This window comes from Embleya sp. NPDC005575, assembly GCF_040605455.1.
Lineage (GTDB): Bacteria > Actinomycetota > Actinomycetes > Streptomycetales > Streptomycetaceae > Embleya.
In genome coordinates, this window is the sequence record NZ_JBEXCV010000049.1 from 1 (window position 1) to 55,688 (window position 55,688).

General features: G+C 70.5%; 38 protein-coding genes and 1 pseudogene. 9 read left to right on the forward strand and 30 right to left on the reverse strand.

Going from position 1 to position 55,688, the window contains the following annotated elements:
• From ABZS54_RS18455 to ABZS54_RS18465, 3 genes and pseudogenes are all read right to left on the reverse strand, one after another.
• Positions 1–902 (reverse strand): annotated as a pseudogene (locus tag ABZS54_RS18455) (DNA translocase FtsK); the annotation flags it as partial.
• 162 nt (positions 903–1,064) lie between these two features.
• Entirely contained in the window at positions 1,065–1,757 is a 693-nt protein-coding gene (locus ABZS54_RS18460) for a response regulator (protein ID WP_355536574.1), read from the reverse strand.
• Positions 1,758–2,131: 374 nt separating this feature from the next.
• Positions 2,132–7,822, reverse strand: coding sequence for a HAMP domain-containing protein (locus ABZS54_RS18465; RefSeq protein WP_355536577.1), 5,691 nt, complete (start codon positions 7,820–7,822; stop codon positions 2,132–2,134).
• A 318-nt stretch (positions 7,823–8,140) separates the two neighbouring features.
• On the opposite strand from ABZS54_RS18465, the gene ABZS54_RS18470 reads away from it, so the two are divergent.
• Positions 8,141–10,663: a SpoIIE family protein phosphatase gene (locus tag ABZS54_RS18470; protein WP_355536580.1), complete on the forward strand. Its 2,523-nt coding sequence runs from the start codon at positions 8,141–8,143 to the stop codon at positions 10,661–10,663.
• A 269-nt stretch (positions 10,664–10,932) separates the two neighbouring features.
• On the opposite strand, the gene ABZS54_RS18475 is transcribed toward ABZS54_RS18470, so the two are convergent.
• The 7 genes from ABZS54_RS18475 to ABZS54_RS18505 form a co-directional block, all read right to left on the reverse strand.
• Positions 10,933–11,454 (reverse strand): GNAT family N-acetyltransferase, encoded by a 522-nt coding sequence (locus ABZS54_RS18475; protein ID WP_355536583.1) that lies wholly within the window; start codon positions 11,452–11,454, stop codon positions 10,933–10,935.
• An 18-nt stretch (positions 11,455–11,472) separates the two neighbouring features.
• Positions 11,473–12,393, reverse strand: coding sequence for a type IV toxin-antitoxin system AbiEi family antitoxin domain-containing protein (locus ABZS54_RS18480; protein ID WP_355536586.1), 921 nt, complete (start codon positions 12,391–12,393; stop codon positions 11,473–11,475).
• A gap of 179 nt (positions 12,394–12,572) precedes the next feature.
• Positions 12,573–13,121 carry a peptidoglycan-binding domain-containing protein gene (locus ABZS54_RS18485; protein WP_355536589.1) on the reverse strand — a complete coding sequence of 183 codons (549 nt, stop codon included), beginning with the start codon at positions 13,119–13,121 and terminating at the stop codon, positions 12,573–12,575.
• A gap of 387 nt (positions 13,122–13,508) precedes the next feature.
• Entirely contained in the window at positions 13,509–15,197 is a 1,689-nt protein-coding gene (locus tag ABZS54_RS18490; RefSeq protein WP_355536592.1) for a ribonuclease J, read from the reverse strand.
• 125 nt (positions 15,198–15,322) lie between these two features.
• Positions 15,323–16,222 (reverse strand): 4-hydroxy-tetrahydrodipicolinate synthase, encoded by a 900-nt coding sequence (gene dapA / locus ABZS54_RS18495; RefSeq protein ID WP_355536595.1) that lies wholly within the window; start codon positions 16,220–16,222, stop codon positions 15,323–15,325.
• A gap of 347 nt (positions 16,223–16,569) precedes the next feature.
• On the reverse strand, positions 16,570–17,313 hold the full coding sequence (gene thyX, locus ABZS54_RS18500; protein ID WP_355536598.1) for an FAD-dependent thymidylate synthase: 744 nt from the start codon (positions 17,311–17,313) through the stop codon (positions 16,570–16,572).
• A 49-nt stretch (positions 17,314–17,362) separates the two neighbouring features.
• Entirely contained in the window at positions 17,363–18,106 is a 744-nt protein-coding gene (locus tag ABZS54_RS18505; RefSeq protein WP_355536601.1) for a hypothetical protein, read from the reverse strand.
• Between the two features lie 174 nt (positions 18,107–18,280).
• Here ABZS54_RS18505 and ABZS54_RS18510 point away from each other — a divergent pair, with 174 nt between their 5' ends.
• Both ABZS54_RS18510 and ABZS54_RS18515 read left to right on the forward strand, forming a co-directional pair.
• A complete protein-coding gene (locus ABZS54_RS18510; RefSeq protein ID WP_355536604.1) occupies positions 18,281–18,826 on the forward strand; it encodes a GNAT family N-acetyltransferase in 546 nt (181 codons plus the stop codon).
• Positions 18,827–18,965: 139 nt separating this feature from the next.
• Positions 18,966–19,640 carry a helix-turn-helix domain-containing protein gene (locus ABZS54_RS18515; RefSeq protein WP_355536607.1) on the forward strand — a complete coding sequence of 225 codons (675 nt, stop codon included), beginning with the start codon at positions 18,966–18,968 and terminating at the stop codon, positions 19,638–19,640.
• Here ABZS54_RS18515 and ABZS54_RS18520 read toward each other — a convergent pair.
• The 6 genes from ABZS54_RS18520 to eccD all read right to left on the reverse strand — a co-directional run bounded on the left by ABZS54_RS18520 (position 19,637) and on the right by eccD (position 26,631).
• Positions 19,637–20,095: a hypothetical protein gene (locus ABZS54_RS18520; protein ID WP_355536610.1), complete on the reverse strand. Its 459-nt coding sequence runs from the start codon at positions 20,093–20,095 to the stop codon at positions 19,637–19,639. The two genes, ABZS54_RS18515 and ABZS54_RS18520, sit on opposite strands and share 4 nt — an antisense overlap.
• A gap of 5 nt (positions 20,096–20,100) precedes the next feature.
• Positions 20,101–20,853: a 4-hydroxy-tetrahydrodipicolinate reductase gene (dapB, locus tag ABZS54_RS18525; protein WP_355536613.1), complete on the reverse strand. Its 753-nt coding sequence runs from the start codon at positions 20,851–20,853 to the stop codon at positions 20,101–20,103.
• Positions 20,854–20,904: 51 nt separating this feature from the next.
• Entirely contained in the window at positions 20,905–22,266 is a 1,362-nt protein-coding gene (locus ABZS54_RS18530; protein WP_355536616.1) for a pitrilysin family protein, read from the reverse strand.
• The gene (locus ABZS54_RS18535; protein WP_355536619.1) at positions 22,263–24,485 is read right to left on the reverse strand and encodes a polyribonucleotide nucleotidyltransferase; all 2,223 of its coding nucleotides are present in this window, start codon (positions 24,483–24,485) and stop codon (positions 22,263–22,265) included. Before ABZS54_RS18535 ends, ABZS54_RS18530 begins: the two co-directional genes overlap by 4 nt.
• A gap of 313 nt (positions 24,486–24,798) precedes the next feature.
• On the reverse strand, positions 24,799–25,086 hold the full coding sequence (gene rpsO, locus ABZS54_RS18540) for a 30S ribosomal protein S15 (protein ID WP_020553079.1): 288 nt from the start codon (positions 25,084–25,086) through the stop codon (positions 24,799–24,801).
• A gap of 144 nt (positions 25,087–25,230) precedes the next feature.
• Positions 25,231–26,631, reverse strand: a complete 1,401-nt coding sequence (eccD, locus tag ABZS54_RS18545; RefSeq protein ID WP_355536622.1) for a type VII secretion integral membrane protein EccD — start codon at positions 26,629–26,631, stop codon at positions 25,231–25,233.
• 276 nt (positions 26,632–26,907) lie between these two features.
• Here eccD and eccCa point away from each other — a divergent pair, with 276 nt between their 5' ends.
• The 3 genes from eccCa to ABZS54_RS18560 all read left to right on the forward strand — a co-directional run bounded on the left by eccCa (position 26,908) and on the right by ABZS54_RS18560 (position 34,563).
• On the forward strand, positions 26,908–30,858 hold the full coding sequence (eccCa, locus tag ABZS54_RS18550; RefSeq protein ID WP_355536625.1) for a type VII secretion protein EccCa: 3,951 nt from the start codon (positions 26,908–26,910) through the stop codon (positions 30,856–30,858).
• A gap of 226 nt (positions 30,859–31,084) precedes the next feature.
• The gene (locus tag ABZS54_RS18555; protein ID WP_355536628.1) at positions 31,085–31,495 is read left to right on the forward strand and encodes a hypothetical protein; all 411 of its coding nucleotides are present in this window, start codon (positions 31,085–31,087) and stop codon (positions 31,493–31,495) included.
• Positions 31,496–33,252: 1,757 nt separating this feature from the next.
• Positions 33,253–34,563: a S8 family serine peptidase gene (locus tag ABZS54_RS18560; RefSeq protein WP_355536630.1), complete on the forward strand. Its 1,311-nt coding sequence runs from the start codon at positions 33,253–33,255 to the stop codon at positions 34,561–34,563.
• 44 nt (positions 34,564–34,607) lie between these two features.
• Here the strand turns inward: ABZS54_RS18560 and ABZS54_RS18565 are convergent, their stop codons facing one another.
• The 8 genes from ABZS54_RS18565 to eccB form a co-directional block, all read right to left on the reverse strand.
• A complete protein-coding gene (locus ABZS54_RS18565) occupies positions 34,608–34,892 on the reverse strand; it encodes a hypothetical protein (RefSeq protein WP_355536633.1) in 285 nt (94 codons plus the stop codon).
• Between the two features lie 50 nt (positions 34,893–34,942).
• The gene (locus ABZS54_RS18570; protein ID WP_355536636.1) at positions 34,943–36,034 is read right to left on the reverse strand and encodes a hypothetical protein; all 1,092 of its coding nucleotides are present in this window, start codon (positions 36,032–36,034) and stop codon (positions 34,943–34,945) included.
• A gap of 49 nt (positions 36,035–36,083) precedes the next feature.
• A complete protein-coding gene (locus ABZS54_RS18575) occupies positions 36,084–38,228 on the reverse strand; it encodes a hypothetical protein (protein WP_355536639.1) in 2,145 nt (714 codons plus the stop codon).
• A 12-nt stretch (positions 38,229–38,240) separates the two neighbouring features.
• Entirely contained in the window at positions 38,241–38,699 is a 459-nt protein-coding gene (locus tag ABZS54_RS18580) for a hypothetical protein (protein WP_355536642.1), read from the reverse strand.
• A gap of 122 nt (positions 38,700–38,821) precedes the next feature.
• The gene (gene mycP / locus ABZS54_RS18585) at positions 38,822–40,054 is read right to left on the reverse strand and encodes a type VII secretion-associated serine protease mycosin (RefSeq protein WP_355536645.1); all 1,233 of its coding nucleotides are present in this window, start codon (positions 40,052–40,054) and stop codon (positions 38,822–38,824) included.
• 294 nt (positions 40,055–40,348) lie between these two features.
• The gene (locus ABZS54_RS18590) at positions 40,349–40,636 is read right to left on the reverse strand and encodes a WXG100 family type VII secretion target (protein ID WP_355536648.1); all 288 of its coding nucleotides are present in this window, start codon (positions 40,634–40,636) and stop codon (positions 40,349–40,351) included.
• 100 nt (positions 40,637–40,736) lie between these two features.
• Positions 40,737–41,042 carry a WXG100 family type VII secretion target gene (locus ABZS54_RS18595; protein ID WP_355536651.1) on the reverse strand — a complete coding sequence of 102 codons (306 nt, stop codon included), beginning with the start codon at positions 41,040–41,042 and terminating at the stop codon, positions 40,737–40,739.
• Positions 41,043–41,327: 285 nt separating this feature from the next.
• Positions 41,328–42,803: a type VII secretion protein EccB gene (gene eccB / locus ABZS54_RS18600; RefSeq protein WP_355536654.1), complete on the reverse strand. Its 1,476-nt coding sequence runs from the start codon at positions 42,801–42,803 to the stop codon at positions 41,328–41,330.
• Positions 42,804–42,971: 168 nt separating this feature from the next.
• Here eccB and eccE point away from each other — a divergent pair, with 168 nt between their 5' ends.
• The 3 genes from eccE to ABZS54_RS18615 all read left to right on the forward strand — a co-directional run bounded on the left by eccE (position 42,972) and on the right by ABZS54_RS18615 (position 49,216).
• Positions 42,972–44,252 (forward strand): type VII secretion protein EccE, encoded by a 1,281-nt coding sequence (gene eccE / locus ABZS54_RS18605; protein ID WP_355536657.1) that lies wholly within the window; start codon positions 42,972–42,974, stop codon positions 44,250–44,252.
• A gap of 40 nt (positions 44,253–44,292) precedes the next feature.
• Complete coding sequence (locus ABZS54_RS18610; RefSeq protein WP_355536660.1) at positions 44,293–45,132, forward strand: hypothetical protein; 840 nt, start codon at positions 44,293–44,295, stop codon at positions 45,130–45,132.
• Between the two features lie 187 nt (positions 45,133–45,319).
• Entirely contained in the window at positions 45,320–49,216 is a 3,897-nt protein-coding gene (locus ABZS54_RS18615; protein WP_355536663.1) for an AAA family ATPase, read from the forward strand.
• 109 nt (positions 49,217–49,325) lie between these two features.
• Here the strand turns inward: ABZS54_RS18615 and ABZS54_RS18620 are convergent, their stop codons facing one another.
• The 6 genes from ABZS54_RS18620 to infB form a co-directional block, all read right to left on the reverse strand.
• Entirely contained in the window at positions 49,326–50,276 is a 951-nt protein-coding gene (locus ABZS54_RS18620; protein WP_355536666.1) for a bifunctional riboflavin kinase/FAD synthetase, read from the reverse strand.
• Positions 50,277–50,398: 122 nt separating this feature from the next.
• Positions 50,399–51,292, reverse strand: coding sequence for a tRNA pseudouridine(55) synthase TruB (truB, locus tag ABZS54_RS18625; RefSeq protein ID WP_355536668.1), 894 nt, complete (start codon positions 51,290–51,292; stop codon positions 50,399–50,401).
• Positions 51,289–52,416 (reverse strand): DHH family phosphoesterase, encoded by a 1,128-nt coding sequence (locus ABZS54_RS18630; protein WP_355536671.1) that lies wholly within the window; start codon positions 52,414–52,416, stop codon positions 51,289–51,291. Before ABZS54_RS18630 ends, truB begins: the two co-directional genes overlap by 4 nt.
• Positions 52,413–52,907: a 30S ribosome-binding factor RbfA gene (gene rbfA / locus ABZS54_RS18635; protein ID WP_020553095.1), complete on the reverse strand. Its 495-nt coding sequence runs from the start codon at positions 52,905–52,907 to the stop codon at positions 52,413–52,415. Before rbfA ends, ABZS54_RS18630 begins: the two co-directional genes overlap by 4 nt.
• A gap of 133 nt (positions 52,908–53,040) precedes the next feature.
• Positions 53,041–53,334, reverse strand: coding sequence for a DUF503 domain-containing protein (locus ABZS54_RS18640; RefSeq protein WP_355536674.1), 294 nt, complete (start codon positions 53,332–53,334; stop codon positions 53,041–53,043).
• 225 nt (positions 53,335–53,559) lie between these two features.
• Positions 53,560–55,688 (reverse strand): translation initiation factor IF-2 (infB, locus tag ABZS54_RS18645; RefSeq protein ID WP_355536677.1); only part of this gene is annotated, 2,129 nt, incomplete at its 5' end.

Here is a 55,688-nt window from a genome sequence, read left to right on the forward strand (position 1 = left end):
TTCGCGTCGAGCGCCGCGGCGGCGGCCGCGGCCACGTCGACGGCGTCCGGATGGCCGCTCGCGGCGGCACTCGGCCGGCGGCGCGGCCGGACCTTGCGGACCGGCGCGGGCGCGAGCAGCTCCTCGTCCTCGTCGAAACCGGCGAAGTCGCTCGCGTGGTCGTCCTCGTCCACGAGTGCCGGCGCCGGCCCCTCGATGAAGCCGAGGAAGACCGCGAGCCGCTCGGGCGCCGCATTGATCGGCGTCGCGGTCACCACGAGCAGGCCGAAGACGAGCACCAACACCAGGAGCGGCACCGCGACCCATCGGGTGACCAGGTGCACGGGCGGGGTCGCGAAGGCCCAGCCGATCAGACCGCCGGCGTCGCGCATCGCGGCCGCGCCGTCGCCGGGTTGCGGGGTCCCACAGCCGACGTGGATCAGGCCGAGCACGCCGCACACCAGCGCCGTGCAGCCGATCATGATGCGCCCGGTGGCGTCCTTCTGGTCCGGATGGCGCATCACCCGCACGCCCAGCGCGCCGACCAGGAACGGCACCAGCGTGTCGAGCCGGCCGACCAGGCCCGCGACCATCGCGTTGACTGCTTCGCCGACCACGCCGTCGATGGTGCCCCAGGCGCCCGCGGCGATCACTATGGCCAGGCCGAGCAGGGCCAAGCCCACGCCGTCCCGGCGATGCGCGGGATCGAGTCCGCGCGCACCGGAGCCGATACCTCGCGCGGCCGAGCCGAACGCGTGGGCCAACCCCAGCCACAGCCGCTTGAGCATCCTCCCGAGCAGCGCGGGCAGGCCCCCGAGCAGTTTCGGCGGGGGTGGCGGAGGTGGAGCGGGCTTCTTGGCGGCAGCCTTCTTCTTCGCGGCCGTGCGCGGTTGCGCTCCGCCGCCGGACGCACGTGTGGCCATGTTCGGAGGTTACCGGTGGACCCTTCCCACCTCGTGCGTCCCAGGCCCCGGGGCGCGCGTGTCGGACCTGCGGTGGTCCGTCCGGGCGATTCGGGACTCCGGGCGGTGAGCGGCGAACGCGGGCGGGCCCACGTATGGGCCCGGCCCGCGTTCGCCGAAGGGTCAGCCGTCGGCCTCGCCGGTGTCCGGGGCCGGCACCAGCGGCGGGCCGCCGTGGCCGGCCGCGGCAGGGGCGAGGGCGTCGAGGGCAGCGCGCATCCGGGCCACCCGACGGCGCAGTTGGCCCGCCGAGGCGGCCAGGGCCGGATCGTCGGCCGACTCGACCTGTTTGGCCATGCCGTCGGCCTGCTCCTCGACCGAGGCCAGCCGCGAGGACAGCTCCGCGATCACGTCCGCTCCGGCCCGGTCCCCGCCGGCGACCCCTTCGAGTCGCCCGCGCAACAACGTGGCCTGTTCGCGCAGTTGGCAGTTCTTCTTGTACAGGTCCACGAACACGGAGACCTTGGCCCGCAGCACCCACGGGTCGAACGGCTTGGAGATGTAGTCGACGGCACCGGCCGCGTAGCCGCGGAAGGTGTGGTGCGGACCGTGGTTGATCGCGGTCAGGAAGATGATCGGGATGTCCCGGGTCTTCTCCCGGCGCTTGATGTGCGCGGCGGTCTCGAAACCGTCCATGCCGGGCATCTGGACGTCGAGCAGGATCACCGCGAACTCGTCCGTGAGCAGCGCCTTGAGGGCTTCCTCGCCCGAATGCGCCCGAACCAGGGTCTGGTCCAGCGCGGACAGGATCGCCTCCAGGGCGAGCAGATTCTCCTGACGGTCATCGACCAGGAGGATCTTGGCCTTCTCGGTCATGGCCCACCCTCTTCGATCCGACACGGTGGGTGACCCCGCGTATCGGTCGGCTCCACTCGTCCTTGTGCATGTTTTCGGTATACGCGGCCCTGAATGACACAGCCTCGATCGACACGGTTTCGCGCGACACAGCCTCGGCCGAGATCGCCCCGGCGCACGCCACGCCGGTCGAGCACACGTTCCGGGTGGTGCTCGTCCCGGTCATGGTAGTGGCCAGGCGATCGGCTCGGCAGGTATTCCGAAACAGACGACCGCATGGTGTCACCACGTCCCAACCCACGGTCGCGACAACACCGCATCGACCCCTCCGCCCCTTCAACGTCGCTCGGCCCGTTCGGGTTCCATCATGGGCTGCCCGGCGCCCCGGAAGCGAACTAGTGGTCGAGCCAAGTCCGGATGAGTCCCAACAAGTGCCGCGTATCGACCGGCTTGGCGACGTAGTCGGACGCCCCGGAGTCGATGCTCTTCTCCTGATCCCCCTTCATCGCCTTCGCGGTCAGCGCGATGATCGGCAGACCCGCGTACTGCGGCATCCGGCGAATCGCGGAGGTCGTGGCGTACCCGTCCATCTCGGGCATCATCACGTCCATCAGCACGATCGCGATGTCGTCGTGTCCCTGGAGCACCTCGATGCCCTCGCGGCCGTTCTCCGCGTACAGCACGCTCAGCCCGTACTGCTCCAGCACGCTGGTCAGGGCGAACACGTTGCGCACGTCGTCGTCGACGATCAGCACCCGCTCGCCGTCGAAGGTGCCCTCGAACGGCTCGACCACCGGCTTGGCCGGGACCGCGTGCTCCCCGCGACCCGGGTCGGTGGCGCCCAGGACCGCCCGGGTCAGCGCGTCCGGGGTGGAGACCCGCTGGAGCAGCACGATCCGGCGCCGGTAGCCGCGCAGCCGGCCCGACTCGGAGCGGGTCGGCCGGTGCGGGACGTGCACCACGACCGGCAGCTTCTGCAATTCCACCCGGGAGGCGACCGCGTCCAGCACCTGCCAGGCGCCCTCGTCGGCCAGCCGCAGGTCCACCACCAGGCACGCGGGCGGTGCCTCGGCGAGCAGTCGGACCGCCTCACCCTCGTCCGTGGCCGCGGTCAACTCGATCGCCCCGTCCAGCGTGGCCAGCGCGGTGGCCAGCGGGGCGCCGTCGGACTGCGGGGTCTCCACCACCAGCACCCGGCGCGGCACCCGCTCGCCCGTGTCGTCGGCGGCCGGCTCGTCGTCCGAGAGCAGGTCGGGGGCGTCGCTGAGCAGCGGGGTGGACGGCGCCGCGGCGGGCAGCGCACTCCGGTACGTCGTCGGGGCGAGTTCGTTCTGCCGTTCCTGGCCGGCCTCGTCGCCCGGGACCAGGACGCTGTCCAGCGGGAGGTAGAGGGTGAACGTGCTGCCTCGGCCCGGCATGCTCTCGGCGTGGATCTCGCCGCCGAGCAGCCAGGCGATCTCCCGACTGATCGACAGCCCCAGCCCGGTGCCGCCGTAGCGGCGGCTGGTGGTGCCGTCGGCCTGCTGGAACGCCTCGAAGATCACCTTGAGCTTGTCCACCGCGATGCCGATGCCGGTGTCGATCACCGAGAACGCCACCGCGTGTTCGGCGTTGTCCAACTCGGTGTTGGTGAGCGGGATGTCGTCGGTGAGCGTGATCAACACCTCGACCGAGCCGGAGTCGGTGAACTTGACCGCGTTCGAGAGCAGGTTGCGCAGCACCTGCTGCAGGCGCTGCTCGTCGGTGAACAGGATGCCCGGCACCGTGGGCGAGACGTGCACCGTGAAGTCGAGGTTCTTCTCCGAGGTCAGCGGCCGGATGGTCGCCTCGACGTAGTCCATCAGCTGGGCCAGTGCGATCCGCGCGGGCCGCACGTCCATCTTTCCGGCCTGCACCTTGGACAGGTCCAGGATGTCGTTGATCAGTTGCAGCAGGTCGGATCCGGCGCCGTGGATGGTCTCGGCGAACTCGACCTGCTTGCGGGTCAGGTTGCCCTCGACGTTGTCCGCGAGCAGCTTGGCCAGGATCAGCAGGCTGTTCAGCGGGGTGCGCAGCTCGTGCGACATGTTGGCGAGGAACTCGGACTTGTACTTGGAGGACAGCGCGAGTTGTTCGGCGCGCTCCTCGAGCGCCTGGCGGGCCTGTTCGATCTCCCGGTTCTTGATCTCGATGTCCCGGTTCTGCCGGGCGAGCAGCGCCGCCTTGTCCTCCAACTCGGCGTTGGAGTGTCGCAGTTCGCCCTGCTGGCGTTGCAGTTCCTCGGAACGTTCCTGGAGTTCCTCGGTCAGACGCTGCGATTCGGCCAGCAACATCTCGGTGCGCGAGTTCGCCATGATCGTGTTGACCGTGACGCCGATCTGCTCGTTGAGCTGCTCCAGGAAGTTGCGGTGCACCTTGGTGAACGGGCGGAACGAGGCGAGTTCGAGGACGCCGAGCAACTGGTCCTCGAACAGCACCGGCAGCACGATCACATTCGCCGGGGCGGCCTCGCCCAGTCCGGAGGCGATCTTGATGTAGCCGGGCGGCGCGTCCAGGATCAGGATCGAACGCTTCTCCAGCGCGGCCTGACCGACCAGGGACTGGCCGAGCCGGAAGCGGGTGGGTACGCCGCCGCCGTCCTGGTAGCCGTAGGAGGCGATCAACCGCAGCTCGACCACGTCCTCCTGGGTCAGCTCGGCCAGGAAGAACGCCCCGTGCTGGGCGTCCACGACCGGGGTGAGCTCGCTCATGATCAGTGCGGCGACCGCCATCAGGTCGCGGCGGCCCTGCATGAGACCGGAGATCCGGGCCAGGTTGGTCTTGAGCCAGTCCTGTTCGCGGTTGGCCCGGGTGGTCTCGCGCAGGTTGTAGATCATCTGGTTGATGTTGTCCTTGAGCTCGTCGAGCTCTCCGGACGCGTCGACCGCGATCTGCAGGGACAGGTCGCCGCGGGTCACCGCGGTGGCCACCTCGGCGATGGCCCGCACCTGGCGGGTCAGGTTGCCGGCCAACTCATTGACGTTCTCCGTGAGTTGCTTCCAGGTACCGGAGACGCCCTCGACCTCGGCCTGGCCGCCGAGCATGCCCTCGGTGCCCACCTCGCGGGCCACCCGCGTGACCTCGCCGGCGAACGCGGACAACTGGTCGACCATCGTGTTGATCGTGGTCTTGAGTTCGAGCATCTCGCCGCGGGCGTCCACGTCGATCTTCTGCGACAGGTCGCCACCCGCGATCGCGGTGGTCACCTTGGCGATGTTGCGGACCTGGCCGGTCAGGTTGTCCGCCATCGAGTTGACGTTGTCGGTCAGGTCCTTCCAGGTGCCCGAGACACCGGGGACGTGGGCCTGGCCGCCCAGGATGCCCTCGGTACCCACCTCGCGCGCGACGCGGGTGACCTCGTCGGCGAACGCACGGAGCGTGTCCACCATGGTGTTGATCGTGCCCGCGAGACCGGCCATCTCGCCCTTGGCCTCGACCGTGCTCTTCTGCGACAGGTCGCCGTCGGCCACGGCCGTGGCCACCTGGGCGATGTTGCGGACCTGGGACGTCAGGTTGTTGGCCATGACGTTGACGTTGTCGGTCAGGTCCTTCCAGATGCCGGACACCCCGCGCACCCTCGCCTGGCCGCCGAGTCGGCCCTCGGTGCCCACCTCGCGGGCCACCCGGGTCACCTCGTCGGCGAACGCGGAGAGCTGGTCGACCATCGTGTTGACGGTCTCCTTCAGCTCCAGGATCTCGCCCCGGGCGTCCACGGTGATCTTCTTGGACAGGTCGCCGGTGGCCACCGCCGTGGTCACGTCGGCGATGCTGCGCACCTGGCCGGTCAGGTTGCCGGCCATCACGTTGACCGACTCGGTCAGGTCCTTCCAGGTGCCCGAGACGCCCTTGACGTCCGCCTGGCCGCCGAGTCGACCCTCGGTGCCCACCTCCCGGGCCACCCGGGTCACCTCGTCGGCGAAGCCGGAGAGCTGATCGACCATGGTGTTCACGGTGTTCTTGAGTTCGAGGATCTCACCGCGCGCGTCGACGGTGATCTTCTGCGAGAGGTCGCCACGCGCCACCGCCGTGGTGACCTGGCCCAGGCTGCGCACCTGTTCGGTGAGGTTTCCGGCCATCGAGTTCACCGAGTAGGTGAGGTCGCGCCAGACGCCGGCCACGCCCAACACCTGGGCCTGACCGCCGAGTCGGCCCTCGGTGCCCACCTCGCGGGCCACCCGGGTCACCTCGTCGGCGAACGCGGAGAGCTGGTCGACCATCGTGTTGACGGTGTTCTTGACCTCGAGGATCTCACCGCGGGCGTCGACGTCGATCTTCTTGGACAGATCGCCGCGCGCGACCGCCGTGGTCACCTCGGCGATGTTGCGGACCTGGGCGGTCAGGTTGCCCGCCATGAAGTTCACCGAGTCGGTCAGGTCGAGCCAGACGCCGGCGACGCCCGGGACGACCCGGGCCTGACCGCCCAGGCGCCCCTCACCGCCGACCTCGCGGGCGACGCGGGTGACCTCCGAGGCGAACGCGGACAGCTGGTCCACCATGGTGTTGACGGTGTTCTTGAGCTCCAGCATCTCGCCGGAGACATCGACCGTGATCTTCTGCGACAGGTCGCCCCGGGCCACCGCGGTGGAGACCTGGGCGATGTTGCGCACCTGACCGGTCAGGTTGCCGGCCATCACGTTGACCGAGTCGGTCAGGTCCTTCCAGGTGCCGGCCACACCCGATACCTGCGCCTGCCCGCCGAGGATGCCCTCGCTGCCCACCTCGCGGGCCACCCGGGTCACCTCCGAGGCGAACGCGCTCAGCTGGCCGACCATGGTGTTCACGGTGTTCTTGAGCTCCAGCATCTCGCCGGAGACATCCACGGTGATCTTCTGCGACAGGTCGCCCTGGGCCACCGCCGTGGTCACCCCGGCGATGTCGCGCACCTGCGCGGTGAGGTTGAAGAAGGCGGTGTTGACCGAGTCGGTCAAGTCCTTCCAGATGCCCGCGCCGCCGGGTACCTGGGCCTGGCCGCCGAGCCGGCCCTCGAAGCCGACCTCGCGGGCGACCCGGGTCACCTCGGAGGCGAACGTGCGCAGCGTGCCGGTCATCGCGTTGATCGTCTCGGCGAGTTGGGCCATCTCGCCGCGCGCGGACACGGTGATGGTCTGCGACAGGTCGCCGTACGCGACCGCCTTGGTCACCTGCGCGATGTCGCGCACCTGGGCGGTCAGGTTGCCCGCCATGATGTTGACCGAGTCGGTGAGGTCCTTCCAGGTGCCCGAGACACCCTCGACCCGGGCCTGCCCGCCGAGCCGGCCCTCGGTGCCGACCTCCCGAGCCACCCTGGTGACCTCCTGGGCGAAGCCGGAGAGCTGGTCGACCATCGTGTTGACGGTCTCCTTCAGCTCCAGCATCTCGCCGGCCACCTCGACGGTGACCGTGCGGGACAGGTCGCCCTTGGCCACCGCGGTGGTCACCAGCGCGATGTCGCGCACCTGGAGGGTCAGCCGGCTGGCCATCGTGTTGACCGAGTCGGTGAGGTCCTTCCAACTGCCGGACACCCCGCGCACCCGGGCCTGGCCGCCCAGCTTGCCCTCGGTGCCCACCTCGCGGGCCACCCGCGTGACCTCGTCGGCGAACGCGCTGAGCTGGTCCACCAGACCGTTGGCGGTACGGCCCATCCGCAGGAACTCGCCGCGCAGCGGCTGCTCGGCGATCCGCAGGTCCATCCGCTGGGACAGATCGCCCTCGGCGACCGCGGCCAGCACCCGGCCGACCTCCACGGTCGGCCGGACCAGGTCCTCCACGAGCGCGTTGGCCGCGTCGATGCTGGTCGCCCAGGCGCCTTCGCCCGGTCCGGGATCGAGCCGCTCGGTGAGCTTGCCCTCACGTCCGACCACTCGACGGACTCGGGCCAACTCGCCGGAGAGGTGCTGGTTGCGCTCGACCATGTCGTTGAACACGACGGCGATCTCGGACATGATCCCGTCGCCGGAGACCGTCAGGCGCTTGCGGAAGTTGCCGTCACGGACGCCGGTCAGCGCGGCCAGCAGCCGACGCAGATCCTGCTCGTCGTGCCGGCTCCGGGCGGCCGTCGTCCGTGCCTGCCCTGGGGAAGCCTTCGCCATCTCGCATTTCCTCCGCCGGACCGATTCGCCGCGACCGCTTGTGCACCCGGTCGCTTGCCATCGACAGTCTTTCACTCACAGGGTTGAGAGCAGAGGCGGTCCGGGAGGATGGTGCTTGTCATCCGGAAAGTGTGGGCTCGAAAGGCCCGCTCGACCGGAACTTCTGTCGGAATCGTGACGGATCCGTCACTGTTTGGAAGGGGTCCGCCCGATCGTCCGAAACCGATAGGGTGCGAATCTGCCGGACTGTGGAGCCGGATTCGTCACCGCAGCCGCCGTTCGTCGCAGATGCGGGAGTGTATGGATCAGGGAACGAGCATGCTCATCACTGCCCGGATGAGCGCTGCCTTCGCACCCGAGGGCAGGTCCGTGGCCGCCGCACGCTCGTTCGTCCGCAAGACGCTGAGCGACTGGGACGCCGGCGAGGTCGTGGACGACGCCGTGCTGCTGACCAGTGAGTTGGTCACCAATGCGATCGTGCACGCGGGCACCTCGGCCGAGGTCTCCTGCGTGCGCTACGACGGCGGCGTGCAGATCGAGGTCACCGACCACTACCCCAGCCGCGAGTTGCCCGAGCCCGTGACCGGGTTCGACGACGGCGACGAGAGCGGGCGCGGCCTGTTCCTGTCCGCGTCGCTGGCCTCCGCGTGGGGCGTGGAGTACGCCAAGAACGTCAAGCGCGTGTGGTTCCGGCTGGAACTGCCCGACCCGGTCTCGGCGACCAGCTCGGCGGGACCGCTGCTGCCGGCCAATGCGCTGCCCGACGCCTCGGTGCCGATCGGCGTCGCCGTGCTGCATGCGGACTCCTCGCGCAAGGTGACGCACTGGAGCCCGGAGGCGGCCCGGCTGTTCGGCCTGAGCGACCACGAGGCGGTCGGCATGTCGCTGAACGACCTGGTCGCGTGGCCGCAGACGCCCGGCACCGAGCTGACCCTCGACGAGATGCTGGAGCTGTCCCGCTGGCAGGGCGGCTACGACATCCGCTCCGCCGACGGCATCGCCTCCCGGGTCTTCGCCTCGCACGTGCGGCTGCGCGATGCCGGCGGCGATCCGGCCCTGGTCGCGCTGCTGGTGCCCGCGCAGGCCCGAGCCGTGTTGGAGAACCGGGACGCGGCCCGCGCCAGGGCGGGCACCGCGGTGCCCGCGGACAGCGAGTGGGACGGCATCGACGGGCTGAGCCGGCTGGGCCTGGAGGACCTGTTGCAGCGCGCGGTCGAACGTGCCCGCGACCTGCTCGACGCGGACGCCGCGTTCGTCCTGCTGGCCACCGACGACGAGAGCGAGATGGAGGTGCGCGCCACCACGGGCCTGGCCGGCGCCGCACACCGGTTGTCCCGGGTGCCGGTGGAGACCTCGGTGGGCCGCTACGGCTCGGCCCGGATGCCGGCGGTGCACGAGGACCTGGAGGCCGGCCCCGAAGCGGTGCCGATCCTGCGGGACACCCGGATGCGCTCGGCGGTGACCGTCCCGCTCAAGGTGGAGGGGCGGCTGACCGGCACGCTCGGCGTCGCCTCCGAATCCGCCGCGCGCTTCGACAACGACGACGCGGCCCGGCTCCAGCGCGCCGCCGACCGGGTCTCGTTGACCGTGGAGAGCGCGCGCCTGTCCGAGTTGGAACGGGTTCGCCGAGGCTCCCTGTCCTTCCTCGCCGAGGCATCCGACCTGCTCGCGGGCACCCTCGACCCGGAAATGACGCTGGCGATGATCGCCCAGATCGTGGTGCCCCGGCTCGGCACCTGGTGCGCGGTGCACACCGGCGAGTCACACGCGCCGCTGCTGAGCGTGGTGTGGCACGCCGACGAGATGCGGATCGACGACCTGCGCGCGTTGCTGGACCGGGCCGAGCCGCCGCGTGCCCAGCCCACCCCTGGCGCGCGTCGCTGGCTGGGCCTGCGGCACCTGGACCCGGAGGTCGTCAGCGAGCACGCCGACCTGGTCACCGGCGAGGCGGTCACGCTGCCGCTGGTCGCCCGGGGTCGCGGCATCGGCATGCTGACCTTCGGCATCCTGGCCGGCGACCGCTTCCGGCGGGACACCCTGGAACTGGCCGAGGATCTGTCCCGCCGCGCCGCGCTGGCGATGGACAACGCCCGGCTGTACTCCGAGCGCAACTCGACCAGCCAGGCCCTCCAGCGCAGCCTGCTGCCGCCCGAACTGCCCAAGGTCCCGAACGTCGACGTCGAGGTCGTCTACCAGGCCTCCGGCGAGGGCAACGAGGTCGGCGGCGACTTCTACGACCTGTTCACCATCGGCGACGACAAGTGGGGCTTCGCGATCGGTGACGTGTGCGGCACCGGCCCCGAGGCCGCCGCGGTCACCGGGCTGGCCCGGCAGGCCCTGCGGCTGCTGACCCGCGAGGGATTGTCGGTGCCGGCCGTCCTGCAACGGCTGAACACCGCGATCCTGGAGGAGGGGCCACGCAGCCGTTTCCTCACCCTGTTGCACGGCCACATCACCCCGCGCGAGGGCGGCGGCGTGCGACTGAGCCTGGTCTCCGCCGGGCACCCGCTCCCGCTGCGGCTGCGTCCCGACGGCACGGTCACCTCGGTGGCCACACCGCAGCCGCTGCTGGGCGTGTTGGACGAGGTCGACCTGGTACTGGAGACGGTCGACCTGGACCCGGGCGACGTGTTGGTCTGCGTCACCGACGGAGTCACCGAACGCCGCGAGGGCACCCGCATGCTCGGCGACGACGGTCTGGCCGAGGTGCTCTCCGGCTGCACCGGACTGACCGCGGGCGCGGTCGCGGCGCGGATCCACCGCGCGGTCGAACAGTTCGCCGAGGAGCAGGCCCGAGACGACATGGCGATCCTGGTCATGCGCGTCTCCAACGAAGACTGACCGGGCGCGATCCAACGGGGTCGGCGGTTCGGACCCGAGCAACTCCGGCCCGAGCAACCAGGCCGGAGCGGCTCGGGAACCGGGCGCCCTCAGCTCTGGCAACCCGGGACCAAGCGGCTCGCGAACCGAGTGCCCTCGGCTCGGGCCGCTTGCGCCCGCGAGGCCCGCCGGCAGCCCACCGGCCCGAGTCCTCGGTGGCCGGCGGGTCGGTTCATCCGGCCCCGGGCGGTCCCCCGAGTTCGTCTTGGACCGGGTGCGCCGTGCCTGGCTCAGTCGGCGGGCGCGTCAAGGCCCACCGTCGACCAGCGCCGTTCGTCCTCCTGCCAGGCCTCGGTCGGACGCAGGCCCGCGGCCCTCGCGACGCCCGCGGAGGCGAGGTTGTCCGGGTGGATGTGCGCGCGGATCTCCTCGACGCCATGTGCGCACAACCACGCCACCCATCCGGTCGCCGCCTCCTTCGCGATGCCCGATCCCTGCCACGCGCCGCCCACGACCCACGCCACCTCGGCGACCGGGCCGGGACCGACCGTGGCCTGCACCGTGCCCACCAACCGCTCCTGCGCACGCAGTCGGATGACCCGGTTCAACCAGGCCACCTCCGGATCCGGCGACCCCTTCGCCCAGCGCGTGTAGCGGGCCCGCAGCGCCGTCAGGTCCTCCGGCTCACCACCGATGAAGGTGTACAGCGCCGGATCACCCAGCACCTCGGCCATCTCCTCGGCGTGCTCGACCCCGACCGGGATCAGGTCGAGGCGATCGGTGCGCACCCACGCCGTCTCGTTCACGTTCATCGCGGCAGCATGCCGGCGTCACGCGGCGATGTCGCCGACATATTGCCGCTCGCGCAGCCGCAGCTCGGACCCGATCCGGGCAACGGTGGCCGGTGCGTCCTCGCGCGCCTGCGCCGTCGGACAGTCCAGCACCCACCAGCCCTGCCCACCGATGCTCCGCGACCGCGCCCGGACCCACTGCCGGTCCGCCGTCAGCTCCACCCCGACCCGCAACCGCGGCCAGGCCAACGCGAAGCGGTGCAGGATCCGGCCGAACGCCGAGCGAATCTCCCACCCGACCTCGGCCGCCGGCAGCCCGGCGCCGAGCAGCGCCAGCCGCAGTCGGGTCTCGTCCTCGCTCGCACTGCGCCCGTCCGCGAGCCGCACCGCCTCGGCAAGCCGGTGCCGACCCGGGTGACCGGCATAGCGCTCCGCCAGGCCGGCCCACGCGCCGGCCGGAACCAGACCGGCCCGCAGGAAGCCGTCCAGCACCACCACACCGGCGTCCCGGTCCGAGGTCCGAACCAGGTCGGCCGCCGTGCGGATCGGCGAGGTGACCGGGATCCCGCTCAGCCGCACCACCTCCCCGGGCGCCAGCGCCATGACCCGGGCCCGGCAGTCGTGCCGGCGGGGCAGCACCGCCCCCACCGGCACGACCACCTCGACCGGTGCCGTGCGCCGAGCCCCGTCCCGGGGATCCGCCGGCACGCGCACGCCGTGCAACCTCGCCGCGGTGCGCCCACAGACCACGGCCCCGCGGGGCAGCACCATGACCGCAGCCCGGGCCCGCACCACCGGCGTGTCCACAACGTGCGCGCCCACGTAGACCCCGTGTATGACCCGACGCACGTCGCCGTCCCGCACCAGGCGTCGGACGACCGACCGGCCGACCCCGTGACGGGCGGCGACGGCGAGGGTGAAGGGCCGGGACAGCAAAGCGGAAAGGTCGGTCGGCGTCATGCGGGTCAGTGTGCGCGCGTCCCCTCCGCGCGTGCCGCCCGTCGTCCACAGCCCCCGGGATGGGTGTGACCATCACACCCGGCCTGTGCACACCGCGTGACCCGAACCGCCCCCTCGATCCGGTTCCCGGCCGACCCGCCGACGCCCTTCGCCCCACCGCCCGACCCCGCCCGCCGTGCTCAGCCGGGGTCGACCGCCTGCTCCGCCTTCTTCCCACATCCCTTCTTCGCGCGGTAGAGCACCTTCCAGGTGGCCGCGTCCGTGACCCCCGACGGTTCGAGGCCGTTGCACTTCTGCACCCACCGGACCCCGTCCGCGGTGGCCGCGTCGAACACACCGTTCGCCGGCAGCTCCCCGGGGGCACCGGACCTCGTGTCGACCAGGCACTGCACCTGGGCGACCGCGTCGTCCCGATCCCCCTCACGCAGCTCCGGCCGGTTCTCCTTGGCCACGTGATCGCAGCGCGAGGCGGCCGCCGCCGGCGACCCGGGGGCCGTCATCCCCGTGCCCAGACCCAGCGCCGCACACGAGGTCAGCGCGATCGCCGCAGCCCGCCCCCGACGCCGCTGCCGCTGCCCGGGCCGGGCCTCGGGCGGTCGAGGTGCCGGCGGAATCGGCGGGGTCGGCGGGGTCGGCGGCGGCGCACCCCGCCGCGGGCCACCGCAGCGCCGGTCCCGCCGTACCGCGTCCAGTCCCGCGTTAAGTCCCGCGTTGAGTTCCGCGTCCATCTCTGCTCCTGACTGCCGATCCTGTCGACCGTGTCGACCTGTCCAGCGCCCGAAGGGCCGAGCGCCCTCCGAACACGACCGACGTTAGGAGCCGGCGGCCACGCCACCGAGAGGTACGAAAACCCGACTTTCAGACCACGGAATCGCCGAAAACCCCCCGATTCCCGCCCGCGGCACATCCGCCCCACTCCCGAACCGCACCCGATTCCCACCCACTGCGCACCGATTCCGGCGCTCCCCACCGAAGTCCGCACCCGCCATCCCCACCCCGAGCCCGCGCCACCTCGCACATTCGGTCGAGAACACGCCGCCGCCCTCGACCGCAAATGCCACAGGGCCCGCTACGAAGAATGCGTAGCGGGCCCTGTGCGCGTCGTCGACGAGGTATCAGACCTCCACGACCACCGGCAGAATCATCGGCCGGCGCCGATAGGTGTCGGACACCCACTTGCCCACGATCCGGCGCACCTGCTGCTGCAGTTGATAAGGCTCCGCCACGCCGTCGGCGGCCGCCTTCTGCAGCATCTCCTCGATCTTGGGGACCACCGCGTCGAACCGGGCGTCGTCGATGCCCGATCCACGTGCCGTGATCGTCGGTCCGCCGACCACCTTGCCGGAGGAGGAGTCCACAGCGAGGAACACGGACACGAAGCCCTCCTCGCCCAGAATGCGGCGATCCTTGAGCGAGGACTCGGTCACGTCGCCCACGGACAAACCGTCCACATAGACGTATCCGGCCTGCACCTTGCCGGTGATCTTGGCCACGCCGTTGACCAGGTCGACGGTGAGACCGTCCTCGGCGAGCACCACCCGGTCCTTGCGCACCCCGGTCTTGATGCCCAGGTCGGCGGCGGCGCGCAGATGGCGCCACTCGCCGTGCACCGGCATCAGGTTGCGCGGCCGGGTGAGGTTGAAGAAGTACAACAGTTCACCGGCCGAGGCGTGGCCGGAGACGTGCACCTTGGCATTGCCCTTGTGCACGACCTTGGCGCCCCAACGGGTCAGCCCGTTGATCACCCGATAGACCGAGGTCTCGTTGCCCGGGATCAGCGAGGACGCGAGCACCACGGTGTCGCCCTCGACGATCCGGATCTGCTGGTGCGAGCGGTTGGCCATCCGCGACAGCGCCGCCATCGGCTCGCCCTGCGAGCCGGTACACACGAGCACGACCTCGTCCGGCGGCAGGTCGTCCAACGTCTTGACGTCCACGACCAGCCCGGCCGGAATCTTCAGATAGCCGAGCTCCCCGGCGATCTTCATGTTGCGCACCATCGAGCGGCCGACGAAGGCGACCTTGCGCTCGTAGGCGTACGCGGTGTCCAGCACCTGCTGGATGCGGTGCACGTGGCTGGCGAAGCTGGCCACGATGATCCGCTGGTCGGCGTCTGCGAAGACCCGGTCCAGCACACCGGCGATGTCCCGCTCGGCCGGGATGAAGCCGGGCACCTCGGCGTTCGTGGAGTCCACGAGCAGCAGGTCGATGCCCTCGGTGCCCAGGCGCGCGAACGCCGGCAGGTCGGTCAGCCGGTTGTCCAGCGGCAACTGGTCCATCTTGAAGTCGCCGGTGTGCACGACGGTGCCGGCCTCGGTGCGGATGGCCAGCGCGAGCGCGTCGGGAATCGAGTGGTTCACCGAGATGAACTCGCACTCGAACGGACCGAGCCGCTCGATGTCGCCTTCCTTGACCTCCAGCGTGTACGGCCGGATGCGGTGCTCGGTGAGCTTGGCCTCGATGAACGCGAGGGTCAGCTTCGACCCGATCAGCGGAATGTCGGCCTTCTCGCGGAGCAGATACGGGACCGCACCGATGTGGTCCTCGTGCCCGTGCGTCAGGACGATCGCCTCGATGTCGTCGAGGCGATCCCGAATCGAGCTGAAGTCCGGCAGGATGAGGTCGACTCCGGGCTGCTCCTCCTCGGGGAACAGCACCCCACAGTCGACGATCAACAGCCGGCCGTCGAACTCGAAGACGGTCATGTTTCGGCCGATTTCCCCGAGACCACCCAGCGGGGTGATCCGAAGGCCGCCCTTGGGCAGCGCCGGCGGCGGGCCGAATTCGGGATGGGGATGGCTCAAGTTCTCTCCTCGCCACGTGCCGCCGCCCGGCCGTCCTGGACGGTCGTACGGGGACGCGCAAAAGCTCGTGTTCGGCCCGGGCGGGTGTGGTACCCGCCCGGGGCACTACTTACAGATATTCCTGTTTACAGCTCTACCCCACCTGCCGAGAGATCCTGCCTCAGCTGCGCGATCTGGGCCTTCGTGGCCTCGATCAGCGGCAGCCGCAGCGGCCCGGCGGGCAGGCCCTGCAATCCCAGAGCGGCCTTGGTGAGGATCACGCCCTGGGTACGAAAAATGCCGGTGTACACCGGAAGAAGACGCTGGTGGATCTCGCGCGCCTTGGCGACGTCGCCGCCCACGTAGGCGTCGATCATCGCGCGGAGCTCCGCCGACACGAGGTGCCCGACCACGCTCACCACACCGACCGCGCCGATGGACAGGAGCGGCAGGTTCAGCATGTCCTCACCGCTGTAGTACACCATGTCGGTGCGCGCCATGACCCAGCTCGCGGACGCGAGGTCGCCCTTGGCGTCCTTGTTCGCGACGATCCTGGGGTGCTCGGCGAGCCGGACCAGGGTCTCGGTCTCGACCGGTACGGCGCTGCGACCGGGGATGTCGTACAGCATCACCGGCAGCTCGGCGGCGTCGGCGACGGCGGAGAAGTGCCGGTACAGGCCCTCCTGCGGAGGCTTGTTGTAGTACGGGGTGACCACGAGCAGACCGTGTGCGCCGGCGGCCTGCGCCTGCCGGGCCAGCTCGACCGAGTGCCGGGTGTCGTTGGTGCCGACTCCGGCGACCACGAACGCGCGATCGCCCACGGCCTCCAGCACCGCCCGGACCAGCTGCTCTTTCTCCGCGTCGCTCGTGGTCGGCGACTCGCCGGTGGTGCCGTTGACGACGAGTCCGTCGTTGCCGGCGTCGACAAGATGGGAGGCCAGGCGCTGGGCGCCGGGAAGGTCGAGCGCACCGTCGGCCGTGAAGGGGGTCACCATCGCGGTGAGGACCCGGCCGAAGGGGGTCTGGGGGGTAGACGTCGGAGCCATGGCCCAAACCGTACCGGGCGCACACCTGACCTGCGGGTAGCACCCGCCCTATGAGACTTCGACCGGCACTTCGACCGGCACGTCGACCGCGACTTCGCGCACGCATTCCCCGAGACTTCGCCGGCCCCGCGCGCGGTGGTCCGGGTGCCGGCCGCACGCGCGCGGCGGCACGAGAGCCGCCACAAAAGTCGACACAAAAGAAAGGACCAGACGCTGCCCGCTCGGGGGTTCGAGCAGCGTCTGATCCCTTTCAGTATCGACCATTGATGGCGAAACCTTAGGGATTCGGGCGAAAAATTTCCGATGTCACCCTATGTGCCGATTTGACCACTCGGACGGGTCAATACCTATGGCGCGACTCGCCCGTTCGTGTTGAACGCCGCGTACGTGAGCGGCATGAGCTCGGCCCACGCGGCCTCCATCTTCTCCGCGACCATCTCGATCTCGCGCTGCGGGAAGGACGGGAAGGTCGCGTCCTCGCGCTTGGTGCGCAGCCCGAGGAAGTGCATCAGCGAACGCGCGTTGCAGGTCGCGTACATCGACGAGTAGAGGCCCACCGGCAGCGTCGTGCGCGCCACCTCGCGCGCGACGCCCGCCTCCAACATGCGCTGGTAGCCCGCATAGGCGGCCTCGTAGGACTCGCGCGTCGCGCTGTCCACCGTCTTGTACTGCTCGGGGGTGCCGTCGACGAAGACGTAGGCGCCCGGCTTGCCCTGCTGGACCAACTTGCGGTCCTCGGCGGGCACGTAGAACACCGGCTGCAGCTCGCGGTAGCGGCCGCTTTCCTCGTTGTACGACCAGCCGACGCGGTGCCGGTGGAACTCCCGGAAGACGAAGATCGGCGCGCTCACGAAGAACGTCATCGAGTTGTGCTCGAAGGGGCTGCCGTGCTTGTCCCGCATCAGGAAGTTGATCAGACCCTTGGACCGCGAGGCGTCCTTTTCGAGCTCGTCGAGGGACTTCTCCCCCGCCGTGGAGACCCGAGCCGCCCACAACACGTCCTGGTCGGCGGCGCTGTGCTTGATCAGCTCGACCGTGACGTCGCTGCGGAAACGGATGGCGGACGGATTCTCCTGGGGTGTTTCGGTCACGCGGAGTTGCTCCTCGTCGATGCGGTTCGGGTGAGACGGGCGCTCAAGCCTAACCACGCCCACCGACATCGCTCGACGCCGTGGCCGACGCCGTGGCCGAGCCGCCGGCCGTCGGCGTGGACCGCGGCACCACCACCGTGCCGGGTTGGCTCGCCGGACCCTCGGCGGGCCGGGTGGCGGCGCCCGCGGGCAGCGCCACGGACGTCTCGAAGGATGCCTTGTCCAGGCGGGACATGAACGGCTGCACCTGGATCACCAGCCTGCCGACCAGCTCGCGGGGCACCGCGAAGTTGTAGGTGAGCACCGTGTCGGCGTTGCGCGCCGCCTGATCCGGGCCGCCGCGCACGGGCCCGATCTTCGCGGGCCCGCACGGCAACCCGTCGGGCCCGGCGTACAGCGTCACGCCGAACAGGTCGGCCACCAGGTTGGAGCCGGTTCGGTTGGTGTATCTGATCGGGACGGCGACGTCGACCGTCTCGCGCTTCTCGTTCGGCACGCTCGCCGTGCGGGTCACCACGAGCGGCAGCGTGGCCACCGTCAGCCCGTTCGAGTACGTGTGCGAGCCCTGCTTCGGCGGGACCTGGCCGGGTGGAACCGCCGCGCCAAAAGGCGGTGCACCCGGCGCCGAACCGCCCGTCGGGTTCTTGTCCGGCAGATCCGCAGGATTGCCGGTGGCGCCCGCGGGAGCCGCCTTCGGCTTCTCGTCGTCGATCGTCGGACCGACCATGCAGCCGCTCGCGAGCAGCACGATCACCGCGCACGCCGGGGCGATTCGTCGGATCCGGACCCCCATGACCATCCTCCGCTGCCGCGCCCACCAACCCTTGGCGGACAGCGTCGCACGCCGCGCGCGAGGTCGGGAGCGCCTGTCCCGCGTGTCGCCCACGCGTGTGGGCGTTCGGTGAGCGGGGGACACAGGTCGCCCGGGCGCGCGAGAATCGGGCGAACTCGACGATGGGGGCGCCACATGACCGAACCGTACGTCCGCCCGGCCCACGCCGGCGACGGTGCCGCGTTGGGCGCCGCGCATGCCCGGGCCTGGCACGACGCCTACACCGGCGTGTTGCCGGCCGCCGCGCTGGAAGCAGCCACGCCGCAGGCGCTGGCCGCCGAGTGGGAGGACGCGGCGCTCGCGCCACCGTCGCCCCGCCACCGCCTGCTGGTGGCCTGCGCGGGCCCGACCGTGGCCGGCTTCGCGGCCCTGGTACCCGGCTCGGACGAGGATCTCGACCCGGCTCACACCGGCGAGTTGGCGATCCTGGTGATCGACCCGCCACGACAGCGCGAGGGCCACGCGTCCCGGCTGCTGACGGCGGTCGTCGCGGACGCCGCGACGGACGGCGTGCAAACGCTGGTGACCTGGGTCCTGGAGAGCGACAAGCCGTTGTACGACTTCCTGGTCGGCACCGGGTGGGCGCCCGACGGCGCAACGCGCGAACTGTGGGTGGACGAGGCGGGCCGGTCGGTGATCCGACAGGCCCGGCTGCACACGGCGGTGGCCACCGGGGGGTGAGCGCGGATCGGCGGGCCCTTCTCCCTCTTGGAGTGAGACGGCGGACGAACGTCTTGGCGTGAGACGGCGGGCGAACACGGTGAACACCACACCGCTGCGCCATTGAACAAGGTAAGTCAGCCGTCTTAACGTGGGCGCCGTGAGCCGAACTCCGACCCGCGAGCGCCTTCTGCTCACCGCCGAGCGGCTCTTCGCCGTGCACGGAATCGACGCGGTCTCGCTGCGACAGATCAGTGTCGCGGCGAGTCAGCGCAACAATTCGGCCGCGCAATACCACTTCGGCAACAAGGAGGAGTTGATCCGGGCGATCTTCGGGTTCCGGCTCGCGACGATCAACGCACACCGCGAGGACCTGGTCCGCGAGTCGGTCCGGACCGGCGTGGATCAGGAGCCGAGGGCGCTGGCCGAGGCCATGGTGCGACCACTGGCCGAACAGATCGACGTCGGCGGCAGTTTCTACCTGCGCTTTCTGGCCCGCGTGCACCAGCACATGGGCGCGAGCACGTACGCGCTGCCGGCGATGGGTCTGGAGGGCAGCTCGCCCGAGTTCGGCCGATTGATCGACCTCGCGCTGGGTCATCTGCCGACCGCCGTGCGGCGCAACCGGCTGCGGCTGAGCGGGAGTCTGGCGGTGCATGCCACGGCCGACCGCGAACAGCGGGTGCACGAGGGGCAGGCGCACGACGTACTGCCGCCGGCGGCCTTCGTCGCGGACCTGGTGGACGCCGTGGTCGGCATCCTGGCCGCGCCGGTGTCGGCCCAGGTGCTGGCCGCGTTGGAGCCGCCGACGGGAAGGCCGGCCAGGACCGGTTAGGCCGAGGTCGCGGACGCCCTGCCCGCGTGCAGGCGGATCGCGGTGAGCATGGCCCGGCGCCCACGCGCGTTGTCGCGCGCGTCGCCGTACGCGATGGCCAGCCGATACCAGACCCGCCAGTCCTCGGGGGCGGCCTCGGCCTCCACCTTGCGGCGTTCGAACACCGCGTCCGCGCTGTCCCGGTCCACCCGGCCGCCCGGCGTGCGGTCCAACTCGTCCGGCGGCAGGCCGCCCTCGGCCTCCAACTCGCGGGCCAGGCGCTGCATCGCGAAGCCGAAGCGCACCTCACGCCAGATGTACCAGGCGCCGACCACCGGCACGAGCAGGATCGCCAGACCGAGCACGATGGTGACCGGCTCCCCGTCGCGAATCGCGATCAGGCCGCGACTCCCGACGAGGAACACGTAGAACACCAGAACCGCGATCAGCACGAGCGCGGTGACACGTTGCTTCACGATGCTCAGTCCAGGTCGAGGAAGTGTTCCAGGCCCACGGTCAGGCCGGGCGCGGAGACCACACGACGCACCCCGAGCAGCACGCCCGGCATGAACGACGTGCGCTGGAACGAGTCGTGCCGGATGGTCAACATCTCGCCCTCGTCGCCGAGCAGGACCTCCTGATGGGCGACCAGACCGCGCAGGCGCACCGCGTGCACCGGGACGCCGTCGACCTTGCCGCCGCGGGCGCCGTCCGGGTCGTCCACCGTCGCGTCGGGCATGTCCGCCAGGCCCGCCTGCCCGCGCGCCTCGGCGATCAGCTCGGCGGTCCGGCGAGCGGTGCCGCTGGGCGCGTCCAGCTTGTTCGGGTGATGCAGTTCGACGATCTCGACCGACTCGTAGAAGCGGGCCGCCTTGGCCGCGAACTGCATCATCAGCACCGCGCCGATGCCGAAGTTCGGCGCGATCAGGATGCCGGTTTCCGGGCTCTCGCCGAGCCACTCGCGCAGCTGCGCCAGACGGTCGGGGGTGAAGCCGCTGGTGCCCACGACGGCGTGGATGCCGGCGCCGGCGCAATATTCGAGGTTGCCCATGACCACACCCGGGTGGGTGAAGTCGACGGCGACCTGCGCGCCCGCCTTCGCAAGCTCCGCGAGGTCGTCGCCTTCGTCGACGCGCGCCACCAGTTCGAGGTCGGCCGCGGCGTCGACCGCCCGGCACGCCTCGGAACCCATGCGGCCGGCCGCACCGATCACACCCACCCGGATTGCAGTCATGTTGTCGTGCACTCTCCAGTCAGAACGGTTTCGACTTCGATCGGAGCGCGATCAGGCGGACGCGGCGGCGAAGTCCCCGTCGTCGGTGAACGGTCCGACCACGGCCAGGGTGGGCCGCGCGGCGAGCAGGTGCTTCGCCACGTCGTGGATCTCGGCGGCGGTAACCGCGGCGATCCGGGCGAGCACCTCGTCGACGGACAGGTGTTCGCCGTAGACGAGTTCGCTCTTGCCGATCCGGCTCATCCGGGACCCGGTGTCCTCCAGGCCCAGCACGGTCGAGCCGCGCAGTTGCCCGATGGCCCGATCTATCTCGTCCTGCGGCAGGCCCTCGCGGACCACCCGGTCCAGCTCGGTCCGGCAGATCTCGATCACCTGGCGGGCCTTCTTCGGCTGGCAGCCGGCATAGATGCCGAACACGCCCAGGTCGGCGTAGCCGGAGTGGAAGGAGTAGACCGAGTAGGCCAGGCCGCGCTTCTCCCGGATCTCCTGGAAGAGCCGCGAGCTCATCCCGCCGCCGAGCGCGGTGTTGAGCACGCTGAGCGCGAATCGCCGGTCGTCGTCCCGGGCCAGCCCCGGCATGCCCAGCACCAGATGGGCCTGCTCGGTCGGCCGGTTCAGCACCCGTACGCTGCCGGCCGCACGGACGCCGCGGCCGCCGGCGCGCGGTGCGGCGGGCACCGCCGCCTCGTCCACGCGCACGTGCGCGAACGCCTTCTTGACGAGGCGAACCACCTTGGCGTGATCGACGTTGCCGGCGGCGGTCACCACCATGTTCGGCGCCTTGTAGCGACGCTTGTAATAGCCGCTGATCTGGGTCCGGGTGAGCGCGTTGATCGACTCGACCGTGCCCAGCACCGGGCGACCGAGCGGGGCGTCGCCGAGCATCGCGTCGTAGAAGAGCTCGTGCACGAGGTCGCCGGGCTCGTCCTCGTTCATCGCGATCTCCTCGAGGATCACGCCACGTTCGGCGTCCACGTCCTCGGCGTCGATCAGCGAGCCGGTCACCATGTCGCAGATCACGTCTATCGCGAGCGGGAGATCGGTGTCGAGCACGCGTGCGTAATAGCACGTGTACTCCTTGGTGGTGAACGCGTTCATCTCACCACCGACCGCGTCCAGCTCGGCCGAGATCTCCAGCGCGTCGCGCTTCTCGGTGCCCTTGAACAGCAGGTGTTCGAGGTAGTGCGAGGTGCCGGCCAGGGCGGGGGTCTCGTCCCGCGAGCCGACCCCGACCCAGATCCCGAACGTGGCGGAGCGCACGGACGGCATGTTCTCGGTGATCACCCGAAGGCCGCCGGGCAGGACGGTGCGACGGACGGCTCCGGTGCCGTCCGCGTCACGCAGCAGGGTCTTCGTGGAACCAGGCCGCTGCGCGGACGCAGCGACCTGGTTCTTCGACGAGGAGGACGTCACTTGGCGGCAGCGTCCTCGGAGGCCTCGGCGTTGTCTTCGCCCTCGATGACCGGGACGAGCGACAGCTTGCCGCGCTGGTCGATCTCGGCGATCTCGACCTGCACCCTGTCGCCGACCTTGATCACGTCGTCGACGTTCTCGACCCGCTTGCCGCCGGCGATCTTGCGCAGCTGCGAGATGTGCAGCAGGCCGTCCTTGCCGGGCATCAGCGACACGAACGCGCCGAACGTGGTGGTCTTGACAACCGTACCCAGGTACCGCTCGCCGACCTCGGGCATCGTCGGGTTGGCGATCGCGTTGATCGTCGCCCGCGCGGCCTCGGCCGAGGTGCCGTCCGAGGCACCGATGTAGATCGTGCCATCGTCCTCGATGGTGATCTCGGCACCGGTGTCGTCCTGGATCTGGTTGATCATCTTGCCCTTCGGGCCGATGACCTCGCCGATCTTGTCCACCGGGATCTTGACGGTGATGATGCGCGGCGCGAACTGCGACATCTCGTCCGGCGTGTCGATGGCTTCCATCATCACGTCGAGGATGTGCAGGCGGGCGTCCTTGGCCTGCTTGAGCGCACCGGCGAGCACCGACGCCGGGATGCCGTCGAGCTTGGTGTCGAGCTGGAGCGCGGTGACGAACTCCTTGGTGCCGGCGACCTTGAAGTCCATGTCGCCGTACGCGTCCTCGGCACCGAGGATGTCGGTCAGGCACACGTACTCGGTCTTGCCGTCGACCTCGTCCGAGATCAGACCCATCGCGATGCCCGCGACCGGCGCCCGGAGCGGCACACCGGCGTTGAGCAGCGACATCGTGGACGCGCAGACCGAGCCCATCGAGGTCGAGCCGTTGGAGCCGAGCGCCTCGGACACCTGGCGGATCGCGTACGGGAAGTCCTCGCGGGCCGGCAGGACCGGGAGGATGGCGCGCTCGGCGAGCGCGCCGTGGCCGATCTCGCGGCGCTTGGGCGAGCCCACGCGGCCGGTCTCGCCGACCGAGTACGGCGGGAAGTTGTAGTTGTGCATGTAGCGCTTGCGCGTCTCGGGCGAGAGCGTGTCGAGCATCTGCTCCATGCGCAGCATGTTCAGCGTGGTGATGCCCAGGATCTGGGTCTCGCCGCGCTCGAACAGGGCCGAGCCGTGCACGCGCGGGATGACCTCGACCTCGGCCGACAGGGTGCGGATGTCGGTCAGGCCGCGACCGTCGATGCGCACCTTGTCGCGCAGCACGCGCTGACGCACGAGCTTCTTGGTCAGCGAGCGGAACGCGCCGCCGATCTCCTTCTCACGGCCCTCGAACGCCGGGAGCAGCTTCTCCGCGGCCAAGTCCTTGATGCGGTCGAGCTCGCTCTCGCGGGCCTGCTTGCCGGCGATGGTCAGCGCGGCCGACAGCTCGTCGGTCACCGCGGCGGCCAGCGCCTCGAAGACGTCGTCCTGGTAGTCCAGGTAGACCGGGAACTCGCCGGTCTCCTTGGCGGCCTTCTCGGCGACCTGGACCTGCGCGGCGCACAGCGCCTTGATGAACTTCTTGGACGCCTCGAGGCCGTCCGCGACGACCTCCTCGGTCGGCGCGTCCGCGCCGCCCTTGACCAGCTCGATCGTGCCGGTCGTGGCCTCTGCCTCGACCATCATGATCGCCACGTCGCCGTCCTCGAGCACGCGGCCCGCGACGACCATGTCGAACACGGCGCGCTCGAGCTCGGTGTGCGTGGGGAAGCCGACCCAGGTGCCGTCGATGAGCGCCACCCGGACGCCACCGATCGGACCGGAGAACGGCAGGCCCGCGAGCTGGGTGGACATCGAGGCCGCGTTGATCGCGACGACGTCGTACAGGTGGTCCGGGTTGAGCGCCATGATCGTCTCGACGATCTGGATCTCGTTGCGCAGGCCCTTCTTGAAGGACGGGCGCAGCGGACGGTCGATCAGGCGACAGGTGAGGACGGCGTCCTCGGACGGGCGGCCCTCACGACGGAAGAACGAGCCGGGGATCTTGCCCGCGGCGTACATGCGCTCCTCGACGTCCACCGTCAGGGGGAAGAAGTCGAGCTGGTCCTTCGGGCGCTTCGAGGCGGTCGTGGCCGAGAGCACCATGGTGTCGTCGTCCAGGTAGACCACGGCGGAGCCGGCGGCCTGCCGGGCCAGCCGGCCGGTCTCGAAGCGGATGGTGCGGTTGCCGAACGTGCCGTTCTCGATGACTGCTTCGGCGAAGCTGATGTCGGGACCCTCCACGGGTACCCTCCTCGTTCGTTTCGAGGGAGGTCCGCGGCGCATGACGCCTGAAGGGCCGGCCGAGCCGGTCTTCGATCGAAGCACCCGGGTGCGTTACCCGGGGGCCACTACCGAGGACCGGCGCTGTAGGTCGGCGCCTTGGTCGCGACGCGGCGCTCCCAGTCTTTGTTCGTCCCGCTCGAGCGCGAGCGGTTTCGTATTGTCTTGTTCTATCTCAGCGCGGGATACCCGCGCGCGGAATACAGCCTACAAAGACCGTGTCCGGATACGGCGAAGGAGCGGCTCGCGAAAGCCGCTCCCCCGTCGTGCGTTACTAGCGGATGCCGACGCCGCTGCGGCGGATGCTCAGGCGGTCCGTCAGCGTGCGGTAGCGCTCGATGTCCTTCTTGGCCAGGTAGCCGAGCAGGCGACGACGCTGGCCGACCAGGAGCAGCAGGCCCCGGCGGCTGTGGTGGTCGTGCTTGTGCTCCTTGAGGTGGGCGGTGAGCTCGTTGATGCGGTAGCTCAGGATCGCGACCTGCACCTCGGGGGAGCCGGTGTCGCCTTCCTTGGTGGCGTAGTCGGCCATGATCTGCTTCTTCGTTGCGGTGTCGAGCGACACGTGTTCTCCCTCTGCAAGGTGGTGAGCGCCCCCGGTCTGACTCACGGAGGCAACGGGGCTCACATGGTGCGGGCGCGCGGCCCGTGGGCAGCGCGCATCCCGGGCACGCGGCTCCGGGATACGGACAACCCTAGCAGGAGCGCATCAGGCTGTGATGTTCCGCAGCTTGTCGTACAGATCCAGCACCGCCAGGCACAGCGGAACGACGGACACCATCAGCATGCCTTCGAGCACGTCCATCAGCCGCCCCCAGAACGGGGACAGCCCGCGGGTGGGCACGGTGGTCGCGACGATCGCGAGCAGCGCGCCGACCGCGCACACCAGCGCGAAGATCCAGCCCTGGCGCTCCTTGTCCAGGAATCCGGTGTCCAGGCTCAGCCCGACGAAGAGCATCGCGAGGCCGAGCAGGCCGGCCGTGTACAGCACGGTGACCTGCGTGGTGTGCCTGAACAGGCGGGCGCGACCGAGGGTGACCAGGGCCAGTACGGCGGTCAGGATCCGGGTCCACATGGTGTCGACGTTGCCCAGCACGACACACGAGACGACGATCACAGCCGCGCACGCCCCGGTGAGGCCGCTGAGCAGCTCGTGCCCGTTGCGGGCCCGCGCGGCGACGTCGGCGTGGTCGAGGGTGTCGCTCTGCCGGGCCGTGGGCGCGTCCGAGGGCAGGAAGCCGATCGGCAGGCGGGCGAGGCGGGCCGCCCAGGAGGGCAGGAAGGCGATCATCGCGATCGCGACGGTGCCGGCGACGGCCGCCGCCTCGCGCGGGCCGCTCTCGAAGGTGATCAGGCCGAAGGTGGCCGACGTGCCGAGCGCGCCGGCCCCGGCGCCGGCGATGTAGACGGCGCCGCGCTCCGGCAGCAGCGCGGCGATCAGCGTGGAGATCACCAGGACCGCGACGCAGGCGGCCAGGAACTGGACCCGTCCGGGGCCCTCGCGCACCGGCGGCTCGATCGCGCCCAGGCCGGCCAGGAAGGCGTTCGGCAGCGCGCCGAGGCCGAGCACGGCGCCGCCCACGTGGTCCCCGTACACCCGGGAGCGCACGCCCGCGACCACGGTGAGCACCAGGGCCAGCGAGCCGCCGACAATGGCGGGCAGGCCGTGCGGCAGGGGGGTCATCCGCCAGAGCGCGATGGCGCCGAGGGTGAAGAAGGCTGCCGCACCGGACAAGCCGGCGATCCGCAACATCTCCGGCGTCCACAGCCGGTTGTCGCCGGCGACCGAGGTGGCCACCGAGTCGGCCACGTCGTCGTAGACCGGCGGCGGCGGGGCGTCCGCGAGCGCGGTGAAGCGCAGCAATTCGCCGTCGCGCACGTTCTGCCCGGCCAGGGTGAGCGCGCTGTCCAGGGGCTCGCCGTCGAACCGGGTGAGCTGGAAGCCGGTCACCGCGCCGTTGCGCTGGGTCTGCCCGGACAGCCGGAGTATCTCCGGGTACAGCTCCGCGAGCGGGACCTCTTCGGGCAGCGCGAGATCGACTCGGCAGTCCGGCGCGATGACGGTGATCCGGGCGAACCCGGTGGTGACCGTCGTGGTCGTGGAGTTCACCTGTGCAGATCCCCCTGCTTGTAGCTGCCCCGTGTCCCGCGGCCCCGAGGGGCCGGGATGACGACGCACTCTATAGCCGCGACACGGCCGGCCGCTGGCGCCGACGGGGTCGGCCAGTAGTATGCGGCGCACACACGAACGGCTCAACCGGTTCACGTGTGCATGGAGACGACCCTGACGGGGTGGGTTGACTCACATCACCTGCTCCTTTTCCGTGTTCTGCGGCGGGCTCGATCCATGTCCAGGGATCCTCGCGACGGATGAGGCTGATTCACCTTGACCGTGGTCATCGTCAAGCGCCCGCCCAGGGTGCTGCCCTCTCCTGTGCCGGCGGAGGAGATCCAGCTCCAGGCACCGCCCGAACTGGAGCGACCGACCGACCAGAACTGGATCATGAGCGTGCTCCCGATGATGGGCATGCTCGGCTCGGCCGGCTTCTTCTTCATGCCTGGTGCGCCGAAGATGATGATGGTCATGGGCGGCATGATGATGATCTCGTCGCTGGTCATGGTGGTCGCCAACATCATCAAGTCGCGTGGTGGCAATCGGGTCCAAATGCTCGATGCCCGACGCGACTACCTCAAGTACCTCGCCCAGCAGCGCAAGGAGGTCCGTCGGACCGCCCGCAAGCAGCGCGACGCGCAGTTGTGGACGCACCCGGACCCGGCGCAGCTGTGGTCGGTGGCGGCGGGCGAACGGCGGATCTGGGAACGCCGGGCCGGTGACGCCGACTTCGGACAGGTCCGGGTCGGCGTGGGCCAGCAGCAGTTGTCCACCCCGCTGGTGGCGCCGAGCACCGCGCCGCTGGAGGAGTTGGAGCCGCTGTGTGCGGACGCCATGCGGCGCTTCCTGCGCACCCAGGCGACGCTGGACGACCTGCCGATGGCGGTGTCGCTGCGCTCCTTCTATCACCTGACCGTCTCCGGCGAGCCGGAGCGGGTGTACGGACTGACTCGGGCAATGCTGGGCCAACTCGCGGTGCTGCACTCGCCGGACGACGTGCGCATCGTGGTGGCCACGGACGCGAACTCGCTGCCGCGCTGGGACTGGCTGAAGTGGTTGCCGCACGTGCAGCACCCGTCGCAGTCGGACGGCGCGGGTTCGATCCGGATGATCGCGGGCGACCTGGGCGAGATCGAGGAGTGGCTGGCCGAGGACCTGGCCGGGCGCTCGCGCTTCGCGGCCGGCGCGCAGCCCGTACTGGACCAGCCGCACCTGGTGGTGGTCCTGGACGGCGGCGGCGTGCCCGCCAACTCGCTGCTCGCGGGGGCGGACGGATTGCAGGGCGTGACCATCGTCGAGGTGGTGCCCGGTCCGCTGGACGAACTGCGCGGCGGACTGGCGATCATCGCCGAGGAGGACCGGCTGACGCTGGAGTCGACGGCGGGTGCGTACGAGGGGATGCCCGACTTCCTGTCGGCGGGCGACGCGGAGGCGCTCGCCCGGAAGCTGGCCCCGCTGCGGCTGTCGGCCAACGACGACGACGAGCCGCTGCTGGCCAACCTGGACTTCACCGACCTGATGGGCATCGGTGACGCCGCGCAGGTGGACGTGTCGCAGACCTGGCGGCCCAGGCCGCCGAACGACCGGCTGCGGGTGCCGATCGGGATCGGCCAGAACGGCGAGCCGATCATGCTGGACATCAAGGAAGCGGCGATGGAGGGCATGGGCCCGCACGGCCTGTGCGTCGGCGCGACCGGTTCCGGCAAGTCCGAGCTGCTGCGCACCCTGGTGCTGGGCCTGGCCACCACGCACAGCTCGGAGATCCTCAACTTCGTGCTCGCCGACTTCAAGGGCGGCGCGACCTTCTCCGGGATGTCGGACATGCCGCACGTCGCGGCGGTGATCACCAACCTGTCCGACGACCTGACCCTGGTCGACCGCATGCGCGACTCGATCACGGGCGAGCTGAACCGGCGGCAGGAGCTGCTGCGTTCGGCGGGCAACTACGCCAACATGCACGACTACGAGCGCGCGCGGGTCGCGGGCGCCGCACTCGAGCCGCTGCCCTCGCTGGTGATCATCATCGACGAGTTCAGCGAACTGCTTACCGCCAAGCCGGACTTCATCGACATGTTCATCCAGATCGGTCGCATCGGTCGATCGCTGGGCGTACACCTGCTGCTCGCGTCGCAGCGCTTGGAGGAGGGCCGGCTGCGCGGCCTGGACACGTATCTGTCCTACCGGATCGGTCTGCGTACCTTCTCCGCCGCCGAGTCCCGCGCGGCGATCGGCGTACCGGACGCCTATCACCTGCCGTCGGTGCCCGGCGCGGGCTATCTCAAGTTCGACACCGAGTCGATGGTGCAGTTCAAGGCCGCGTACGTCTCCGGCACCTACCGGGCCTCCGACCGGGTGCGGCGCAACCAGTCGGGCGCGCCCATGCCGGTGCTGTTCGGCAGCCAGTGGACGGCCGCGAACATGTGGAACCGGCAGCCGGACCTGCCGCCCGAGCCCGAACCCGAACCGGACATCGACAGCGCGCTCGCGGACACCGTGCTCGACGTGATCGTGCGCCGGATGGTCAACCAGGGTCCGCCCGCGCACCAGGTGTGGCTGCCGCCGCTGGCCGAGTCGAACTCGGTCGACCAGATGTTGCCGCCGCTTCAGGCCACCGCGGATCGCGGGCTGTCCTCGCCCGACTGGGGCGCGAACGGCCGGCTGGTGGTGCCACTGGGCCTGGTGGACAAGCCGTTCGAGCAGCGCCGCGACGTGATGTACGCGGACCTGTCCGGCGCGGCCGGCCACGCGCTCGTCGTGGGTGGCCCGCGCAGCGGCAAGAGCACCTTGCTGCGCACCATGATCGCCTCCTTCGCGCTGACCCACACGCCGGCCGAAGTCCAGTTCTACGTCCTGGACTTCGGCGGCGGTGGCATGGTCGCGCTGAGCGATCTGCCGCACGTGGGCGGGGTGGCGGGCCGGCTCGACGCCGAGCGGGTGCGCCGGATCGTCAGCGAGGTCAAGGGCATCCTGGACCGGCGCGAGGAGATGTTCCGGGTCAACAACATCGACTCGATCGACACCTTCCGCAGGCGCCGTGCCGCCGGGACGCTGCCGGACGAGGCCTGGGGCGACGTCTTCCTGTTCGTCGACGGCTGGTTGACCCTCAAGAACGACTTCGACGCGCTCGAGGCCGAGGTCACCGACATCGCCACGCGCGGCCTGGGCTTCGGCGTGCACGTGGTGCTCACCGCGTCCCGGCACCCGGAGATCCGGCCCGCGCTCAAGGACCAGATCCAGACCCGGTTGGAGCTGCGACTCGGCGAGACGATGGAGTCCGAGGTCGACCGGCGGCTCGCGGCGAACGTGCCCACCGGCGCGCCGGGTCGCGGCCTGTCCCCGGACAAGCTGCACTTCCTGGCCGCGCTGCCGCGGATCGACGGGGCGTCCTCGGCGGAGGACCTGGGCGAGGGCATGGCGGCCATGGTCGGCGCGATCAAGGCCGCGTGGGCGGGGCCGCCCGCTCCCCCGGTGCGGGTGCTGCCGATGCTGCTGCCGTACGAGCAGTTGCCGACGCCCGCGCAGGTGCCCGGTCGGCCGATCCCGATCGGCGTGGACGAGGCGACGCTCAGCCCGGTGTACCTGGACTTCAACGTCGACACGAACTTCGTGCTGTTCGGCGAGAGCGAGTCCGGCAAGACCAACTTCCTGCGGCTGCTGGCGCGCGGCATCTCCGAGCGGTACACGCCGGCCGAGGCCCGGATCATCGTGTCCGACTACCGGCGCACGCTCTTGGACGTGGTCCCGGAGTCGCACCTGCTGGAGTACGCGGCGGCGGCGCCGGCCCTGACCTCGTTCATGAACGAGATCCGCGGCGGCATCGAACGCCGCCTGCCCGGGCCGGAGGTGACCCAGGATCAGCTGCGCAACCGGAGCTGGTGGAGCGGCCCCGAATTGTTCCTGCTGGTCGACGACTACGACCTGGTGGCCTCCTCGAGCGGCAACCCGGTCGGCAGCATCGCCGAGTTCCTGCCGCTGGCCCGCGACGTCGGCCTGCACCTGATCATCGCCCGCAGCAGCGGCGGCGCGGGCCGGGCCCTGTACGAGCCGGTCCTGCAAAAGCTCCTCGACCTGGGCACGTCCGGCCTGATCCTGTCCGGCAACCGCGACGAGGGCGCCCTGATGGCCAACGTCAAGCCGGCCCAACTCCCGCCGGGTCGCGGCCAGTTCATCACCCGCCGCCGAGGCGTCGAACTGATCCAGACGGCCTGGCTGGCGGAAACCTGACCGACCCACAACACCACATTCGGGGCCCGGGCACACCGCCCGGGCCCCGCTTTGTGCCGGTATGCCGACCCGGCCATCCGAATAGTTATAACGGAACGTCAGCCTCCTCTTGCAATCCGCTGATGGTTCATGGATCAATGGTCGGCACTGTGGCACGCAGGCGTGTTCGACGTGCGCCGGGGAGGGTCACGGCCGAAGGTCATCAAGCGCGGGGGAAGCGTTGGCTATGGCGGGATCCGGTTTCCAGATCAGCCTGGAGATGCTCGAGAAGTTTCAAAGCGCGCTGGAGGGCGTCCTGACCGATCTGGTCGGCCCGGACACAGGGGCCAACCCGGGGGACCATGGGATCGGTGCGAGCGACCTTGGGGTGTCGTTTGCCGAGGCGCCGATGATGGGTGGGGTCATCACGGAGACGGCAACTCAATTGCGGCAACTGATCGACAAGTTGCAGGATCAGATTACGGCGATGAAGTTGGGGATCAAGGTCACGGGCGCGAACACGGCCGACGTTGACGACGACACGCGCCAGTCCCTGAATCAGGTGCTGCAGCGGATCGGTAGCGGTGGGCAGGCGCCCGTGGTGGCGGGATCGGCGCCGGGGACACCGCCGGCAACCAGCAAGGTGGATCTGGGATGACGCGGCTACGGGAGCCAGGCGTCGTGGGGAGGATCTGATGGTGCATTCCGAAGGCGCGCCGACCAACGGACCGGGCGGCGGGGAAACCGACTTCGACAGCTTTTCCCTGGAACAGCTGCAAGCGATGATCGCGCAGGCGAGTCCTTCGGCGCTGACAGGCTACGCGGAGAAGCTGACTGGCACAGCGCGGCGGATCCAGACGGCGACGGAGGGCCTCAGCAAGTGCATCCAGGCCCTGGACGGTGTCTGGGAGGGTCCCAGTGCGGAGAGCTTCCGCTCCTGGGCCGGCGGCCTGACCGCCGCAGCAGCCGGACTCGGCGACTACGTCGCAGCTGCCAGCACCCACGTCAATCACATAGGCCAACAGATTGTCGTGGCCAAGGCCCGGATGCCACAGCGCATGGACCCGACGGTCCTGGCTACGGCGAACCAGGGCCCGGTGGCCTTGGTGTCCCAAGCCGTGACGACCAAGGCCGCCGGTGGCACCCCTCCCGGCGGTGTGGACCCGATCAAGGCCCAACAGGACGCCAAGGCCCAGGTCGACGCGGCCCACCGCGAGGCGGTGGCGCAGATGCGGATGTTGGCTTCTACGTATCGGGTTACGGCACAGGACCTGAAGGCGATGCCGGCGCCTGTGTTTCCGCCACCGCCTAGTAATTTCCGAGACAATTTCCGAGACAACTACACAGCCATCGAAGGGCCAACCGGCGGCTCGGGCGGTGGGGGCTCGGGCGGTGGGGGCTCCGGCAGTGGGGGCTCCGGTAGTGGTGGCTCCGGCTCAGCCGGGTCACGTTCAGGAGCAGGCCAGCCGAGTTCCGGGATCTACTCCGCCCCGCCAGGCTCCACGCCCGGCAGCGGAGGCCCTGGCGGCACCACGACGGGGGCCAACACTTCATTCGTACCTCAGTCGACCAATCTGCAAGGCGCCGGTTCACTCACTGCTCCCGATCCCACAACCGGTGCTCCCTGGACGCCGCAGGTCTCCGGCGGCCCTGCACCGGTGACCACGCCAAGCGGTAACGGACCCGGGCTCGGCCTGCCGGGCGGCATTCCACCGTTCTCGGGGACCACTCCCGGCACGCCTCCCGGCGGTGGCGCCGGCCGCACCGGCGGCGCCCCCGGATCCGGCCCGCGCGGCGGGGGCGGGGGCGGAGGCACCAGCAGCCCCTCTTCACGCAGCGGAGGCGTCCCGGGCATGGTGCCGGGTGGAAGCGGGAGTTCACCTGGATCCCCGCCACGCGGTGGCGGTACGCCGCCGGGAACCGGCGGTGGACGCGGGTCCTTCACCACCCGTCCCGAAACACGCACCCCGAACCCACTCGGTCCCGGTGGTTCTTCCGGCACCGGCTCCCCTGGACGCGCCCCCGGGATGCCGGGATTTCCAGGCGCCGCGGGCGGCGCTGGCCCGTCCTCGACCGGGGGCTCCGGGCGCAGGCTCGCGGCGTCCCGGGGGGGGCTCCGTCGGAAACGTCTCGGGAACCCCGTCCAATCGGCACTCACCCAGGCTGCGAGCCCTGCCCGTGGAAAGCGGTGACCCGGCGTCGGAAGGTGCCGGCAACCAGGCTCCGAGGCAAGCTCCTGGCCGGCGGACACCTTTTACCGGCGGCGCACGCTCGGAACAGATCCCACGTCGTGCCCCTCGCTCCGAAGAAGATGACGACAATGTCTGGGACGGCCCACGCCGACCGGGTGTGGTCCCACCGGTCATCGACTGACCGGCGCCCGCGCCATCGCCCTAGGAAGGACACCACCGCCGCATGAGCGGACGCCTCACCCGAGCTTCCCGGATGTCCGTCACGCTCGGCGTGCTCCTGATCATCGTGATCGGCGCGGGTCGGTTTGCGTCACCTGCTTTTGCAGAGTCCATTCGGGCACAGCAGTGGTATTTGGACACCTGGAAGATCGATGACGTCTGGAAAACCACGCGCGGTGCCGGAGTCACGATTGCCGTGATCGACTCGGGCGTAGACGCCACTCATCTGGATCTCGTCGGACAGACTTTGCCGAGTCTGAGCACTTCCGGGGACGTAGAGGGGCACGGCACCGGAATGGCCAGTCTCATCGTGGGGCAGGGTCAAGCAGGTGGCGGCCAAGGCGTCTTCGGCGTCGCTCCGGGTGCCAAGGTCCTACCCTTCCGCACCGCCCCTGGTCCCATCGGAGGACTCGACCAAACATCCTTGGCTGAAGGTGTTCGCCTCGCCGCCGACTCCCCAGCCAAAATCATCAACCTGTCGGTGGGTTCAGGAACGTATTCCCCAGCGTTTAGCGATGCCATCACATACGCACTGAGCAAGGGGAAGCTGTTGGTTGCGGCCGGCGGCAATACGCCGGAGGACCAAAACGGTGTACCGGTGTACCCCGGCGCGTATCCAGGTGTTCTGTCCGTCAGCGCAGTGAATCGTGAAGGTTCGCCGGCCAGTAACAGTGTCCAAGGGTCGTGGATTTCGCTCACGGCTCCCGGACAAGACATCCCCAGAGCTTGCGTCACGCAGACCCACTACTGCCGTGGCACCGGCTCCAGCGACGCCGCCGCCCTGACCTCAGGTGTTGGCGCGCTCGTCTGGTCCGTGCATCCCGACTGGACTGCCAACCAGGTCATCCGGCGGCTGCTCGACACCGCGAATCGGCCCAATGAGCCCGTGCCTTCGGACACCTTCGGCTACGGCGCCGTCAGCCCCCGCAAGGCCCTCGCCGCCACCGACACGCCCGGTCCCGCCGACGTCAACCCGCTGATCGGCGTGCGCGGCGACAAGCCCACCACGGCGCCGACGACGGCCGCCCCGAATACCCCCTCGGCCGCGGCACCCGCCGCGCCAAGCCAAACCACTCCGCCGGTGGCGGCACCCGCCGCCAAGTCCGACGACGGCAACAACCTCCTCGTCCCCATCCTGGTCGGAACCATCGCCGCAGCCGCCCTCGTCGCCGGCGCCGCCGTCATCACCATGCGCCGCCGCCGAGCCCGCGAACTCGCCCGCCGGCAATTGGCCGTCGCGCCTCCGTGGCCCACCGCGCCCCCCGCTCCGCCGACCTACCACCACCACGGCGGCGGCCCCTACGACCGACGCTGACGTACAACGGCCCGAACCGGACCGCATGGCCGCCACCGCGACGGTCAGAACAGCGGTGCGTGGTTGCCGTAGCGCGGCTTGCAGAGTGTGCACGGGATGGGCCGACCCTCGCGGTCCTCACCGCGCCGGCCGCCCTTGCAATCGCAGACGGCCGCGGGCTCGGGCATCGGGTCCGGGCCCACGAATCGCCGGAACGTCTCCCGCATGGTCGCGTGCACCTCGATCGCCTCGTCCAGGCGGTACAGCAGGACGGCCAACGGTGCACGGATGCCGGGACCGGTGAGGGGTCCGCGCGTTCGAATCGTGCCCGCGAGGTCGTGGATCAGCACGGTCCGATCGGCGCGCCGGGCGAGCTTGAGCGCGACAAGGTGGTCGACACCTATTTCGCGGGGACCGCGCAAGCAGCCGGTTCGGGGGCAGCCGCGACGATGGCGGCCTTCAGTTCGTCCAGCGAGCGCAGTCGGTCGTCCAAACGTTCGAGGCCACGCACCGGAGTGTCGTAATCCCTGAGCGAGGAAACGGATTCACAACCCCACTCGAGGATTTTCCCGTTCGCGAACCTCTGGCTCGGCTGAGCCAGTGGTCCGGCAAGAAGACGATGAACCTTCGTGAAGCGAAGCGCTCGTTCGCCCTTCTCGTTGAAAACATCGCACCAGGACAGGATATCCGGAGCGGTCGTGAAGCTTTCCCGGGTCCAGCCGGTTGTGTCCGAGATTCCGAGCTCCCCCGCGGAAATCGGCAGGCAGGCCCCGTCGTGTGCGAGCGGTGTCCTGCGCACCGGCCCGGAAGAGATGTCAAGATCCGGAATCCGCTCCCGACAACCAATGGCCTCAAGCGAACGGTTCACCAACCGGGTCAGCATCGAAGCCACCATCGGCCGCACGTCGTTCGATGGGGCATCGGCGGACCGAAGCATGCTCAGCATGGCGAACTGCGGCACGTCACGCAGATTCGCGGGCGCATTCTCGCATCGTGGCACCCGGACCCACGCGGCGTTGTCGGCGACCGCGCCGCTGAGACCGCCACCAAGGGGAGTTGCGCCACTCGGGAAGTTCTGCCAGGTCATGCTCTCCAGCGAAGTGACCACCGGCATCTTGAACTCGAAAGCCGCGCGGTCATTTCCGTCGGGATGGCTGATGAACGTGTTCTGTGGGCGGACCGCCCCGGCCGCCGTCGGCACGGTGACGTAGCAGCCGACCTGACCGGTGAAGGTTGCGCTTACCGGTTCGCGGGATTCACCGTTTCGGATGCTGCCATGCTTTCCGGTAGTCGATCCGCTCACGAAACGCGTGACCTCCGCCCCGGAAAGCGCGTCAAAGCACACCCGCTTCGGCGCGGCATCGTCTTCTTTTTGCCAGGGCAGATCGCCGTTACGCCCCAATACCAAGCCGGTCGCCAACAACGAAAGGCAGACCACCGACACCGCGACAAATACTCGTTTCCGAAACAGCACCGACAACTTGCCCCGCATCAGCACACCTTCCAAGATGGATCAACCCGACGACCCCGCTGATCCGCTGCTATACCCCCAGGGTGGAGCGCACGCGCTCGCCGCCGTTCCCGTAGTTGAGCATCGAATGCCGCATCGTAATCTCGTTCTCGACTTCGAAATTCGGTTGTCCTCGCTCCGGAGAGGTTTCCGACCACGTCCGCAGCGCCCCTTCCAAACGCCCCGTGTTCTCCCGGTGCAGCCTTTCCAAGTCGATCGAAGTCTGTTCCGCAATTTCTGCGGTTCGATCCTCGTACCACCCGTCGGTAAAAAGATTTATGCGACGCTGGGCAAAATCACCCAAAAAGGCAAGTTGTCCCGGCAGTGCCACTCCGACCACGGCATTGGCGCCGCCACCGAGACCGTGATACAGGTATTTGCTTTCCCAGTTTTTCGCGGCTGCCGAGTCGCTACCCTGACCCTTGATCACCTGGGTTCGGATCTCGTCGAGCGCACCCAATGCCCCGGATCCGGCCTCGACCTCCAGGCGCGCCCCACTCGGCGTCGTGGCGGTGACCAGATTGGCCGCCGTGTAATTCAGCTCCTGATTGTAGAGAGACCGGAAAGCCTCGGGGTTCTCAGACATCCCTCTGGTGGCGTATATCAAATCGTACTCATCGAAAAGCTTCGCCCCACGGCTGTCTCCGGCCAGGGTTCGGTGAGTGTCGTCCACGTACTCGGAAAGGATGTTCGCGACGCTGTCGCTCATGTCTCCGGGAACCGCCCCATGCAGTCCCCCTCGGCCCCCGAGATAGGCAACCGTGTCCTTCGCGATCCGGCGCATCACGTCGTCGTGCGGCAGCATCGGGGAGTCCGGAAGCCCCACCCCGCCGGTCGGAATTCGGCCGGTGGTGGCGGCCTGGAGCGCGTTCCCGAGGGCGTCGTAGCTGGTCGGTTCGCCCTGACCGCCGATGTGGTCGAGGATCGGGTCGCGGCCCTTGAACAGATAGTCCAGCCGAGCCGGGCCGCCGTCGCCGAAGAAGCCCTTCGCGGCCTCCGGGTTCCAGCTCATCGCGGTCAGCACACCGGTCATCGGGTCATAGCCACTGCCCGGTCGGGAGAGGTCGAGGCCGAAGCGTGGAGGCGGCATCAGGGTCGTGCTCCAGATCGAGGGCTTGCCGGCCCCTTTCTCGAACGCGATCACCTCGTCCGCGGTCTGCCGCAGGAAAGCGGTGTCGTACGTCCCGTGGCCCAGCAACGTGCCCAGGAGCTGATACCCGTAGACCGTGGCCCGACCCGGATAGGCGTCACCGTCGCCGACTCTGACGAACTCCCGGCCCGCCTCCCGCATCGAGGCCATCCACGCGGGGTCCTTGACCAGCCGGGGACTTGCCGTGGCGAGCGAGTTGCCGAGGTCGGTCTGGAGCTGCTTCAGGTCCGCGAGTCTCGGGTCCTGCTTGTCGCCGGCGGCTATTCGCGCGTTCATCTGGGCGATCAGCCCCGTGGCGTCGTAAAGGCCGGTGGGTTTCATCGTCCGGGTCAGCGCCTCGGCGAAGTTGGGGTCGCCCGAGTTCGCCTGCATGAGGTTGCGCAGCAGGTCCAGTTCACCCGGGTTGAGCGAGGACAGGCGAGTGAACAGGTCCGAGGCGCGCTTGGCGTCGGCCTCAGCGCCGCCACCGAGGGCGTTCGGCGAGTCGAAGGTGATCGGGTCCTTGCCGCGCGTCGCCCGCAGCGCCGCCGCGCCGCGCTCGTCGGCGTCGTTGGCCCGGCGGAGCAGATCCGCGATCCGCCGACCGATCTCCTCGGCGTGCCCCCGCTGTTCGGCGGTGTATCGATCCCCCGCTTCCTTCGTCACCTCCTGCCCCGGACTCACCGGCATCGGCGGCCAGGTGACCGACCCGTCCGGGGCGATGACAAGCTTCTTGGCGGCTGCCTCCGCATCGATCCCACGCAGTTCGTCCCGCAGCTTGCGGAGGTCACCGTTGACATCGCTGAGGACGGTGGCGATCGCGCGGCACTCGGTCACCGCGTTCTCCAACTGCTTGTTCACATTGTCGAGGCGTACGCCGGCCATCGTGGCGGAAAGCCCCTGCCACTTCTGACCCTTGATGGGCGCCGAGAGCTCGGGTCCGAGGCGGAGTTCCACCCCTTGCATCTGTCCGGACAGCGTGTCCCAATACGAGACCGCCGCCGATAACGCGTCGAAATTGGCTTGCCGGAACTGGGTGAGGTTCATCGCGCGCCACCCCTATGAGCTGAACAGGTTGGTGTTGACGTGCTCGGTGCGCCGATACTGGTCCGCGTTGTCGCGCAGCGCCTGCGCGGCCAAGGTGAACTGCGCGGCGGCCGAGGCGGCTTGCAATGGCCAGTCGTGTGCCAATTCACGGAGGGCCGCCTGCATCGCGCACCCCTCGAGTCCGCCGGCCGCGGTTTGAGCGGTGGCATCCGCGTCCTGGTTGATCTTCATGATCTCGCCGTGAAACGCGTCGGCCGTTCCGGCCAACCGGGTCAGCTGGTCCGCTTCCACATGCGTGCGACCGGGCACATCGAACGGGCCGCCGGGATCCCCCGGGGGCGGCGGTGTCGCCAAGAAGGGCTTCGGCACGGCCGGCGTGGTGGAGTTCGGGTCGGCCAGAAAGTACTTGGGTTCCAACGCGCGATTGATCCGCGTATCCGGGATCTCTTGGTCTGCCATGGTTTCCCCCATGTGTTCTGAAGCCGGGTTGTCTCGGCGCGCTGCTGGTGGCGAGACCGCGCCCCCGGCGCACCCGCCATCGGCGCGACGAATGGGCCCGATACCGGACGAGACCCCCGGGCCCGGCTCTGGATTCAGGCTGTGCCCACGCTGCCCTTCCCGCGCTTTCGGGCGTCGCGGACGACGATGGCGGCGCAGATGACGACGATGGTCAGGCCGATGGCCATGAACAGGACCACCGAGGCCTGGCGGCGGTCGCGGTCGGCTCGGGTGGGGCCGTGGGCCAGGGGGGCGACGTTGACGAGCTCGGTACTGCGGTCGACCTTGGGGTCGGGGACCGGAGCGGACCCGGGAACCCCCGTATAGCTGAGGGCGCGCAGCGGGTCGACCACGCCCCAGCCGACGCCGTCCACGTGGCCCGGGGCGCCGCGCTGCGCGGTCTGTTCGATCAGCGTGATCACCTGGGCTGCGGTGTAGGTCGGGTGCGCCGAGCGGATCAGTGCCGCGACGGCGGCCACGTACGGGGTCGCGAAGGAGGTGCCGGCGCCGCTGCAGTGGCCGCCCTTGGGCACCGTCGACCACATGTCCACGCCCGGGGCCATCACGCCCACGTACGGCTTGTTCTGCGAGAACGGCGCCCGCTCGTTGTTGCGGTCGGAGGCGCCGACGCCCAGGACGCCGGGATACTTCGCCGGCCACGAGTCGAGGTTGTCCTTGTCGCCGGAGTTGCCCGCGGCGGCGACCACGACCACCTGCTTGGCGATCGCGCGCTGCACCGCGTCGCGCAGCTTGGCGCCCGGCTCTTGGCCGCCCACGGTGTCCTGGGAAATGTTGATCACCGTGGCGCCCCCCGCCACCGCGAAGTCGATCGCCGCCGCCAGGCTGTCCTCGTTGCCCTTGGTCGCGTCGTCGCCGCCGTTCTGCCGGATCGGCAACAACATCGCGTCGGGTGCCAGACCCACGAAGCCCGTGTCGAGCCTGGGCGTCAGCCGGCTGCCGGGTCGGGCTGCGATGATGCCCGCGGCCATCGTGCCGTGGCCGTGGGTGTCGTCGGTGCCGTTGGCCTTGTCGTTGAAGAAGTCCTTGCCGGGCACGATCGCCGGACCCAACTGCGGGTTGTCGTCGTCGATCCCGCTGTCGATCACCGCGACCGTGACACCCTTGCCGGTGGACGTCTGCCAGAGCTCGTCGAGCAGTACACGCTGCAGCGACCACGGCTTGCCGGGCATCGGCTTGGAGGGGTACACACACTCGCCCGCGAGCAGCTCGGTGTCCACCGGCCCGCCATCGACCGCCGCCGACCCGGCCGGCAGCAGCAGGCCGAGCGTGAGAAGAGGTGCCGCCCACCGTCGCCGCACGGGTCGCATCGGTTCGTTCGCCTTCCGGATCACCACCGGACCGGCCCCGGACTCCCGGGCCGGCCTGGCCTGTCGTGTGGGTGTCCCCGGCCCCCGTGAGACCGATGACGGACACGGGAGGAGGCGGGCACGAGCCCGCCTCCTCTCATCGCGTCACAACGAGGGCACCGGCCACCGACCCGGCGACTGCCCCCGGACCGATACCGCTACCGCGCCGGTACCGATGCCACCTCGGTCGCGCTGTCGAACTGCGAGCGCCACCACGCCGGTACGGACCCCGCCGGTGCCCCGAAACTCCCGGTGTCAGTGCCACATCTTGGCGTTGGACGCCTCGGTCTGGCGGTACGCGTCGGCCGCACGCATCAGGCCGTCGGCGATGCCGTTGAGCGCGTCCTGCAGACCCTGCGCGTTCTGGTCCCAGCTCGCCTGCTGGACGAGGTAGCCCTCGCGAGCGTCACCGGACCACGACTCGGTGACCGGCGCGATGTCCCGCTTCAGGCCCGACTGCATGTCGGCGAGACGGGCGTTGAGGGCGCGAATATCGGCTGCGGCCTGTTCGAGCGCAGCGAAAGTGACAACTACCTGCGACATGCTTTCTCCCCAGTGTCGGATGACCGGCTTGCGACCGGGGCATCGCCCCGAGCAGCACGAGAGCGAGTACGACCGCCTGCGACCGAGAATCGGACCTCGGTCAGAACATCAACTTCGAGATTTTGCCGGACACGGCCGTCTCGGTCTGGTCGTACGAGTTGGCGTTGTGGCCCATGGCCCCGGAAATGGCGTCAAGAGCGCGCTTGACACCGAGCGCCTTCTGCACGGCCTGTTCCTGCAGCGGGTCGAACTGGTTCCTGGCAGCGCCCTGCCACTGACCCTCGATCGCGTCGACCTTGCGGTTCATCTCCTGGATGGCCGCTTCGAGGTCGGTCGCCACGCCCTGAACCTTCTTCGACAACTCCGCCAACATCTGCGGAGTGATCTTGAACGCTTCACCTGCCATGTTTCACCATCCCCCATGAGACAGACGTGCGCGAGGAAAGGTTCGTGTCACCCGTGTCGGGTGCCCCCGCACCAACGTCACCGTTGCGACGTCGTGGGAACTCTAACCGCAACCCGGGACGCCACCCAAGCGACGCCCTACTCATAGTTACGGAACCTTGACTCGGTCGATACCACCGCGGCCTTGTGCAATGCGCCGGTCTTCGGTCGTGCCTTCCGGTTCTCCGGTCGGGAGTCGTCACCACTCACGACCCGTCCGACGCTACCCCAACTCCCGCACCCCGGCTCAGGAACCCTGCGGCTTCTTGGCATCGGCCGTACTCAATTGCGGCCCTCGCGAGACCAGTTCGGACCACGCCCGGGGCAACGGCTTGACCTCCACGCCCTTGTAGCCCAGCCGCTGCTTCGCCTCGCTGTCCTGGTTCGGCCCGGCCGGCGCGCCGCCGGCCTGCGCCTCCTCCGGCACGCTGTAGCGCAGTCCCGAGTCGGCAACCAGGTACGTCGGACCATCCTCGGGCGTCCCGGTCACCTCGCGATACAGCGCCCCCGCACCGGGCTTGACCCACACGCCGCCCATGCCGTCGACCAGTTGCTCCGGCGGCCGGGTCCCGGCGGACTGCGTGGTCACCGGCTGGATGCCGCGCCACTCGCCGGAGAACGTGTTGCACACCACGTTGCGCGGCAACTCCAGGTCGTTGCGCGTCATCCGGTTCATCGGCGTCGGCGGGATCTCCGGCCAGCCCTTGTCCGCGGCGAACGTACGGTCCTGCACCACGGCGCCGCCGAGCGTGCCGAGGTTGACCGGGAAGGCGGTGGGCGTGGTGTTCCCGTACGCCTCCCTCGCCCTGGGGTTCGTGGTCAGCAGCACGGCGGTCAGCTCGCTGACCGGCATCACGCCCTCCATGGTGACCACGTAGTTCTGCCGCTGGGCACTGCCCTCCGCGCGCAGCACGATGCCAACCTTGTTGTACTCCCTGGCCAGCGGCAGTTGGGTCTGCTTGCCGTAGTCGGCCGGCATCGGGTGGTCGATGGTGCCGCCGTCGATCAGCGTCGCCAGCCACGCGTCGCTGACCGGTTGCGCGGGCGCGCCGCCCAGGTTCAGCGCACCGATCACGGTGGGCGTCTCCGTCACGAAGCGCTTGCCCTGGTAGACCAGGTACTTGCGCTGGTTCCGGTCCTGCACGAACAGCGCCTCGCCCGGTCGCAGCGCACCGTCCGCCGGAGCCGCGCCGATGAACACGCTGCGCTGCGGCTCGCCGGCCGGGTCGGGCTTGCCGTCCTTGCCCACGGCCGGCCGCTCGCACACGGTCCAGGACTTGCGCTCCTTGACCTCCTTGGCCGTCGGCAGCCGGTCCGGTGCGTTCGGGATGCCCAGCGGCGCACCGTGGCTGACGCTGTTGAGCCGGCTCTCCGGAACCATGTTGACCTTGAAGTTGCCCGGGTCGAGCAGCAGTCGGCCGGAGGCGATGTTGAGCACCGGGTGCAGCTTGCCGTCGAGGAAGACGTACCGGCTCGCCGAGTCGCGGCCCACGATCAGGCTGCTCTTGTCCTTCCAACCGGGCGGCGTCCCGGGCTTGATCAGCCCGACCACCCCGAACCCGACCAGCACCAGCATCGCGACCACGATGCTCGGCGTGACCATGCGCATCGGCTTGGGCGCGTTCTCCTCGGTGCCACCGCCCGGAGCCGGTTGCAGGAACGCGGCCACCATCCGGCGGCGCGCGAAGATGTACGCCTCAAGCTGCTCGCGGCGCGATGCCATCGTTCTCCCCGTGATCGACCGTGCGCTCCGGCTGAAGGTTCTATCACCGACGCGACCACAGGGTCGCGGGCAATCCCCCGGCCCCGTACCGTACGGTGTGCCGCACCCGCCGTGACAGTCGGGCGACGGCATACGGGGACAAGTCGTGAGCATGGGGGATCTACAAACGTGGCCGCACCCGCGCCGGTAGGGACGCATCGGCAGACCCGCCCACCCACACCCGACGGGACGTCACCACCGGCACCGCAGCGCGCCGTACTGCGCGTACACCCACGTGCCGGCCGCATCGGCGGCGTCCTGGTCCAGCAGATCGTGCTGATCCAACTCGGGGTACTGCTGGTCGCGATCGGACTGGCCACGAATTTGGCGGTATTGATCGGTCTCGGTGCCCTCGCGGTGCTGCTAGTGGGGCCCGCCCTGGTGCGACTGCGCGGGCGCTGGCTCGTGCAGTGGTTGCCGATCCTGTTCGACTTCCGCCGCCGGCGCCGGATGCCGGCCGTCCCGGACGACGCCGATCCGGTCCTGGTCCCGGTTCTGGAGTGTGCGCCGCACCTGACGACGAGTTCGGTCACCGACCGCGAGCGCCGCTCCATCGGACTGATCGGCGACGGTACCTTCCTCACCGCCGTGCTGTTGGTCACCTCGCGCGACGAGCCGCTGCGCCCCTCTCGGGCGCAACGACCGCTGCCGCTGCCCACGATCGTGAGCACGCTGGAGGTCGACGACGTGACACTGGCCTCGGTCCAGGTGGTCCAGCACACCCAGCCCGCGCCGGCCACCCACCTGCCCGAGGAGGCGCTGGCCACCCGGTCCTACCGCCAACTCGTCGAGCAGGGGCTGCACGACGTGCCGGCGCTGCGCCTGACCTGGATCGCGCTGCGCTTCGAGCCCGAAATGTGCGCGGGAGCCGTCGCCGCACGCGGCGGCGGCGAGGAGGGGGCCCAGCGGGCACTGCTGCGCGCGGTCAACCAACTGGCCGGCAACCTGACCGGCGCCGGTTTCGAGGCCCGCGCCCTCGAGGAGGCCGAGCTGATCCAGGCACTCGCCACCTCGTGCAGCGTGAACCGCACCACCCGCCAGTACGGGCGCGGCGGCCGGCGGACCACCGAGTCCAAGCGCGCATGGCGCTGCGACGACCGGTGGCACACCACCTACTGGGCCAACCGCTGGCCGCAGCTGACCCAGGGTCGCACCTCCGACCTGGTGGGCGCGCTGACCGCGACACCGGCGGTCGCCACCACTTTCGCGCTGACCGCGACACACGGCGTGGGCGGCACCACCGCACTCACCACGCACGTCCGGATCGCCGCCCGTTCCGGCAGTGAACTCGCAGACGTGACAAGGCAGTTGGAACGCCGGGCCCGAGTCGAGAAGATCGGCCTGACCCGGCTCGACTGGGAGCAGCAACCGGCGCTGCTGGCCACACTGCCGCTCGGCGGCCTGTTGTGACGAACCGTCACAGATGCACACGTACGGGGAGGATCGACCAGTGAGCACGACCAACACCGGCAGGGGCCGACGCCGGGCCCCGAACGGGCGGGGCAACAACCGCAATCCGAACCCGCCCGCCCCCACCCCGAACCCCGCACCCGGCGCGGGTACTCCCGTGCCGCTGCCCTCGCGGCGCAAGGGCTTGGCCCGCCTGGTCGGACCCAGACACGAGCGGCACGTGCTGACCACCGCCCAATTGCCCGCCCTCGGCCTGCCGGTGGGCGACGACGGCGTGGTGATCGGCATCGACGCCGAGCGCAACCCGGCGGTACTCGGCCTGTTCCGGCCGGAGCCGTTGGACGTCGCGTTCGTCGGCGGCGCCTATGTGGTGCAGATCATCGCGCTGCGGGCCGCGGCGATCGGCGCGCGGGTCGCGATCGAGTCCGGTCGTCCGCAGTTGTGGTCCGCGATGGCCCAGGCGGCGGGCGGCGCACAACCGTGCGTGACGGTACATCAGGTGGGCCGGCTCGGCCCGCAGGGCCCCACCGCCGGCAGCCCGGTCCTGGTCATCCGCGACTGCGGCGCACGGCCGCCACGCAATCGGCTCGCGCCGGCCGCGTGGCAGACCACACTGACCCTGCTGCCCTTTTTGGACCCGGCGCAGGCCCGGCAGCGGATAGGCGTGGGCGCGGGCCTGGTCGGCATCCAGCGGGTCTCCCCGATCGAGGCACAAGCCGCCTCGTCGGTACTGTCCCTGCCCGGCGAGGACGAGGCCGCGTTGCCCACGCTCGCCGACGAACTGACCCTGTGGAGCACCAGGAAGTCGCGCAAGTACGTGCTGCTGGCGCCCACTCAGGCCGAGGTCGGCCTGCTCGGGCCGCCGCGGCGGATGGACTGACCGACCGAGGTCACGACACCGGCTCTGCGCGAACAGGTGGACGGAGCGGCAACGGGTGCCGGCACCGCTGACTACGCTGTGAGGCTCGTGTAGGGGGCAGCCTCGACTCTGGTCGAGGTACGGCGGACGGCGCGGCGCCGTGTGATCCGATGCCGAGCCGCCTCCGGACGATCGGAAGGACCACACCGTGAGCAGCGAGCAGGACGGCGCGCACATCGAGCCGGGGGCCGACGAGGAAGAGGAGTGGTCGGGACCCGACTTCACCATGCCCTCGTGGTACACGCACCAGGACGGCGGCGTGCCCGCGCCACCACCGTCCGGAGTCGGCGCGCCCGCACCCCCTCGGCAGAGTGGGCAGGTGCCGGCGGCGCCCCGGTACGGCAGCGACGACGCGACGCTGGTGCCGCCCGCGCGGACGCCCGACCCGCACGCACCGCTGCCGTACGGGACCGGCCCCGGTGTGGGTGGGCCGACCGGTGCCGCCCCGGGTCCGTACGGATCCGGCCCGGGCACGCCCGAACCGCCGTCGGTGCCGCCGGCACACCCGGCGGATGCCCCGCCCGGATACGGCGCCCCGGCGACCGAGCCGCCCGCCGGCCCGCCTGCCACGCACCAGCCTCCGCCCGAGCCCTATGGCGTCGATCACGCCGCATCGCATCCGGCCGACCCACGGGCTCCGTACGACGGCGCCCCCGCGCAGCCGAGCGCGCCGCCCGCAGGCGAACCGCACGGATTCGGCCTGCCCTCGGGCGACGCGACCACCGTCGTACCGCCGCAGTACACCTCGCCCGAGCCCTCGGCACCGCTCCCGTACGGCACGCCCTCGGCCGAACAGCCCCCCGTCGGCCCACCGGCCGGCCCGGACCCGGCCTTCACCCCGGGCGAGCCGACCATGGTCGTGCCACCGTCCGTCGACCAGGGCCCTCCCACCGGCGACCCGACCGGTCCGCCGCCCTTCACCCCCGGCGAGCCGACCATGGTCGTGCCACCCGCGCTCGACCAGGGCCGGCCCACCGGCACCCCCGCCGGCCCGCAGCCGCCCTTCACCCCCGGCGAGCCGACCATGGTCGTGCCACCGGCGCTCGACCAGGGCCGGCCCGTCGCCGATCCGCGCGAGGTCGGTGCCGCCGGCGAAGCCGCCGCGCCGACCGCCGAGTCGGACCACCGGGCGCCGGACCGGGCCGAGCAGACCGAACAGGCCCCGCCGGACGACGCCGGCCCGAGGCTCGACGCCGAGCATGCCGAGCACGCCGAGCACGCCGAGCCCGCCGAGCATGCCGAGCCCGTCGATCACGCCGAGCCCACCGAGCGGCCGGCCGACCCGGCGCCCGCCCCCGATCGGGTCGACCACGCGCACCCGGACACGCCGTTCGATCCGCACGACGTGCCCACCACGCCCGCCGGCGGCACGCCGATCCCCGGCCTGTCCGCCGCGCAACCGACCCCCGAGGCACCCCACGCGGAGCCCACCGGGGCGCCCACCGGCCCCGCGCCGCAACACGCGCCCGAGCCGCCGAGGTACGACAACCACCCGCCGTACGCGCCGGCCGCCGACGCGCAGCCGACACCCGAGCCGTACGACCCCACCCGCCGGCCGACCGGCGACCCGGCCGGACCGCCCGCCCCGCAGCCCGAGGTCCGCGCCGCCGCTCCGCAACCGGCCGCCCAGGCCTCGCCGGTCGGCTCCCCGCGACCACCGGCCGAAGACCGGCCGCACCCGCCGCAGGGCCCGGCCCCCGCGGACCGGCAACCACCGCCCTCCGTCGGCTATCCGCCGTACGGGCAGCAGCCCGCCCCGCCGCAGGGCGGCCCGGCGCCGTACCCGCCGCAGCAGGGCGACATGCCCCCCGGCCCGGGACAACACCGGCAGCAGCATTACCCGGGCCAGGCCCAGGGCGCTCCGCTGCCCGACCCGGCGACCCGGCTGATGGCACCGATCACCGACGACATGGCCCCGCCGCCCGGCATCCCGCAGCAGGCCCCGCCGCCCGGCGCCGGGCAACCCCCGGCGCCGACCGGCACCCCGCCGCGTCCGACGACGCCCCCGCAGGGCTCGCCCATGCCCCCTCCGGGCTGGTCCGGCACCGCCCCCGGCAACGGCGAGGCATGGGGCACCGGCGCCCCGCCGCCGACCGGACAACCGTTGCCGCCGCCCAGCGGCGAGCCCATCGCGCACCCACAGCAGCCGCAGCCGCCGCAACAGCGCGACGAGCGCTCGTGGATGCGGCGCGCGTTCGGCGGCAACAACGAACCGGCCGGGCCGGAGCAGCCGGGCGGGCAGCCTCCGTACACCCAGGCCCCCGGCCCGTACCAGCCGGCCCCGGACCCGTACCGGCAGGGCACCCCGCCGCACGGCGCCCCCGGCCCACAGGCCCCCGCGCCCTACCCGCAGCCCGACCCCCACCAGGCGCACAACCCGTACGCCCAGGCCCCGACCGCCGACGGCCGCCCGGGACAGGCGCCGTACGGCCACGCCGGCCCGCAGGGCCAGGAGCCGCCGTACGGCCAGGGCGTCCCCTACGGACAGCCCGAGGCCGGCCGACCGCCGTACGCCCAGGGCACCCCGCCGCAGGGCGCACCGGCCCCGCAGCACAACCCGTACGGCCAACCGCCCGCCGGCCCCGACCCGCAGTCGCCGTACCACCCGGGCACACCCCCGCACGGCGCCCCCGGCCCGCACGCGCAGCCGGCCCCGCAACACCAGACTCCGCAACACCAAGCCCCGCAGCACCAGACTCCGCAGCCGGGGCAGCCCACACCGGCCGAACACGCGCCCGAGCCGGCCAACCCGTACGACCGCACGCCCGACGCCGCGCAGCCCTACGCCCCGGGCACCCCGCCGCAGGGCAGCTCGCAACCGCAGGCATGGTCCCCCGACGGCGGCGGCGCCCCCGCCCGAACCGTCGGCGGCGCGCCCCTCGGCTACACCGCGGCCGTCGAACTGACCAGCGACCGGCTGCTGCGCAAGCAACCGCAGCCGCGCCGGCAGACCCCGCGCTTCCGGCTCGGCGGCAAGTCCGCCGACGCGCGCCGGGCCGAACGCCTGGAGCGAATCCGCACGCCCGTCCTGGGCTGCTACCGGATCGCGGTGATCAGTCTCAAGGGCGGCGTCGGCAAGACCACGACGACCACCGCGCTCGGCTCGACGCTGGCCACCGAGCGGCAGGACCGGGTGATCGCGATCGACGCCAACCCGGACGCCGGCACGCTCGGCCGCCGGGTCCGCCGGGAGACCGGCGCGACCATCCGCGACCTGGTCAACTCGATGGCCCACGTGCACAGTTACATGGACATCCGGCGGTTCACGTCGCAGTCCTCCAGCGGCCTGGAGATCCTGGCCAACGACGTGGACCCGGCGGTGTCGACGACGTTCAACGACGACGACTACCGCTCGGTGATCGACCTGCTGGGCAAGCAGTATCCGATCATCCTGACCGACTCGGGCACCGGCCTGCTCTACAGCGCGATGCGCGGTGTGCTCGACCTGGCCCACCAGTTGATCGTGATCAGCACGCCCAGCGTGGACGGCGCGACCAGCGCGAGCACCACGCTCGACTGGCTGGTCGCGCACGGCTACGCCGATCTGGTCGCGAACAGCATCACGGTGATCTCGGGCGTCCGGGAGACCGGCAAGATGGTCAAGACCGAGGACATCGTGGCCCACTTCGAGACCCGCTGCCGCGCGGTCGTGGTCGTCCCGTTCGACGAACACCTGTCGGCGGGCGCGGAGTTGGACTTGGACATGATGCGGCCCAAGACCCGCGAGGCGTACTTCGAGCTGGCCGCGCTGGTCGCCGAGGACTTCCACCGCACCCAGCCGCCGGCCGACCAACAACAGCAGTGGCAGCCGCAGTACCAGCAACAACAGCAACAGCAACAGCCCTACTACGGACAGCCGCAGCAGGCCCAGCCGTATCCGCAACAGCAGTATCCCCAGCAACAACAGCCGCAGCAGCAACCACAACAGCACCCCCACCAACAGCCGCACCCGCAGCAGCCGCAGCACCCGCACCAACCGCAGCCCCAGCAGCCGTACTACCAGCAGCCCCCGCCGGGCGACTGGCAACCACCGCGTCAGGGCTGACACGCCGAAGGGCCGCCCCGGAAGAGATTCCGGGGCGGCCCTCGGCACATCGGTCGCCAGGCGACGAGGCCGCGTCGACACCGCGAAGCGGTGCGGCGGCGACGCCGGTTCAGCCCGTCGGGCCCAGATCCGCCGCGTCGATCAGCTCACGCGCGCGCTTCACATCGCGCGCCATGTGTTCCAGCAGGTCGTCGATCGAGTCGAAGCGCTCGGTCCCGCGCAGGTATTCCAGGAAGTCCACCGCGACGTGCATCCCGTACAGGTCGAGGTCGGTTCGGTCCAGCGCGTACGCCTCGACCCGCCGCTCGGTGCCGTCGAAGGTCGGGTTGGTGCCGATCGAGATCGCCGCGGGCAGCCGTTCGCCCTCGATCACCAGCCAGCCCGCGTACACCCCGTCGGCCGGGATCGCCGTGTACGGGAGCACCTCCAGGTTGGCCGTCGGGTAGCCGAGCTCGCGGCCGCGCTGATCGCCGCGCACCACCACACCCTCGACCCGATGCGGCCGGCCGAGCAGCTCGGCCGCACCCGCGACGTCGCCCTCGGCGACCCGGCCCCGGACCACGGTGGACGAGAAGGTCACCTCGCCGGAGACGAACAGCTCCGGCTCGACGATGGTGAAGTCGTTCGCCACGCCCAACTCCTCCAAGAGCGCGACGTTGCCCGCCGCCTTGTGGCCGAATCGGAAATTGCGCCCCTCGACCACCACGGCCGCGTGCAGCGAGTCCACCAGGACCTGCCGAACGAAGTCGACCGCGCTCTGCCGGGAGAATTCGAGCGTGAACGGGAGCACCAGCACCGCGTCCACCCCCAGGTCCGCCATCAGCTGCGCGCGCCGGTGGTGCGGCGTGAGCAGCGGCGGGTGGCTTCCCGGCCGGACCACCTCGCTGGGGTGCGGGTCGAACGTGACCACGACCACGGGCAGTCCGCGCTCGCGACCGATCTCGACCGCCCGGCCGATCGTCCGTTGGTGCCCGCGATGCACACCGTCATAGGACCCGATCGTGACGACGGAGCGTCCCCAATCGCTGGGGACGTCCTCCAAGCCCCGCCAACGCTGCACCGTAACCGCTCCTCGTTCTTCGTGACGTGTCGCGGGTCCAGCTTCCCATGCAGGCGCCGTCGCTCGGTCCCGCCCCCGCCGTGGCGACCATCACCCCGAGCCCGCCGGTACCGCGCCCGGCCTCAGCCCACGAACACCGCGAGCGGGCGGGCCACGCCCTCCCGGTTCTCCACCAGCGCGAGGAAGGTGCCGTCGGGGCCGAACACACCCACCGGCCCCTCGCTGTCGTCGGCCGGCAGCCGGCCGCCGTGCGAGACGGCGCGGGCCTGGTCCTCGGTGACCTCCCGGCGCGGAAAGGCCGCCGTGGCCGCCTCGGCGATCGGCAGCACGCCGAAGGACCCCTCCAACTCCTCCAGCGTGTGCGCCCGATCCAGCGCGTACGGCCCCACCCGGGTACGGCGCAGCGCGGTCAGGTGGCCGCCGACCCCGAGCCCGGCGCCCAGGTCGCGGGCCAGCGCCCGGATGTAGGTGCCGGAGGAGCAGGTCACCCGCACGTCCAGGTCGATCGTCTCGCCCTCGCGCCGGGTGGCGAGCACCTCGAACGCGGACACCGTGATCGGGCGGGCGGCGAGCTCGAACTCCTCGCCGTCGCGCACCCGCGAGTACGAGCGCTTGCCGTCGATCTTGATCGCCGACACCTTCGAGGGCACCTGCAGGATCGGGCCGGTCAGCTCGGCGATACCCGCCGCGATCGAGGCGTCGTCCACGTGTACCGCCGAGGTGGTCGCAGTGACCTCGCCCTCGGCGTCGTCGGTGATCGTGCTCTGCCCGAGCCGGATGGTCCCGGCGTACTCCTTCTCGGTGAGCGCGAGATGGCCGAGCAGGCGGGTGGCCTTCTCGATGCCGATCACCAGGACTCCGGTGGCCATCGGGTCCAGCGTGCCCGCGTGGCCCACCCGGCGGGTGCCGGCGATCCGGCGCAGCCGGCCCACCACGTCGTGCGAGGTGAGTCCGGCCGGCTTGTCCACGATCACCAGGCCGTCGGGCGGCGGGGGTCCTGCGTTGCGGCGCTTCACGCGTCGTCTCCCGGGGTTGCGTGCGCCGGAGCGACCGGCAGTAGTGCGTCGGCCAGGAGGTCCCGGAATCGGGCCACCACCTCGGCCGGTGGGTCGTATGCGGTGAATCCGGCAGCGAACGCGTGCCCGCCACCGCCGAAGGCTCCGCAGACGCGCCCGAGGTCCACCGCGCCCTTGGAGCGCGCGGACGCGCGCAGCGCACCGTCGTCGTCCTCCTTGAGCACCAGCGCGACCTCGGCCTCGCCGCTCTTGCGGACCACGTCGATCACGCCCTCGATCTCGTCCAGGCGGATCCCGTGCGCGGCGCGTTCGGCGCGGGTGATCACGGTGGACACCAGGCCCAGACCGCCCGCCGCGCCCGCGTCCAGTTCGGCGCCCGCGAGGGCACCGGCGAGCACCTTGAGGTAGCCGAACCGACAGGTGTCCCAGATCGCCCGCTGGATCAGGTCGTGCCGTATCCCGGTGGCCATCAGTCGAGCCGCGAAGGTGTGCGTCTCGGGCGTGGTCCCCACGTACTTGAACGAGCCGGTGTCGGTGACCAGGCCGGTGTACAGCGCGGTCGCGATGTCGGCGGTCAGCGTGGCGCCGAGCCGGGTGATCAACTCGTCGGCGAGCACCGCGGTCGCGGGCGCCTCGACGTCGATCAGGTGATGCGTGCCGAAGCGGGTGTTGGAGGCGTGGTGGTCGACCACCAAAAGCGTGCCGGCCGCCCTGGCCTTGGCCTCCAGCAGGCCCAGCCGGGCCGAACCGGCCGCGTCGAAGACGGCGACCAGCTCCGGCTCCTCGGGCACCTCGGTGTGCGCCACGAGCAACTCCTGGCCGGGCAGGAACTCCAGCGAGGACGGCACCACGAGGGGGTCGTCGCCGTAGGAGACCCGGACTGTGCGACCCAACTCGCGCAGCGCCAGCCCGACGGCGAGCGCCGAACCGAGCGCGTCGCCGTCGGGGCTGACGTGTGCCAGCAGGGTGATGTCACCGGCCGTCAGGAGCAGGCGTACCGCCTCGTCCCAATCGGCCGCACCCGGCGCGGTCGGCGGCACCGTTCTCGCGCCGAAGTCGCCGGTCCGCGGTTTCGCTCCCGCGGTCGGGCCGGGCTCCCGGTCCGCCGCCACGCCTGGTGTCAAGGTCGGTCGCCCTCCTGTGTATCCGCCTTGGTCTCCGCCTCCGACTCGTCGTCGGAGTCGTCGGAGTCGCCCACGGCCGGGGTCCGATAGGGGTCCGCGTCACCGGCGTAGCCGGCGCCCGCGGCGGTTGAGCGTACCGCCGCATCGGCCTGCTGCGCCCGAGCGAGCAGATCGTCGATGAGTTTGGCGTTGTCCGGAAGGGCGTCGGCGATGAACGTCAGCGACGGCGTGTGTCGCACGCCGGTCTGGCGGCCCACCTCACTGCGGAGCACGCCCTTGGCGCTCTCCAGTGCGGCGGCGGTCGCCGCCCGCTCGGTCTCGTCGCCGTAGACCGTGTAGAACACGGTCGCCTCACGGAGGTCACCGGTCACTCGTGCGGCGGTGATCGTCACGAACCCCAGACGCGGGTCCTTGATCCGTCGCTCCAAGGTCTCTGCGACCACAACCTGGATACGGTCCGCGAGTTTGCGCGCCCGCGCGGTGTCGGCCACTGATCCTCCTGCGATTGCTCGGCATTTCGGCGGGATCCCCGCGCCCGGAGTCACCGGACGCGGGGGCCGCTCTCGTTGCTTGTTCTGTTCGGCTGCTCGCCCGACCGCTCGTTCGACGGCGGTCCGACGATCGTCAGTCGTCCTCTCCGTACACCCTGCGGCGTGTGGAGAGCAGTTCCAACTCCGGCCGGCCGGCGACCAGCCGCTCACAGCTGTCCAACACCTCCGCGCATCGCTCGACACTCGCGGAGACCACCGCGATGCCGATCACGCTGCGCCGATGCAAATCCTGATGCTCGACCTCGGCGGCGGCAACGGCATTCTTGCGCTGAAGGTCCGCCAGGATGGGGCGGATCAAAGATCGTTTTTCCTTCAACGAGTGCACATCGCCGAACAGCACATCGAGGCTGATGGTTCCCACAAACATAGGCGACGGGCCTGGCCGGCCCGGGAGGCCTCGGGTCGGGGCCGCTGGGGCCACCGACGAAAGAACCGGGCTCACACGTCGCGGCCCGGGGTACCACTGGTCACGCTGGTCTGCTCGTGCTGCCGGTCATACTGCCGCCGGCACTGCGACGCGCCGGATCCGCCCGGTGGGTACCGGGCGGATCCGTCGCGTCGATCAGCGGTTCGATCGGTTCGACCTACCGGGTCAGCCTCGCGGCTTCTCCCGCATCTCGAACGTCTCGATGACGTCCTCGACCTTGATGTCGTTGAACGAACCGAGGTTGATACCGCACTCGAAGCCCTCGCGGACCTCGGTGACGTCGTCCTTCTCGCGGCGCAGGCCCTCGACATTGAGGTTGTCGGCGACGACCGCCCCCTGCCGGATGATCCGCGCCTTGGTGTTGCGCTTGATCGTCCCGCCGGTGACCATGCAGCCCGCGATGTTGCCGAGCTTGGAGGAGCGGAACACCGCGCGGATCTGCGCCGTGCCCAGCTGGACCTCTTCGTACTCGGGCTTGAGCATGCCCTTGAGCGCGGCTTCGATCTCCTCGATGGCCTGGTAGATCACCGAGTAGAAGCGAATGTCGACGCCCTCGCGGTCCGCCATCGTCCGCGCCCGGCCCTCCGGCCGGACGTTGAAGCCGATGATGATCGCGTCCGAGGCCATCGCCAGGTTGACGTTGGACTCGGTGATCGCACCGACACCCCGGTCGATGATCCGCAGCTCGACCTCGTCGCCGACATCCAGGTTGAGCAGCGCGTCTTCCAACGCCTCCACCGAACCGGAGCCGTCACCCTTGAGGATGAGGTTGAGCTGCTGCATCTCGCCGGCCTTGAGGGCCTTGTCCAGGTCCTCAAGCGAGACGCGCTTGGAGCGACGGGCCAGGGTCGCGTTGCGCTCCCGGGCCGCCCGCTTCTCGGCGATCTGGCGCGCGGTGCGCTCTTCCTCGACCACGAGGAAGTTGTCACCGGCACCCGGCACCGAGGTCAGACCCAGCACCATGACCGGACGGGACGGCGCAGCCTCGGCGAGGTTGTTGCCGTTCTCGTCGATCATCGCGCGGACCCGGCCGTACGCCTCGCCGACCACGATCGCGTCGCCGATGCGCAGCGTGCCGCGCTGGACCAGGACGGTCGCGACGGGGCCGCGGCCCTTGTCGAGGTGACCCTCGATCGCGATGCCCTGGGCTTCCTGGTGCGGGTTGGCGGTGAGCTCCAGAGCCGCGTCCGCGGTCAGCACGACCGCTTCCAGCAGCTCGTCGATGCCCAGGCCCTGCTTCGCCGAGATGTCGACGAACATCGTTTCGCCGCCGTACTCCTCGGCCACGAGCCCGTACTCGGTGAGCTGGCCACGAACCTTGGTCGGGTCCGCGCCTTCCTTGTCGATCTTGTTGACCGCGACGACGATCGGCACGCCGGCCGCCTGCGCGTGGTTGAGCGCCTCGATCGTCTGCGGCTTCACGCCGTCGTCCGCCGCGACCACGAGGATCGCGATGTCCGTCGACTTGGCACCGCGGGCACGCATGGCGGTGAACGCCTCGTGACCGGGGGTGTCGATCAGGGTGATCTTGCGGTCGACGTCGTTGACCGTGGTCGCGACCTGGTAGGCACCGATGTGCTGGGTGATGCCACCGGCCTCGCCCGCGATCACGTTCGTCTTGCGGATCGCGTCGAGCAGGCGGGTCTTGCCGTGGTCGACGTGACCCATGACGGTGACGACCGGCGGACGCGCCTCGAGGTCTTCCTCGTCGCCCTCGTCCTCGCCCCATTCGAGGTCGAAGGACTCGAGCAGCTCGCGGTCCTCCTCCTCGGGGGAGACGATCTGGATCACGAAGTCGAGCTCGGCCCCGAGCGTCTGCAGCTCGTCGTCGCTCACCGACTGGGTCGCGGTGAGCATCGAGCCCAGGTTGAACATGATCTGGACGAGTGCTGCGGGGTTCGCGTTGATCTTCTCCGCGAAGTCGGTGAGCGAGGCACCGCGCGACATCCGGACGACTCGCCCGTTGCCGCGAGGAGCCATCACGCCACCGGCGGACGGAGCCTGCATGTTGTCGAACTCTTGACGACGCTGACGCTTCGACTTGCGCGCGCGGCCCGGACGCCCACCGGGACGACCGAACGCGCCCTGCGTGCCGCCGCGACCACCGGGGCCACCGCGACCGCCGCCACCGGGACGACCGGCGAAGCCGCCGCCGCCACCGGGACGACCCGGAGCGCCGCCGCCACCACCGGGACGGGAGCCGGGTCGACGTTGACGGTGACCGCCTCGACCACGTTGGGGCGCGAGTACCGGGCGTAGGCCAGTGCCCGCAGGGACGGCTTGTGCAGCTTGGA

What these genes read in the sequence shown, in the direction of transcription:
- ABZS54_RS18460 (WP_355536574.1), bottom strand. Translation starts at nt 1,757, where the DNA reads ATGACCGAGAAGGCCAAGATCCTCCTGGTCGATGACCGTCAGGAGAAT.
- ABZS54_RS18465 (WP_355536577.1), bottom strand. Translation starts at nt 7,822, where the DNA reads ATGGCGAAGGCTTCCCCAGGGCAGGCACGGACGACGGCCGCCCGGAGC.
- ABZS54_RS18470 (WP_355536580.1), top strand. Translation starts at nt 8,141, where the DNA reads ATGCTCATCACTGCCCGGATGAGCGCTGCCTTCGCACCCGAGGGCAGG.
- ABZS54_RS18475 (WP_355536583.1), bottom strand. Translation starts at nt 11,454, where the DNA reads ATGAACGTGAACGAGACGGCGTGGGTGCGCACCGATCGCCTCGACCTG.
- ABZS54_RS18480 (WP_355536586.1), bottom strand. Translation starts at nt 12,393, where the DNA reads ATGACGCCGACCGACCTTTCCGCTTTGCTGTCCCGGCCCTTCACCCTC.
- ABZS54_RS18485 (WP_355536589.1), bottom strand. Translation starts at nt 13,121, where the DNA reads ATGGACGCGGAACTCAACGCGGGACTTAACGCGGGACTGGACGCGGTA.
- dapA (WP_355536595.1), bottom strand. Translation starts at nt 16,222, where the DNA reads ATGGCTCCGACGTCTACCCCCCAGACCCCCTTCGGCCGGGTCCTCACC.
- ABZS54_RS18505 (WP_355536601.1), bottom strand. Translation starts at nt 18,106, where the DNA reads ATGGGGGTCCGGATCCGACGAATCGCCCCGGCGTGCGCGGTGATCGTG.
- ABZS54_RS18510 (WP_355536604.1), top strand. Translation starts at nt 18,281, where the DNA reads ATGACCGAACCGTACGTCCGCCCGGCCCACGCCGGCGACGGTGCCGCG.
- dapB (WP_355536613.1), bottom strand. Translation starts at nt 20,853, where the DNA reads ATGACTGCAATCCGGGTGGGTGTGATCGGTGCGGCCGGCCGCATGGGT.
- ABZS54_RS18555 (WP_355536628.1), top strand. Translation starts at nt 31,085, where the DNA reads ATGGCGGGATCCGGTTTCCAGATCAGCCTGGAGATGCTCGAGAAGTTT.
- ABZS54_RS18560 (WP_355536630.1), top strand. Translation starts at nt 33,253, where the DNA reads ATGAGCGGACGCCTCACCCGAGCTTCCCGGATGTCCGTCACGCTCGGC.
- ABZS54_RS18570 (WP_355536636.1), bottom strand. Translation starts at nt 36,034, where the DNA reads ATGCGGGGCAAGTTGTCGGTGCTGTTTCGGAAACGAGTATTTGTCGCG.
- ABZS54_RS18575 (WP_355536639.1), bottom strand. Translation starts at nt 38,228, where the DNA reads ATGAACCTCACCCAGTTCCGGCAAGCCAATTTCGACGCGTTATCGGCG.
- ABZS54_RS18580 (WP_355536642.1), bottom strand. Translation starts at nt 38,699, where the DNA reads ATGGGGGAAACCATGGCAGACCAAGAGATCCCGGATACGCGGATCAAT.
- mycP (WP_355536645.1), bottom strand. Translation starts at nt 40,054, where the DNA reads ATGCGACCCGTGCGGCGACGGTGGGCGGCACCTCTTCTCACGCTCGGC.
- ABZS54_RS18590 (WP_355536648.1), bottom strand. Translation starts at nt 40,636, where the DNA reads ATGTCGCAGGTAGTTGTCACTTTCGCTGCGCTCGAACAGGCCGCAGCC.
- ABZS54_RS18595 (WP_355536651.1), bottom strand. Translation starts at nt 41,042, where the DNA reads ATGGCAGGTGAAGCGTTCAAGATCACTCCGCAGATGTTGGCGGAGTTG.
- eccB (WP_355536654.1), bottom strand. Translation starts at nt 42,803, where the DNA reads ATGGCATCGCGCCGCGAGCAGCTTGAGGCGTACATCTTCGCGCGCCGC.
- ABZS54_RS18640 (WP_355536674.1), bottom strand. Translation starts at nt 53,334, where the DNA reads ATGTTTGTGGGAACCATCAGCCTCGATGTGCTGTTCGGCGATGTGCAC.